General features: G+C 67.0%; 46 protein-coding genes and 1 tRNA gene. 19 read left to right on the top strand and 28 right to left on the bottom strand.

The features are described 5' to 3' along the window. Positions 1-1,027: TonB-dependent receptor domain-containing protein (locus tag VF649_RS11620; protein WP_331012118.1), on the top strand; the 1,027-nt coding region annotated here is incomplete at its 5' end. 12 nt (positions 1,028-1,039) lie between these two features. On the opposite strand, the gene VF649_RS11615 is transcribed toward VF649_RS11620, so the two are convergent. The 12 genes from VF649_RS11615 to VF649_RS11560 form a co-directional block, all read right to left on the bottom strand. Then, positions 1,040-2,170, bottom strand: coding sequence for a DUF3089 domain-containing protein (locus VF649_RS11615; RefSeq protein WP_331012117.1), 1,131 nt, complete (start codon positions 2,168-2,170; stop codon positions 1,040-1,042). Between the two features lie 2 nt (positions 2,171-2,172). Then, the gene (gene purU, locus VF649_RS11610) at positions 2,173-3,027 is read right to left on the bottom strand and encodes a formyltetrahydrofolate deformylase (RefSeq protein WP_331012116.1); all 855 of its coding nucleotides are present in this window, start codon (positions 3,025-3,027) and stop codon (positions 2,173-2,175) included. 6 nt (positions 3,028-3,033) lie between these two features. After that, the gene (locus tag VF649_RS11605; RefSeq protein WP_331012115.1) at positions 3,034-4,353 is read right to left on the bottom strand and encodes an MFS transporter; all 1,320 of its coding nucleotides are present in this window, start codon (positions 4,351-4,353) and stop codon (positions 3,034-3,036) included. Continuing rightward, positions 4,350-4,781: a sarcosine oxidase subunit gamma gene (locus tag VF649_RS11600; protein WP_331012114.1), complete on the bottom strand. Its 432-nt coding sequence runs from the start codon at positions 4,779-4,781 to the stop codon at positions 4,350-4,352. The genes VF649_RS11605 and VF649_RS11600 overlap by 4 nt, the downstream gene beginning before the upstream one ends. Continuing rightward, positions 4,774-7,515, bottom strand: coding sequence for a 2Fe-2S iron-sulfur cluster-binding protein (locus tag VF649_RS11595; protein ID WP_331012113.1), 2,742 nt, complete (start codon positions 7,513-7,515; stop codon positions 4,774-4,776). Before VF649_RS11595 ends, VF649_RS11600 begins: the two co-directional genes overlap by 8 nt. Then, a complete protein-coding gene (locus tag VF649_RS11590) occupies positions 7,512-7,775 on the bottom strand; it encodes a sarcosine oxidase subunit delta (protein ID WP_331012112.1) in 264 nt (87 codons plus the stop codon). The genes VF649_RS11595 and VF649_RS11590 overlap by 4 nt, the downstream gene beginning before the upstream one ends. After that, a complete protein-coding gene (locus tag VF649_RS11585) occupies positions 7,775-9,031 on the bottom strand; it encodes a sarcosine oxidase subunit beta family protein (protein WP_331012111.1) in 1,257 nt (418 codons plus the stop codon). Before VF649_RS11585 ends, VF649_RS11590 begins: the two co-directional genes overlap by 1 nt. Beyond that, positions 9,028-10,176 carry an FAD-binding oxidoreductase gene (locus VF649_RS11580; protein ID WP_331012110.1) on the bottom strand — a complete coding sequence of 383 codons (1,149 nt, stop codon included), beginning with the start codon at positions 10,174-10,176 and terminating at the stop codon, positions 9,028-9,030. Before VF649_RS11580 ends, VF649_RS11585 begins: the two co-directional genes overlap by 4 nt. Then, positions 10,169-11,578 (bottom strand): NAD(P)/FAD-dependent oxidoreductase, encoded by a 1,410-nt coding sequence (locus tag VF649_RS11575; protein ID WP_331012109.1) that lies wholly within the window; start codon positions 11,576-11,578, stop codon positions 10,169-10,171. Before VF649_RS11575 ends, VF649_RS11580 begins: the two co-directional genes overlap by 8 nt. After that, complete coding sequence (locus VF649_RS11570; RefSeq protein ID WP_331012108.1) at positions 11,578-12,837, bottom strand: cystathionine gamma-synthase family protein; 1,260 nt, start codon at positions 12,835-12,837, stop codon at positions 11,578-11,580. Before VF649_RS11570 ends, VF649_RS11575 begins: the two co-directional genes overlap by 1 nt. After that, a complete protein-coding gene (locus tag VF649_RS11565) occupies positions 12,834-14,039 on the bottom strand; it encodes an aromatic ring-hydroxylating dioxygenase subunit alpha (protein ID WP_331012107.1) in 1,206 nt (401 codons plus the stop codon). The genes VF649_RS11570 and VF649_RS11565 overlap by 4 nt, the downstream gene beginning before the upstream one ends. An 86-nt stretch (positions 14,040-14,125) precedes the next feature. Beyond that, the gene (locus tag VF649_RS11560; protein ID WP_331012106.1) at positions 14,126-14,320 is read right to left on the bottom strand and encodes a hypothetical protein; all 195 of its coding nucleotides are present in this window, start codon (positions 14,318-14,320) and stop codon (positions 14,126-14,128) included. Between VF649_RS11560 and VF649_RS11555 the strand changes: the two genes are divergently transcribed. Together VF649_RS11555 and VF649_RS11550 are read left to right on the top strand one after the other, a co-directional pair. Beyond that, on the top strand, positions 14,310-15,161 hold the full coding sequence (locus VF649_RS11555) for a LysR substrate-binding domain-containing protein (protein ID WP_331012105.1): 852 nt from the start codon (positions 14,310-14,312) through the stop codon (positions 15,159-15,161). The genes VF649_RS11560 and VF649_RS11555 overlap by 11 nt on opposite strands. A gap of 127 nt (positions 15,162-15,288) precedes the next feature. Further along, the gene (locus VF649_RS11550; protein ID WP_331012104.1) at positions 15,289-17,649 is read left to right on the top strand and encodes a transketolase; all 2,361 of its coding nucleotides are present in this window, start codon (positions 15,289-15,291) and stop codon (positions 17,647-17,649) included. 9 nt (positions 17,650-17,658) lie between these two features. Here VF649_RS11550 and VF649_RS11545 read toward each other — a convergent pair whose 3' ends face one another. Next, positions 17,659-18,990 carry an Nramp family divalent metal transporter gene (locus tag VF649_RS11545; RefSeq protein WP_331012103.1) on the bottom strand — a complete coding sequence of 444 codons (1,332 nt, stop codon included), beginning with the start codon at positions 18,988-18,990 and terminating at the stop codon, positions 17,659-17,661. Between the two features lie 79 nt (positions 18,991-19,069). On the opposite strand from VF649_RS11545, the gene mntR reads away from it, so the two are divergent. Continuing rightward, positions 19,070-19,513 (top strand): manganese-binding transcriptional regulator MntR, encoded by a 444-nt coding sequence (gene mntR, locus VF649_RS11540; protein ID WP_331012102.1) that lies wholly within the window; start codon positions 19,070-19,072, stop codon positions 19,511-19,513. A gap of 13 nt (positions 19,514-19,526) precedes the next feature. Here mntR and VF649_RS11535 read toward each other — a convergent pair whose 3' ends face one another. Both VF649_RS11535 and VF649_RS11530 read right to left on the bottom strand, forming a co-directional pair. After that, positions 19,527-20,789 (bottom strand): SDR family oxidoreductase, encoded by a 1,263-nt coding sequence (locus tag VF649_RS11535; protein ID WP_331012120.1) that lies wholly within the window; start codon positions 20,787-20,789, stop codon positions 19,527-19,529. Between the two features lie 46 nt (positions 20,790-20,835). After that, complete coding sequence (locus VF649_RS11530) at positions 20,836-21,324, bottom strand: DUF4142 domain-containing protein (protein WP_331012101.1); 489 nt, start codon at positions 21,322-21,324, stop codon at positions 20,836-20,838. Between the two features lie 219 nt (positions 21,325-21,543). Here VF649_RS11530 and VF649_RS11525 point away from each other — a divergent pair, with 219 nt between their 5' ends. From VF649_RS11525 to VF649_RS11505, 5 genes are all read left to right on the top strand, one after another. Continuing rightward, complete coding sequence (locus VF649_RS11525) at positions 21,544-21,750, top strand: hypothetical protein (RefSeq protein ID WP_331012100.1); 207 nt, start codon at positions 21,544-21,546, stop codon at positions 21,748-21,750. Positions 21,751-21,764: 14 nt separating this feature from the next. Next, entirely contained in the window at positions 21,765-22,784 is a 1,020-nt protein-coding gene (locus tag VF649_RS11520; protein ID WP_331012099.1) for a chemotaxis protein CheB, read from the top strand. Positions 22,785-22,863: 79 nt separating this feature from the next. Further along, positions 22,864-26,433, top strand: coding sequence for a CheR family methyltransferase (locus VF649_RS11515; protein ID WP_331012098.1), 3,570 nt, complete (start codon positions 22,864-22,866; stop codon positions 26,431-26,433). Next, positions 26,430-26,840, top strand: coding sequence for a response regulator (locus tag VF649_RS11510; protein WP_331012097.1), 411 nt, complete (start codon positions 26,430-26,432; stop codon positions 26,838-26,840). The genes VF649_RS11515 and VF649_RS11510 overlap by 4 nt, the downstream gene beginning before the upstream one ends. Continuing rightward, the gene (locus tag VF649_RS11505; protein ID WP_331012096.1) at positions 26,837-27,562 is read left to right on the top strand and encodes a Crp/Fnr family transcriptional regulator; all 726 of its coding nucleotides are present in this window, start codon (positions 26,837-26,839) and stop codon (positions 27,560-27,562) included. The genes VF649_RS11510 and VF649_RS11505 overlap by 4 nt, the downstream gene beginning before the upstream one ends. Here VF649_RS11505 and VF649_RS11500 read toward each other — a convergent pair. The 3 genes from VF649_RS11500 to VF649_RS11490 are packed head-to-tail and all read right to left on the bottom strand — an operon-like array spanning position 27,555 to position 29,466. Continuing rightward, the gene (locus VF649_RS11500) at positions 27,555-28,412 is read right to left on the bottom strand and encodes an SDR family oxidoreductase (RefSeq protein ID WP_331012095.1); all 858 of its coding nucleotides are present in this window, start codon (positions 28,410-28,412) and stop codon (positions 27,555-27,557) included. The two genes, VF649_RS11505 and VF649_RS11500, sit on opposite strands and share 8 nt — an antisense overlap. A gap of 12 nt (positions 28,413-28,424) precedes the next feature. Beyond that, a complete protein-coding gene (locus VF649_RS11495; RefSeq protein WP_331012094.1) occupies positions 28,425-29,267 on the bottom strand; it encodes an MBL fold metallo-hydrolase in 843 nt (280 codons plus the stop codon). Position 29,268: 1 nt separating this feature from the next. Next, complete coding sequence (locus VF649_RS11490; RefSeq protein ID WP_331012093.1) at positions 29,269-29,466, bottom strand: hypothetical protein; 198 nt, start codon at positions 29,464-29,466, stop codon at positions 29,269-29,271. Between the two features lie 265 nt (positions 29,467-29,731). Here VF649_RS11490 and VF649_RS11485 point away from each other — a divergent pair, with 265 nt between their 5' ends. Genes VF649_RS11485 through VF649_RS11475 form a run of 3 tightly spaced genes read left to right on the top strand, consistent with a single transcriptional unit; the run spans position 29,732 to position 32,220 of the window. Beyond that, a complete protein-coding gene (locus VF649_RS11485) occupies positions 29,732-30,232 on the top strand; it encodes an SRPBCC family protein (RefSeq protein WP_414713671.1) in 501 nt (166 codons plus the stop codon). Between the two features lie 3 nt (positions 30,233-30,235). Then, entirely contained in the window at positions 30,236-31,420 is a 1,185-nt protein-coding gene (locus VF649_RS11480) for a zinc-dependent alcohol dehydrogenase (protein ID WP_331012091.1), read from the top strand. Between the two features lie 11 nt (positions 31,421-31,431). Then, positions 31,432-32,220 carry an SDR family NAD(P)-dependent oxidoreductase gene (locus VF649_RS11475; protein WP_331012090.1) on the top strand — a complete coding sequence of 263 codons (789 nt, stop codon included), beginning with the start codon at positions 31,432-31,434 and terminating at the stop codon, positions 32,218-32,220. Between the two features lie 357 nt (positions 32,221-32,577). Here VF649_RS11475 and VF649_RS11470 read toward each other — a convergent pair. From VF649_RS11470 to VF649_RS11440, 7 genes are all read right to left on the bottom strand, one after another. Continuing rightward, positions 32,578-32,653: transfer RNA gene (locus VF649_RS11470), tRNA-Thr, on the bottom strand. Between the two features lie 42 nt (positions 32,654-32,695). Next, positions 32,696-33,532 (bottom strand): hypothetical protein, encoded by an 837-nt coding sequence (locus VF649_RS11465; RefSeq protein ID WP_331012089.1) that lies wholly within the window; start codon positions 33,530-33,532, stop codon positions 32,696-32,698. Positions 33,533-33,600: 68 nt separating this feature from the next. Continuing rightward, positions 33,601-34,521: a cysteine synthase A gene (gene cysK, locus VF649_RS11460; protein WP_331012088.1), complete on the bottom strand. Its 921-nt coding sequence runs from the start codon at positions 34,519-34,521 to the stop codon at positions 33,601-33,603. Continuing rightward, positions 34,518-35,801, bottom strand: coding sequence for an MFS transporter (locus VF649_RS11455; protein ID WP_331012087.1), 1,284 nt, complete (start codon positions 35,799-35,801; stop codon positions 34,518-34,520). Before VF649_RS11455 ends, cysK begins: the two co-directional genes overlap by 4 nt. 208 nt (positions 35,802-36,009) lie before the next feature. Further along, positions 36,010-36,831 (bottom strand): alpha/beta hydrolase, encoded by an 822-nt coding sequence (locus tag VF649_RS11450; protein ID WP_331012119.1) that lies wholly within the window; start codon positions 36,829-36,831, stop codon positions 36,010-36,012. 66 nt (positions 36,832-36,897) lie between these two features. After that, on the bottom strand, positions 36,898-38,310 hold the full coding sequence (gene astD / locus VF649_RS11445; RefSeq protein WP_331012086.1) for a succinylglutamate-semialdehyde dehydrogenase: 1,413 nt from the start codon (positions 38,308-38,310) through the stop codon (positions 36,898-36,900). A gap of 47 nt (positions 38,311-38,357) precedes the next feature. Next, positions 38,358-39,746 carry a protein adenylyltransferase SelO family protein gene (locus tag VF649_RS11440; protein WP_331012085.1) on the bottom strand — a complete coding sequence of 463 codons (1,389 nt, stop codon included), beginning with the start codon at positions 39,744-39,746 and terminating at the stop codon, positions 38,358-38,360. Positions 39,747-39,783: 37 nt separating this feature from the next. On the opposite strand from VF649_RS11440, the gene VF649_RS11435 reads away from it, so the two are divergent. The 6 genes from VF649_RS11435 to VF649_RS11410 all read left to right on the top strand — a co-directional run bounded on the left by VF649_RS11435 (position 39,784) and on the right by VF649_RS11410 (position 44,824). Then, positions 39,784-40,644 carry an alpha/beta hydrolase gene (locus VF649_RS11435; protein ID WP_331012084.1) on the top strand — a complete coding sequence of 287 codons (861 nt, stop codon included), beginning with the start codon at positions 39,784-39,786 and terminating at the stop codon, positions 40,642-40,644. 43 nt (positions 40,645-40,687) lie between these two features. Beyond that, positions 40,688-41,818, top strand: a complete 1,131-nt coding sequence (locus VF649_RS11430) for a glycosyltransferase family 4 protein (RefSeq protein WP_331012083.1) — start codon at positions 40,688-40,690, stop codon at positions 41,816-41,818. Between the two features lie 75 nt (positions 41,819-41,893). After that, a complete protein-coding gene (locus VF649_RS11425; protein WP_331012082.1) occupies positions 41,894-43,297 on the top strand; it encodes an NAD(P)H-dependent flavin oxidoreductase in 1,404 nt (467 codons plus the stop codon). A 4-nt stretch (positions 43,298-43,301) separates the two neighbouring features. Further along, positions 43,302-44,000 carry a glutamine amidotransferase gene (locus tag VF649_RS11420; RefSeq protein ID WP_331012081.1) on the top strand — a complete coding sequence of 233 codons (699 nt, stop codon included), beginning with the start codon at positions 43,302-43,304 and terminating at the stop codon, positions 43,998-44,000. Between the two features lie 83 nt (positions 44,001-44,083). Continuing rightward, a complete protein-coding gene (locus VF649_RS11415) occupies positions 44,084-44,608 on the top strand; it encodes a hypothetical protein (protein ID WP_331012080.1) in 525 nt (174 codons plus the stop codon). Between the two features lie 3 nt (positions 44,609-44,611). Beyond that, positions 44,612-44,824: a helix-turn-helix transcriptional regulator gene (locus tag VF649_RS11410; protein ID WP_331012079.1), complete on the top strand. Its 213-nt coding sequence runs from the start codon at positions 44,612-44,614 to the stop codon at positions 44,822-44,824. Positions 44,825-44,899: 75 nt separating this feature from the next. Here the strand turns inward: VF649_RS11410 and VF649_RS11405 are convergent, their stop codons facing one another. Both VF649_RS11405 and VF649_RS11400 read right to left on the bottom strand, forming a co-directional pair. Continuing rightward, on the bottom strand, positions 44,900-45,190 hold the full coding sequence (locus VF649_RS11405; RefSeq protein WP_331012078.1) for a hypothetical protein: 291 nt from the start codon (positions 45,188-45,190) through the stop codon (positions 44,900-44,902). Positions 45,191-45,280: 90 nt separating this feature from the next. Further along, on the bottom strand, positions 45,281-46,279 hold the full coding sequence (locus tag VF649_RS11400) for a D-glycerate dehydrogenase (RefSeq protein WP_331012077.1): 999 nt from the start codon (positions 46,277-46,279) through the stop codon (positions 45,281-45,283). A gap of 103 nt (positions 46,280-46,382) precedes the next feature. On the opposite strand from VF649_RS11400, the gene VF649_RS11395 reads away from it, so the two are divergent. Beyond that, positions 46,383-46,865 (top strand): SH3 domain-containing protein, encoded by a 483-nt coding sequence (locus VF649_RS11395; protein WP_331012076.1) that lies wholly within the window; start codon positions 46,383-46,385, stop codon positions 46,863-46,865. A gap of 55 nt (positions 46,866-46,920) precedes the next feature. Here VF649_RS11395 and VF649_RS11390 read toward each other — a convergent pair. Beyond that, the coding region (locus tag VF649_RS11390; protein ID WP_331012075.1) for a TonB-dependent receptor domain-containing protein at positions 46,921-47,632 on the bottom strand (712 nt) is incomplete at its 5' end.

Here is a 47,632-nt window from a genome sequence, read left to right as displayed (position 1 = left end):
CGCCGATGGAACCTGGCACGCCACCGACCGGCTGGATCTGACGGCCGGTGTCCGCTATTTCGACTTCAAGGAGACCTATTCGCTGTTTTCCAGCGGCGTCTATGGCGTGGTCAACAACGTCCCGCTGACGATCGACGCGCGACTGAAGTCGAACGGCGCCAATCCGCGCGCGAACATCTCCTATCACGTCAATGACGATGTGATGGTGTATGGCGAGGTCGCAAAGGGTTTCCGATATGGCGGCGGCAACCAGCCGGTACCGCTGGGCACCGCCGGCATTGCGGGGCAATGTACGCAGAACCTGGCCGCCTATGGCTATTCCGCCGCGCCGGCGACGTTCGGGCCGGACAAATTGTGGAACTATACGATCGGCGAGAAGGCGAAGCTGGCCGATGGCCGGGTGACGTTGAACGCCAGCGCTTATTATATCGACTGGTCGGACGTGCAGACGCGGCTGCGGCTCGACTGTTCCTATTTCTTCACCGACAACAAGGGCAAGATCACCAGCAAGGGGCTGGAGCTGGAATCGATGATCAAGGCGACGCCGGAACTGACGCTGTCGCTCAGCGGATCCTACAACAGTTCCAAGGCCAATGGCGATATTCCGACGGTCGGTGCTTTCGATGGCGACCGGACGCCCTATTACCCGCAATGGACGGCGGCGGCGGGCGCCTTTTATGACCGGTCGCTGGGTGCGGGCGATCTGCACCTGCAACTGACCTATCAATATCAATCGACCCAGAACACGACGTTCAACAATTTCGCGACAAAGCTGGTCGGCGGCGTGCTGACGCAGAACGGCCCGAGCCAGACGTTCGCGGTGATCCCGGAATCGCATAATCTGAGCGCGGCGATCGCCTATGACATCGGGCAGTTCGAATTCGGCGTCTATGGCAACAACCTGGCCAACGGTGTCGATGTGGTGAACATCGTGCGCGCAACCTATTATCAAGTCTATCAGGCCGGCAGCCGGATAACCCTGGCCCGTCCGCGGACGGTGGGCGTACGCGCGAAGATGAAGTTCTGATGCGGCAGCCGCCTATCGCCGGGGACGATAGGCGGCGCGTTGCCGTTCCACGAGGCGGAGCAGATCGCCCTGCACGATGGCCATGTCGATGACGTGGAACCCCCAATCCGGATAGGCGACGTCCCCGATCGCGCCGGTACTTGCGACGGTATCGGCCAGCGGTTGCGGCACACCGGACGCAACGTGGACGGCCAGATAGGAGGTCGTACCGGACACCCGGCAGCGGGCGGACAGCAGCCCCGGCATCGCCACGAAGCGGGTCGGCACCGCGCGCGCACCGACGCGCCAGCCGGCGTCCGGCCGATCATATTGCGCGACGCCGCCCCGCCACCACGGCGCGCCGAGGATGGAGTCGAGCGGTGCCTGCCCACCGCCCAGGCGGGCAGGGTTGGTGCAACCGGCCACCATGCCCGCGCGGGTCGACACGCCGAACAGCGCGTTGGCAGGCGGTGGCGCCGTATCCCGGTAACTGGCCCAGGTGACGACGCATCCGGTCTGCGCGTCCGCGCGGCAGAGCGGAATCGATCGGAAATCGCCACCGACGACCGCGTCCTGCGGCACCAGGATCGCCGTTCCGGGCAGGATCGCGGACAGCAGGCGGGACTGGATCGGCTTGCCGTCAATCTCCTCCACGATCAGGCGCTTGAGCAGCAGCGATCCCTGGCTGTGCCCGACGAGCATGAACGGCCGCCCATGATTGTCCCGCGCCAGATAGTCGCGCCAGGCGGCCCGCACGTCGCGATAAGCCAGGTCGAAATCGCCGGGAATGCCGCCGCCGCCAAACGACGCCCGCAGCGCGGTCAACGTCACCTGGCGATAGAGTGGCGCGAAGGTGCGGCAGACGGCCCGGAACGGCGCGAACTGCGCCTCCGTCATGCCGCGCTCCTCCGGCCCGGCGATCAGGTCGCTGTTGCCGCCCGGATCGCGCGAGACGGTGGGGTAGACATAGAAGCAGTCGGCGCCCGGCGTTCCGGTACGGCGGGCGGGGGCCGGGCGCATCGCGCCGTTCCCGTCCACCACCGTGACCGCCGGTGCACGGGCGCAGATATCCGCCCGGCCGGGGCGGCACAGCCAGGCGGCGGGATCGCGATACGCCGCCGCCGGGGCGGTCGTCGCGGCGGCGGCCAAGGCAGCGATCAGCATCGTCAATCCCGGAACACCACGGTCCGCGCGCCGTTCATCAGCACCCGGCCCGCAAGGTGGAGCGCAACCGCGCGTGACAGCACGCGGCGTTCGATGTCGCGACCCTTGCGGATCAGATCGTCCGGCGTGTCGGCATGGCTGATCCGTTCCACATCCTGTTCGATGATGGGGCCTTCATCGAGATCGGCGGTGACATAATGCGCGGTTGCGCCAATCACCTTCACCCCGCGCGCATGCGCTTGATGATAGGGGCGGGCGCCCTTGAAGCCGGGCAGGAAGCTGTGATGGATGTTGATGCAGCGGCCCGACAGGGCGTGGGCAAGATCGTCCGACAGGATCTGCATATAGCGGGCGAGCACGATGAGGTCGGCGCCGGTTTCGTCACAGAGCGCCAGGATGCGTGCTTCCTGATCGGGCTTGGTCGCTGCGGTCACCGGCAGATGGTGGAACGGGATATCGCCGAAATCGGGGTCGCCCAGCGCGGCGCGCGGATGGTTCGATGCGATCCCGACGACATCCATGTCGAGTTCGCCGATCCGCTGGCGATAGAGCAGATCGACCAGGCAATGATCGAATTTCGACACCAGGATCAGCACGCGTTGCCGGGCGCCGCATGCGCGCAGCGACAGGTCCATCGCATAGCGGCCGGCCAGATCGTCGAACCCCGCCTGCAACGCGGCGCGCTGCGCCTCGTCCGCCAGCACGAAGGCGGTGCGCAGGAAGAAGCGGTCGCTGTCCGGGTCGTTATACTGGCTGGACTCCAGGATGTTGCCTCCGCAGGCGAAGATATGCGCCGACACCGCGGCGACCACGCCGGGGCGGTCGGGACAGGACAGGACGAGGATGAAGTGCGGCACGGTGGGTCAGGCCCCCTGGAACATGGCCGACGCCACCGGCGTCTCGCGGATGCGGGCATCGTCGGCGTCGAAGGTCCGGACGCTGATCCAGTAATGATAGGCCGCCCAGAAGCCGGTGAGCGACAAAGCGAGCAGCGCATAACGCAGCGATTCGCTGTTGCTGCCGAGCGGTGTGGCGAGACGATCGCTGATCCAGCCGACCAGCACCGGCGCGACGATCAGGTTGGCGACATTCGCGGTCAGCAGGCTGATCGCCATGCCCTGCGCCCGCATCGCCGCCGGCAGGAAATTGAGCAGTAGCGCCATCGTCGGCCCGACATAGAGATAGATGGCGGGGACGACGATCCACAGCATCAGCGTCGCGATGCGCAGCGAATGCGTCCAGTAGATCAGGAATGAGGGCACCGTCGAACAGAAGACGACGCCCGCCAGGAACCAGGCGATCCGTTTCGGTGCGCGCATCGCGGGGATCGCCAGGATCACGCTGGTGCCGATCGTCGCCGCGATGCCGGCCCACAGATAGATGGTGCCCAGCCGGGCACCAGCCTCCGCCGTGGTCAGGCCGTAGGCGCGTTCCAGGAACGTCTGCGTCCAGTAGAGCAGGCCCCAGCCCCAGAAGCAGATGACCGTGCCCGCCGCGTTGATGTGCCATGCGGAGCGTTGCCGCCACAGGAAACGGACCGTTTCATCGAAGGTCGCGTGCGGCGCGCCGGCGGCGGCGACCAGTTCAAAGCGGCCCCGTTTCGGTTCGCGTACGGTGAGCAGGATGATGAAGCCGAACAGGACGCCAGGCACGCCGAGCGCGATGAACGCCGCGCGCCAGCTGTGGAAATGATCGACCACCGCACCCGCGACGCTGGAGCCGAGCCAGGCCCCCAGCGGCAGGCCGAGCGCATAGAGTGTCAACGCGAACGGGCGGCGTTCACGCGGGAAATAATCGGCGATGATGGACGTGGACGGCGGCGTCCCGCCCGCTTCGCCGACGCCGACGCCGATCCGCGCCGCCAGGAAGTGCCAGAAATTCTGGGTCAGGCCGAGCAGCGCCGTCATCGCGGACCACAGAATCATGGCCGCCGCGACGATGTTGCGCCGGTTTGCGCGATCGGCCAGTCGCGCGATCGGCAGACCGACGCTGATGTAGAACAGGGCCAGCGACACGCCGGTCAGCCAGCCGACGCCCGCATCGGACAGCTGGAACTCGATCCGGATCGATTCCAGCACGGTCGACACGACATAGCGGTCGGCGATGTTGAGCGCATAGACCAGCCCGAGGACGAAGACGACGTACCAGCGCGCCCGCGACAAGGTTGGCGTGGTCGCGCTCATCCGTCCGTTCCCCCCGCAGTGGCGGTGCGCCACAATGATTCCAAGGTGCCTGCCAGGCTGGCCGGGCAATACAGGTCGCACACGTCCGGCCCGACCACGACGATCCGCACCGGGACATGGTGGATCACGGTGCTGGCCACCTGGCCCACGCCGAAGCCCGGATGTTCGACGTCGAACAGGGCGCTGATCGACAACAGCGTGCGCCAGCCCGGTCCCGTGATGGTCGCGCGCATCAGGCCGCCGCCGAACGGGCTGGCGGCACCGCGGTCGCCGATCGCGTCGGCAATGTCCGGTGCGCCGAACACCCACCAGCGCCGCGGTTCGACCTGGATCGCACGCATGTCCGGCAGCATCGGCAGATCGCCGTCCCACAGATCGACCGCGACCGCATCGTGCGCCGGCGCAAAGCGGATCACAGCGTCAATCACGATAGCGTGTCCCTTCGGGATCGTGGAAGACCGGCGCCGTGACGGTCACCCGCGCCCGCCGGTCGCGCGTGGGGGAGCTGGCGATCAGCGTCTCGCCGATCCGGGCCGCACCGCCGGCCAGTAGCGCAAGCGCCGCCGATCCGGGCTCTACCACGCGCGGGCCCGACGAGGTGACATGCCCCTGGGCATCCGCGCCATCGTGGGGCAGCAGCATCGCGCCCTCCGGAATCGGGTCGTCGGACACCAGACCGACCAGCTGGCGCCGGTCGGGCGCGGCCAGGGCAGGCCGGGTGAGCCCCTGCGCACCGATATAGCCGCCCGCCTTGCGCAGCATGCGGTGCAGGCCAAGGTCGTGGGGCGTCGTTCGGCCATCGGCCTCCGCCCCGATCACGATATGCCCCTTTTCGATCCGCAGGAACTCCAGCGCTTCCAGGCCGTACGGGCAACCGCCGATCGCCGTGACCGCGCGTTCCGCCGCGTCCCACACCGGCGCGGCATGATGGCCGGCGGCGTAGACTTCAAACGCGCGTTCGCCGCTGTAGCTGGCGGCGAGGATCAGCACCGGCACCCCGGCGACGATGCCGTGCGCCAGCCCCATATGCGTCGGCGGGACGATGCCGGCCAGGTCGCGCAGCACCGCCGCCGCGCGTGGACCGGCAAGCGCGATTCCGGCGAAATGTTCCTGCTGCCCCACGACCGACACCTGGAGCTGTGGCGCCAGCACGCGGTGGGCATAGCCGAGATGCGCCTCCATCCGTTCCGCGCCGCCGGTCGAGCTGGTCAGCAGATAGTCGGTCTCCCCCAGCCGCCAGACGGTGCCATCGTCCATCACCATGCCGTCTTCGCGCAGCATGACGGTATAGCGGCCACGCCCGACCGCAAGCTTGGCAATGCCGGTCGCGCAGACGATTTCCAGGAAGGCGGCGGCGTCCGGCCCCTTGATCGCGAACTTTGCCAGGGTCGACACGTCGACGATGCCCGCCATGGTCCGCACCGCCCGTGCTTCGCGCAGCGCGGCCGCGTGAAGCGTTTCCCCGGCCAGCGGATAGGCGCGGGGACGATGCCACAGGCCGAGCGGCTGCCACAGCGGATCGTGTCGCGCGTGGCAGGCATGGAGCGCGATGCGCCGGTCGGGCGCGGCATGGCCGCCGCCGTCGGCACCCGCAAGCGCACCCAGCGTCTGCGGCGTATAGGGCGGGCGGAATGTCGTCAGACCTGCGTGCGGGATGGTGGTGCCCCCCGATGCCGCAAGCCGCGCCAGCGCCGCCATGTTGCTGGTCTTACCCTGATCGGTCGCCATGCCCAGCGTGGTGTAGCGTTTGAGATGTTCTACCGAGCGATAGCCTTCCCGCCAGGCGAGCGCGATATCGGCGGCGGTCACGTCGTTCTGGAAATCGACGAAGCTGTGCTTGGGGTCGTGCAGCGTGGCCGGAACGGGGGCGACACGGTCGACATCGCCCGCGGCGCTGCCGATGCTGGTCATACCGTCGGGGCCCCGGCCCGGCACGAACGCCTGGATGTCGGCGCGCCACTCCAGCGCGCCGCCGGCCTGGCTGTGCAGATGAACGGTGGGCGTGAAGCCGCCGGACATGCCGAGCAGATCGGCGGCGAAGCGCCGCGTCTGGCCGGCGATGCCGGCGACGACGGCGGCAAGGTGACCGCGCCCCTCCACCGCGAGCGGGATCGCGTCCGCGAATACACGGTGGGGCGAGGGCGGCGGACTGGCGCGGCTGTCGAGAATGGCGACGACCTCCCCGCCTGCGGCGACCACCGCATCGGCGGTGCGATAGGCATCGTCATTGTTGGTGGCGATCACGACGCGGCGGCCGGGCAGCACCGCGTGCCGGTGGATATACTGGCGGACGGCGCCGGCCAGCATCACGCCGGGGCGGTCATTGCCGGCAAAGGTCAGCGGCCGTTCGATCGCGCCGGTCGCGATCACGATGCGCGCGGCGCGGACGTGCCAGAGCCGCTGGACCGGCATGCCGGCCGCGGGGGCCTGACCCGGTTCGACCAGCCGCTGCGTCAGGGTGACGAAGCCATGATCCCAGGCACCCGAAGCCGTGGTGCGCAGCAGGATGCGCAGGCCGTCCGCGACCGGGATCGTCACCGGTCGCCCGTCGCGCAGCGCCCTGCCGCCAAGAACCGAATCCTGTTCGACCAGCAGCACGCGGATCCCGTCGCCGGACGCGGCCTGTGCGGCGGCAAGGCCGGCCGGTCCGCCGCCGATGACGAGCAGGTCGCAAAAGGCGCTGCGATGCTCGTAACGGTCGGGATCGGCCGCGACCGGCGCCTTGCCGAGCCCGGCGGCGCGGCGGATGAGGCGTTCATAGACCATCCAGCGCGCCGGCGGGCCGAAGAAGGTCTTGTAGTAGAAGCCGGCCGGCAGGAAGCGGGCGAGCAGGCCGTTGACCGCGCCGGCATCGACCGCGAGCGACGGCCAGGCATTCTGGCTGCGCGCGACGAGGCCGTCATAGACCAGGATGTCGGTGGCGCGGCTGTTCGGCTCGGTCCGGCCGTCCTCCCCGACGGTGACCAGCGCGTTCGGTTCCTCGACACCGGCCGACAGGATGCCGCGCGGGCGGTGATATTTGAAGCTGCGCGCGACCAGCGACACGCCGTTGGCGAGCAGGGCGGCCGCCAGCGTGTCGCCGGCGCGCGCGGTCATCGCGCGGCCGTCGAAGGTGAAGCGGAGCGTGCCCGCGCTGCCGTCGATGCGGTGCGGGCCGGTCATGCGTGCATCGCCGGATCGTAGAAGGCGGCGGACAGGATGCGGTGCGTCCGGCGGTCGCGGCTCAGCACGATCCACTGGCGGCAACCGAAGCCGTGCCGCCATAGTTCGTCATCTTCCCCGCGCGGATTGGCCCGCGCATAGAGCCGGGCCACCGCGTCCTCGGCCGACATCGCCAGCGTCACGATGGAATCGAGCGTGCGTTCATAGGCGAATTCCGCCTGCGCGCGTGGACCGCAAAAGGGGCAAACGATCTGCATCATCAGCGCAATTGCGGCATGAAGCCGACCCCCGCTTCGTCGATCGTGGCGCCCGATGCGAACCGATCCAGGCCGAAGGCGCGGGCGAGCGGGTGGCTTTCGCCCGTCGCCAGCAGATGCGCGTAGCACCAGCCGGAAGCGGGCGTCGCCTTGAACCCGCCATAGCACCAGCCGCCGTTCAGATAGAGATTGTCGACCGGCAGCGCGGACAGGATCGGCGATCCGTCGAAGCTCATGTCGGTCGTGCCGGACCAGCAGCGCACCATCCGCAGCCGCGATAAAGCGGGGACCAGCGCGATCGCCTCCGCCGCGGCTTTTTCGATGCGGTCGGGCAGGCCGCGCTGCGCATAGCTGGGGAACTGATCGGGGTCGCCGCCCAGCACGATCCCGCCCTTGTCCGACTGGCTGATATAGCAGTGCAGCGATTGCGACATGATGACGGTGTCGATCATCGGCTTGACCGGTTCGGTCACGAACGCCTGCAACGTCTGCGCTTCGATCGGCAGTTTGAGGCCGGCGAGCGCGGCGACCGGGCCGCTGTTGCCGGCGACACAGATGCCGATCCGGTCGCCACCGATCGCGCCGCGGCTGGTTTCCACGCCGGTCACCCGTCCGCCGGCCATGGTGAAACCGGTCACTTCGCAATTCTGGATGACGTCGACGCCCAGCCGATCGGCCGCGCGGGCATAGCCCCAGGCGACGGCATCGTGGCGCGCAGTGCCGCCGCGGCGCTGGATCAGCCCGCCATGCACGGGGAAGCGCGCCGTTTCCGACATGTCGAGCAGGGGCACGAGCGCGCGGACCTGATCGCGCGACAGCAGTTCGGCCGCGATTCCGGAGCAACGCAGGGCATCGCCGCGCTGCGCCAGCAGCGTCATGTCCCCATCCGAATGGCCGAGGAACAGGGCGCCACGCGGGCTGAACATCACGTTGTAATTGAGATCGTCGCTCATCCCGTCCCACAGATCGAGCGAGAATTCGAACAGGTCGTGCAGCGGCTTCTGACGATAGTTGGAACGGACGATCGTGGTGTTGCGGCCGGTGTTGCCGCCGCCGATCCACCCCTTTTCCAGCACCGCGACGGAGCGGACGCCGTGGACCTTCGCCAGATAATAAGCGGTCGACAGCCCATGGCCGCCGCCGCCGATCACGATGACGTCATACCGGGCGCGCGGTTCGGGATCGCGCCATGCACGGCCCCAGCCACGCTGTCCGGTCAGCCCGGCCTTCAGCAGCGCCAGTGCGGAGTAGCGGGTCATGCCGCCCACCCGCGCACGGCGCGCCAGTCGGGTTCGAGGTTCGCGAACCGCGCGAGGCCAAGCTTGGCGATGTCGGCGAACGAGCAGGTTCCGTCCGTCACCAGATCGCGGATCGCGTGGCCGCTGGCGGGCGACAGGCCGAAGCCGACGCCGGACAGGGTCGCGACGGTCACGTTGCCCGGATCGGCCGGGCGATCAAGGATGGGGCGGCCGTCCGGCGTGTTTTCGATGATGCCGGCCCAGGACCGGATGACGTTCAGCCCCGCGGCCTTCGGAAACATTTCCGCCACGCGCCGCGCCAGATTGCGGACCAGCGGCGAGGTGGGGCGCGCGCCGGGGCCATCCGGCGACGTCGCCACCCATTCATGCGGCCCGCCACCGAATGCCAGATTGCCGCGCAGCGTCTGGCGACCATAAAGGCCGTTGCCGTCGACGCCGCCGATCGCCATCAGCGGGGCTGGTTCGGTCACGATCATTTCCGCGCGCGCCGCGGCCAGCGGGAAGCGGATGCCGATCGGCGCCAGCAGCGCCTCCGACTGCGGCCCGGCCGCGACCACCAGTGCGTCGCACGCGATCGTTCCAAGCGGCGTGACCACCGCGGCGGCACGGCCACCGCGCAGTTCGATCGCCTGCGCCGGGCAATGCTGGACCACGCGCCCGCCCAGATCCTGCAGCGCCCAGCCATAGGCCTGGACCGTGCGTTGCGGATTGGCATGGCCGCCGAAGCGCAGATGGATACCGCCCAGGCAACTGGCGTCGGTCAGCGGGACCAGTTCCTGCGCCTGGCGCGAGTCGAGATCATCGACGGGATAACCCATGGCCGTGCACATCCGCCCGACCGCACGATAGTGATCCAGCAGGTCGGGATCGCGCTGGATGATGATCCGTTCGGGGCGATATTCGGTGGGATAGCCGAGCAGGGCATCCAGCTGCGGCCACAGCCGCTGTTCCTCCGCGAACAGCGGGCTTTGATAATGGGATGCGCCGCCGCCGTTGCGGCCGGACGCTTCCCAGCCGACCACGCCCTTGTCGAGCACCACGACGTCCACGCCGTCGCGCGCCAGCCACCAGGCTGCGCTGAGCCCGGTGACGCCCGCCCCGATCACGACGACCGAGGCACCCGCGGGCAGGCTGCGGTCAGACATGCATGTTGCCGCCCAGGCCGGAGACATGATCGGCCTCTTCGGCGGTTCCGATGATGGCATAGGGGGTCCACTGCGTCGGGATGCCGAACCAGACGTCCCAGCCGGCGGCCATGTCGGTCCCTTCCTGCCAATCCGCCAGGACGCGAAGCGGCACCGGACGCACCGGCGCCCGGTAGCTGGCGACGGGAACCGACGACAGCGGCACGCCCTGTTCCCGTGCGAGCAGGCAGCGAATCTGATCCCGGCAACGGCGGCCCTGACACGGGCCCATGCCGGCGCGTGTCAGCCGTTTGATCTGATCGGGGTGGCCGGGGCCGTCGCCAAGCAGGGTGGCCAGCGAGCGGTTCGCCATCGCCGTCGGCCGCGGCAGATAGGACGGCGGCTGCACGCCGGAGAGATCGGCGCGGGTCACATCCTCGCACTGGCACATGATCATGTCGGGCGCGGCGTGACGGCCCAGTGCATCGGCCCAGGCGAGCAGCCGGGCAGGGTCGGGCGTCGACAGGCCCGCGCAATCCCCGATCAGCGTGATCGCGCCCCCCGGCGACGTGCCTGCGGCCTCCAGCAATTCGGTGGCGGGGGTGACGCCGATCGCCAGGATGATCGTGTCGCATGCGATGTCGTCCGCGCCAGCGGGCGACGCCAGCGTGACGCCTGCGACACCGTCGGTGCCGCCGTGCGTGGCGACGATCGTCCGGTTCAGCAGGATCGGGATCCCCGCCGCCGCGACGCGATCGGCCAAGGCGGCATCGCCCTGGACGCGATCGGCGATGTCGACGACGGCCGCGACGGCGATGCCATGGTCGATCGCCAGCAGGGCGGTTTCCAGGCCGATCGCATCGGACCCGATCACCACCACCCGCCGGCTGGCCAGCGCATCATATCGGGTCAGCAATGCCGCAAAGCCGCGTGCGCCGACGACGCCGGGCTGGTTCCAGCCGGGAAAGCCGATCACGACGTCGCGCGCACCGGTGGCCAGGATCAGGCGATCGAAGCCGACCATCGCCGCGCCATCGGCATCGGCAATCCCCAGCAGCAGACCCGGCAGGGCGCGCAGGTCGGGGCCGGCGACATAGAGGCCCCAGGCGACGGTCGCCAGCCGTACGTCGACGCCGGCATCGAAGGCGCGTTCGATCAGCGGGTTGGTCGCGACGATCTGTTCCAGCATCCGGCCCGGTTGCTGCACCGCCGCGGTCATCCGGCCGCCGTAGAACAGCGGCACATCGGTGCCGATCGCGTTCCCCGCGACCGGGTTTTCATCGACCAGCAGGACCGAAGCGCCGCCGTCCGCCGCGGCGATGGCAGCAGCAGTGCCAGACGGACCGGCACCGACGACCACGACGTCGAAATGCTGTTCCGGCAGGGCAATCTTGCCGTCGATGGCGTGAGGATCGATCGCCATCAAATCGCGTCCAGCGCCTGTGCGAGATCGGCGACCAGATCATCGGCATGTTCGATTCCGACCGACAGCCGCAATGTGGCATCCGTGATGCCCCCCGCCGTACGTTCTGCAGGGTCCAGCGCATAATGGGTCGTGGTCGCGGGATGGGTGATGAGCGTTTCGGACCCGCCCAGGCTGACAGCGAAGCTGAGCAGGCGCAATCGGTCAAGGAAGCGAAACGCCTCCGCCTCCCCGCCGACGACCGCGAACGAAAAGGTCGACCCCGCCGCCCGGCATTGCCGGTCATAGACCGCACGCGCCGCCGAACCCGTCGGCAGGAAACCGAGATAGGTGATGCCGGCGACCTTCGGGTGATCGCGGAGATATTCCGCCACGACCCGCGCATTGGCCATGGCGCGTTCGACGCGCAGATGGACCGTTTCCATCGACCGCAGCATCAGCCAGCTGGTGTAGGGATCGAGATGGCTGCCGAGAGTGGTCCGCAACAGCCGCAGCGGGGCTACGACCGCTTCGCGTCCGGACACGCCGCCGGCAAGCAGGTCGCTGTGTCCGCCGCAATATTTGGTGAGCGAGGTCATGCACAGATCGGCGCCGAGTGCGATCGGCCGCTGCATCATCGGGCCGAGCAGCGTGTTGTCCACCACCACCACCGGCCGCAGCCCGGTCCGTTCGCCGACCGCGTCCGCGATCGCGACGACCATCGCGATGTCGACGATCGCGGCGGTGGGGTTGGCGGGGCTTTCCACGACGATCAGCTTGAGCGGCCCCGCGGCACAGGCGGTCGCGACCGCGGCCTCCACATCCATAGGGTCGCACCCGTCGGTGAATTCGGCATGCGTGATGCCAAAGGCGGGCATGAGCGTCGTATAGAGGCCATTGGTACCGCCGTAGATCGGGCGGCTGAACACTACACTGTCGCCGGGGCGGAGATAGGCCAGCGCGATGGCGCTGTGCGTTGCCATGCCGCTGGCGAACACCGCCGCGCCCTCCGCGCCGTCGAGCGCGGCCAGGCGGGCTTCCACCATGTCGAGATTGGGATGACCCAGCCGGGCATAGATGTGGCCCGGGCGGCCGACCTCCGGCCCGGTGCCGTCGAAATAGGCCTCGTGAATGTCCTTCGCCTGGCGCGCGGAGGCGTAGGCGAAGGTCGAACTCATGTAGATTGGCGGCTTGGCCGCATTGGCCGCGCCGGCGGGGTCGTAGCCCGCGCGCACCGCCAGCGTTTCGGGATGCCAGTCGGGGCTTGCGCTGCGCGTCATGCGGCCGCCCTTGCGACATAGTCGGCGGCGCGCGCGCAATACCAGTCGACGAAGCGCAGCGTCAGCGATTCGGCTTCGGGGCTGTAGGGACCGGGCGTGTAGCCGGGCGAGTTGATGCCGAGCTGGTTGTTTTCCGCAAATGCCTTGTCCTGCAGGTTCGTCTGCGTCCAGAGGTGGATCAATTCCTCCGGATCATAATCGACGCCCTCTACCGCATCTTCGTGCACCAGCCAGGTCGCGACGACGTGGGTTTCCGTGGCGGATACCGGCATCGCGTTGAAGCAGAACGTATATTCGCTGGTCGAATGGCAGAAGTTGTTCGGTTCGATCGCCCAGCGGAGGGAGCCGATGTCGCCGCCGCCCGCCTCCACCATCAGCTTTTTCACGCTGAAATCGCCGGACGTCGTCATCGCGACGGTGCCGGGATTGAGCGCGAAGCGCACCGCCTGCCACCAATCCTCGCCAGCCGGGCCGCCGGGCAGGCCGAGCGTCAGCATCCGCTGATCGAAGGCGCGTGCGGCATCGGCTTCGAGATCGAAATATTCGGACGCCGTGACGGGAAAGGTCCGCGACAGTTCGGGATGGCCGGTCGCGCAGTGATAGCATTCGCGTCCGTTTTCCATCACCAGTTTCCAGTTGGCATATTCGACCAGCGTGGATTTGAACGCCACCTTCGCCCGGTGGAGCCGATGCGGCGCCAGCAGCGGCGTCAGATCGCGGCGCAGGACAGTGATGTCCGGCGGCGTTTCCGCCAGGCAGACGAAGATCGCGCCGGCGACGCTTTCCAAATGCACCGGTTTCAACGCGTGCGCGCCCTTGTCGAAATCATCCGGCATCCGGCCGGCCGCCAGCAGTCGCCCATCGAGCCCGTAGGTCCAGCGATGATAGGGGCAGGTGAGCCGCGCACCAGTGCCGGTGCCGGGCGCGCACAGGATCGACCCACGATGGCGGCAGCTGTTGTGGAACGCCCGGAGGGTGCCGTCGCGACCGCGCACCACCAGCACCGGCCAACGCCCGACCATGAACGACAGATAGTCGCCGGCCGCGCGCACCTCCGCCTCGAACCCGGCCAGCAACCAGGACGTGCCGAAGATGGCCGCAAGATCGAAATCGAACGCTTCGGCCGTCGTGTACAGCCCCTGCGGCAGCGAATGGCCCGCGGGGCGCGCGTTCAGCCAAGTCGATATGCCCGTCAGGTCCAACGCCGGTCTCCAGTCCCCATGCCGATGATCTCGCATGACCGGCCGTATCGCGGAAAATCGCATTTGCGCATGATGGCATGTGAAAATCAGGAGACGCGCCGCCCGGTGTGTCGCACCATGGATCGTGACGGTTGCGTGCCGGCGCGAAAGTGGTTGTTATCCGGATCGACCGGATCAGTCAGGAGCAGGCCCATCGCGAAGCCAAAAACCGTCAATCGCCGCTGGCTGCCGTTGAATGCGTTGCGGGCGTTCGATGCGGTAGGCCAGCGCTTGAGCTTCACCGCAGGCGCGCAGGCGCTCAACGTGTCGCAGAGCGCGGTCAGCCGCCATATCATCAGCCTGGAGGAGATGCTGGGCCAGAAGCTGTTCGATCGATCCGGGCAGAAACTGGTGCTGACCCCCGCCGGCGCCGCGCTGTTGCCGGAGGTGCGGCGGTCGTTCGACCGGCTGGAGCATACGATGAACGCCATCGGGGTCGATCCGCAGGCAGGCCGCCCGATCCGCATCCATATTCCGCCGTCGCTGCTGCAACAGGTGGTGATGCCGATGATCGGTGCGTTTCATGCGGAATATCCCGACATCCGGATCGATATTTCCAGTTCGCCGGTGACGGGCCTGCCGCGCAACGAAACCGACATGGCGATCGTGTTCGATCGGCCCAACATCGATGATCGCGTGACGGACCTGCTGTGGCTGGTCCGGGTCGCTCCGGTCTGTTCACCCGCGGTGGCGGCGCGCCATCCCGGCAAGTCGCTGGAGGCGTTCCTGGCGGACAACGACCTGTTGCACGTCACGCTGGCGGGCGAGCCACGGGGATTGCTGTGGAGCACGTTCGCCCGGCAGAGCCGGATCGCGCTGGATGCCAATCGCGGGCTGGCGTTCGATACGCTGTCGTCGGCGGTGTCCTATGCCATGCATTCGAATGGCGTCGCGTTGGCGGATGTCGAGATGTTTGCGCCGGAAATCGCGGCCGGACGGCTGGTCGTGCCGCACGATGCCGCGATCAACGACGGGTTCGGCTATTATCTGAAACTGCGGCCGGATGACCTGGCCGACCCGTCGATCAGCCTGGTGCGCAGCTGGCTGATCGCGCAGTTTGCCGCGCGGCAGGCGGCGGGGTAGCCGGTCGGCGCGCCGAGGTGCCGCCGACGCTGCCGCCGACGCCTCCGATGCCTCCGATGCCTTTGCGGAACACGGCCATGTCGAAATTGTGATCGCGCCGGTCGCCGGAGCCGGTATCGTAGCGCGGATGGAGACCAGCACAGACCCGCAGACGGCGGGCACCGATCCCGAAACCGTCACGATCCTGGAAGCGATCGAGACGCGGCTGCGCTGGCTGTCGTCGTGGACGATCCACCATGCAAACGCGGTGCGGGAAAGCCGCGACGGATTGAAGGTCGGCGGGCATCAGGCGAGTTGCGCGTCGATCACCGCGATCATGACCGCGCTGTATTTCGGCGCGTTGCGGCCGGCCGACAAGGTGGCCGTGAAGCCGCATGCCGGCCCGGTGCTGCATGCGATCCACTATCTGCTGGGGCAGCAATCGCTGAACGCGTTGCAGCGGTATCGCGGGTGGGGTGGGGCACAAAGCTATCCCAGCCGGACCAAGGACACGATCCCGGTGGATTTCTCGACGGGTTCGGTCGGGTTGGGCGTGGCGATCACCGCGTTCGCGAGCCTGATCCAGGATTATCTGATCGCGCATGGCGACCTGGACGAGGCACAGGCCGGGCGGATGATCGCGTTGATGGGCGATGCCGAGCTGGACGAGGGCAATATCTATGAGTGCCTGATCGAATCGTACAAGCACGACATCCGCAATTGCTGGTGGATCGTCGATTATAACCGGCAGTCGCTGGACAGCACGACCGCGGACCGGATGTTCCGCCGGTTCGACGATATCTTCGAGACATGCGGATGGCGGGTCGAGACGCTGAAACATGGCCGGCGCCAGCGCGAGACGTTCGCGTTGCCGGGTGGGCAGGAGATTGCAGACTGGATCGACGCGTGCCCGAATGCGGAGTTCGCGGCGCTCACCTATCAGGGCGGGGCCGCGTGGCGGGCGCGTCTGACCGCCGATCTGGCGGCATCGCCCGACAGCCTGGCGGTGATCGCGGGCCGGGATGACGACGCGCTTGCATCACTCATGACCAATCTGGGCGGACATTGCATCGCGACATTGCTGGAGGCGTTCGCGCGGTGCGACGATGCCGTGCCGACCCTGTTCATCGCCTATACGGTCAAGGGCTATGGCCTGCCGTTCGCGGGGCACAAGGACAATCATTCCGGCCTGATGAATCCCGGCCAGATCGAAGGATTGCGCGACCGGCTGGGGATCGCGCCCGGTGCGGAATGGGCGCCGTATGGCGGGCTGGGCGACAATGTCGCGGCACGGGTGCGGGCGGTGGTCGATGCCTGCGCTCTGGCCAGGCCGCCGGCGCCCATGGCCGTGACCGCAGTACCGGTGCCCGCGATCCTGCCGGTGCCCGCCGAAAGCGCGTGGTCGACGCAGGCAGCGTTCGGACGGATCCTGCTCGATCTGGCGAAGAGCGCCGATCCCGCGGCCCGTGCGCTGGCGGATCGGATCGTCACGACATCGCCGGACGTCACCGTGTCGACCAACCTTGGTGGTTTCGTAAACCAGCGCGGGCTGTTCCGGCGGCAGGAACTGGCCGACGTGTTTTCGGCGGCGCGGATTCCGACGGCGCAGAAATGGGCAGGGCACGGCGCCGGCCAGCACATCGAACTGGGCATCGCCGAGAACAACCTGTTCCTGATGCTGGCGGCGCTGGGGCTGGCCGGTCCGCTGTTCGGGACGCGGTTGATCCCGATCGGGACGGTGTACGACCCGTTCATCGCGCGCGGGCTCGATGCGCTCAACTATGCCTGTTACCAGGATGCCCGTTTCCTGCTGGTCGCGACGCCATCGGGGCTGACGCTGGGGCCGGAGGGCGGGGCGCACCAGTCGATCAACGCACCGCTGATCGGGATCGGGCAGCCGGGCCTGACCTATTTCGAACCCGCCTTTGCCGATGAACTCGCGCTCATCATGCGCTGGGCGTTCGACCACATGCAGGCGGAGGACGGCGGGTCGGTATATCTGCGGCTGTCCACACGGACGATCCCGCAGATCGCGCGGCACGACAGCGATTGGCAGGCCGATGCGCTGAAGGGCGGATATTGGCTGGTCCCACCCGGCGGCGCCCGCGATGCGGCCATCGTCTTCACCGGTGCGATCACGCCCGAGGTGCTGGCCGCGCAGGCGATGCTGGCGGACGACCTGCCGGGGCTGGGGCTGCTGATGGTGACATCGCCCGATCTGTTGCACCGCGACTGGTCCGCGCGCCATGCCGGACGCTGGAACGGGGCGACGCGCCCGCGTTGCCACGCGGAAACGCTGTTGGACAGGCTGGCCCCCGCGGCGGGGTTGGTGACGATCCTGGACGGGGCGCCGTCGACGCTGTCATGGCTGGGCGGGGTGCGGGGCATGCGCGTCAGCCCGCTTGGCACCGACCGCTTCGGGCAGACCGGCGACCTGCCCGATCTTTATCGCCGTTACCGGCTGGATGCTGATGCGATCGTGGATGCGGTCGCCGAACTGTTTCTGTGACCCGGCGGTTCACACCAGACCGGCGACGCCCAGCAGCAGCCTGATGTTCAGGCCGACGATGATCGCGGCGATCACCCAGGCGGCGAGTTTCAGCCAGAGCGGGTTCACGAATTCGCCCATGCGGGTCCGGTCACTGGTGAACTGCACCAGCGGGATGACGGCGAACGGAAGCTGCATGCTGAGCACGACCTGGCTGAGCACCAGCAGCTTTCCGGTGCCCTGTTCGCCGTAGACGATCGCGACGCCGACTGCGGGCACGATCGCGAGCAGGCGCGTGATGAGCCGGCGGACCCAGGGGGTGAGGCGGACGTGCAGGAACCCTTCCATCACGATCTGCCCCGCCAGCGTCGCGGTGACCGTGGAGTTCTGGCCGGAGGCGAGCAGCGCGACCGCGAACAGCGTGCTGGCGGCCGCGGCGCCGAGGGTGGGGGACAGCAGCTGATACGCGTCCTGGATTTCCGCCACGCGGGTCTGGCCGCTGGTGTGGAACGCGGATGCGGCGAGGATCAGGATCGCGGCGTTGATGAACAGAGCGAGCATCAATGCGACGGTGCTGTCGATGGTGGCGAAGCGGATGGCCTCCCGCTTCCCTGCCGGATCGGTGGCGAAGGCGCGTGTCTGCACGATCGAGGAGTGCAGGTAGAGATTGTGCGGCATGACGGTGGCGCCGATGATGCCGATCGCGATGTAGAGCATCGCCGGATCGCGGACGATGCGCGCGTCGGGCACGAACCCGGCCATCACCGCCGACCAGGCGGGTTGCGAAAGCGCCAGTTCGTAGACGAAGCAACCGGCGATCACCACCAGCAGCGTGATGACGAACGCCTCCAGCTTCCGGAAACCGTGGTTCTGGAGCAGCAGCAGCAGCAGCACGTCGAAGGCGGTGATGCAGATGCCCCAGACCAGCGGCAGGCCGAACAGCAGTTGCAGCGCGATCGCGGTGCCGATCACCTCCGCCAGGTCGCACGCGACGATCGCCAGTTCGCAGAGTAGCCAGAGCGCGATCCCGATCGGCCGGGGATAGCCGTCGCGACAGGCCTGGGCGAGATCGCGGCCGGTGGCGATGCCGAGCTTTGCCGCCAGCGATTGCAGCAGGATCGCCATGACGTTCGACAGCAGAATGACCGAGAGCAGCGTGTAGCCGAACGCCGAGCCACCGGCGAGATCGGTCGCCCAATTGCCCGGATCCATATAGCCGACCGCGACCAGATAACCGGGGCCGGAAAAGGCGGCGAGTTTCCGCCAGAAGCGGGCCCGCACCGGAATTGCGACGGTGCGGAATACCTCCGGCAGGCTGGGCAACTTGACGCGCAGCCGCCCGGTCCCTGTTTCCTGATCCATGCGACGTCCTCCGTGCGGCCTTAACCCATATCTCCGCTAAAAGTTTTAGCCAGAGCTAAATTGATCTGCTCGCGAGCGTATGGCAGGGAGATTTCGGGAGAATGACGCGATGCCGCTACCCGATCCACGCGACCAGGCGCGCCGCTTCACCCGCGTGCGCCTTGCCCACCGAACCGAGGTGCAGGAGGATTATGTCGAGTTGATCGCGGCACTGATCGCGGATCGGGGGGAGGCGCGGGTCGTGGACCTGGCGGAACGGTTCGGCGTGACGACAGCGACCGTCGCGAACACGCTCAACCGCCTGAAGCGCGACGGGCTGGTGGAAAGCCGCCCCTACCGATCGATCTTCCTGACGGAGGACGGCACGGCGATGGCAGCGGCGGCCCGTGCGCGCCACGACATGGTGGTGGCGTTCCTGCTGAAGCTGGGCGTGCCGCAGGAGGCGGCGGAGTCCGATGCGGAAGGACTGGAGCATCATCTGAGCCCCGAAACGCTGGACGCGATGCAGCGGTTCGGGGGATGAGGCCCGGTCTGGATCAGGTGTGAACCCAGGCCGCGGTGTCGTTCAGCGGTCGACCGGTCGGAGGGGGGACATCGCCTTCCTCGTCCGCACCGAACCAGGCATTGGCACCGTGGTCGGCGGTCTGGACCGGGATCCGGTCGGGCCGGGACTGGACCGTGGGCAGGACGCGGTGGATTTCCGAAACCGGGCGGCCGAGGCGCCGAGCCATCTGCTCCTGCGTCGCCCCGCCTTCGTTCAGGCTGTGCAACAGGTCGAGATCCGTGTCCGTCCAGTGCGATGCCGCACCCGTCTGCCCCACACGGCGGCGGGCCAGCAGGGCGGCACCGGCGGCCAGCAGTGCGAGGCTGCCAAGTGCGGTCGCGGTGGAATGGCGTTCGGCGGCGGTATAGCCGCTGGTCTTCCGCCCCGGCTGGGCCCCGCGTGGCGATCCGTCCGGCATCGGCGCGAACAGATTGTCGCCCAGCGTCTTCGGCACGGCGGGATTGGACAGGATCGGGATCATGAAGCGCGACAGCCGGTCAAACATGGCCGGAAAGTGCAGGCCGAACAGCACCTGTGCCCGACCGACGCCGCCGACCGTCATTTCGCGGCGGGGATGGACGGCCGCGTCGAGGATCGCCCGCGCGACCAGCGCCGGATCATAGACGACCGGCGGAATGCGTGCCTCACCCTCGACATGATTGGCGGCGTGCCGGGCGATGGGCGTGTCGATGCCCGACGGCTTGATCAGCGTGACGGAAATCGGCAGCCCGGCCGCCATGACTTCCATCCGCAGCCCGTCGACATAGGCTTTCGCCGCATGTTTGGACGCGGCATAGGCGCCCATGATCGGGGTCGGGAGTTCCGACGTGATCGACCCGACCGTGATGAGCGCACCACCGCGGTCACGCAGATGCGCAACCGCGATCCGGCAACCATGGACCGTACCGAAATAGTTGGTCCGGAACAGGCGGTGATGCTCGTCATGCGGCGTATCGAGCAGCGGCGCATAGATCGCCACGCCGGCGCAATTCACCCAGGCGTCAATCCGACCATAGCAGGCAAGCGCCTTTTCCGCCGCGAGGGACAGTTGCGCGGCATCCCCTACATCGGCGACCGCATGATCGGCGACGCCGCCCGCCGACCGGATGGCGGACACCGCATCCGCCAGCGCCGCCGCATTGCGCGCGACGAGCAGGACGCGTGCACCCTGCTCCGCCGCCATGCGGGCGGTCACCAGTCCGATGCCGGAACTGGCGCCGGTGATGACGATCACCTGTTCGGAGAGCGGTTTCAGAGAATGCGCTATGACGATTGTCCTGGGTCAGAGTCGAGGAGAGCGATCAGCGCGCCTTGATCTGGTCGATCATCATGATGTGATGCTGCACGATCGGAACCGCCTTCGTCGCGGCGGCCTTCAACGCGGGCTGGCTGCCGTCGGCGGAATAGCCCTGGTGCAGCGCTAGCGCCTGGCGGTGCGCCATCGCCTGTTGCGTCAGGTAGAGCGAATCGCGCGCGGTGCCGGTGGTGCCGTTCAGCTGCTGGATCATCGCCGCCTTTTCGCTGTCGAGCGCGGGCGGGGTCATCGGCAGTTTCGCGGCCTTCGCGGCGGCCATCACGCTGGCGGTGGTCTTGCCATGGTCCTTGATCATGGTCTGCGCATATTTGCGGACTGCGGGGTTTTTCGTCGTCTTCAGCACGGCCTGGCTGGACTGCATTTCATACAGGTCGCTGGCGCCGGCCATCTTGACGAAGGCGGAAGGCGATTCCGGTGCCTGCGCCACGGCGGGTGCGGCAGCGGCCAATATTACGAAAAGAGACACGCGAATCATGATGGTCCTCCAGAACCAAGGGATTGAAGACGTAACGATGAAGCGAAGAATTGGTTCGGTTCGCCACGGCCACGTGATGCAGGTTAAGGCGATTTCGCCACTCGGATGCCAGTCGATCCTGGATTGATCGCGATCAAGTCGCATCCGTAACATAGGATGTCGCGAGACCAGGGCGCGCGCCGTAGCAGGGAAACAGGTATGTGAACCAGGAGAAACCCCGTGCAACAGGAAGACCTGTCCTACATTCTGAAGCGCGCGCGGCAGGAGCGTCGTTGCGCGATCGATGCCGAAAGCATTCAGGCACGACTGGCGCACAGCCGCATGGCGAGTGCGTATGAACAGCAGCTGCGCGTGGCCGGCGTGATCGTGGCCGACCGCGACGGCGGGTTCGATGCGCCCGGCGAGCAGCTGGACATGGTCGTCTGAGCAGCGGCGAACCCATGGTGCAGGAAGGCGGCGCGGCAGTGACCGGGCATGATCTGGTGGTGATCGGCGGGTCGGCGGGGTCGTTGGTGGCCCTGGAACGGATCCTGGCGGCGTTGCCGGCGGACCTGCCGGCGACGGTGCTGATCGTCACGCATCTGCCGCCCGCGCGGCCATCGACGATCGCGCAGACGCTGTCGCGGCACTGCGCCTTGCCGGTCGAAGCTGCGGCGGACGGCGCCATGATCCGGCCGGGGACGGTGCTGGTCGCGTCGCCCGACCGGCATCTGCTGGTCATCGACGGGCGGGTGCAGCTGGGGATCGGGCCGCGGGAGAATCTGGCGCGGCCGGCGATCGATCCGCTGTTCCGGTCGGCCGCGATCATGGCGGGTGCGCGAACGATCGGCGTGCTGCTGTCGGGCATGCTGGACGATGGTGCGGCGGGGCTGGCGGCGATCCGGCGCTGCGGCGGAATGGTGGTGGTGCAGGACCCAGGTGATGCCGATTATGACGAGATGCCCCGCAATGCCATCGCCACCGGCTTCGTCGATCATGTCGTGCCGGCGGCGGAGCTGGGGTCGGTGATCGTACGGCTGACCGGGGAGCCCGCCGGTGTCGCGCGCGCGGTGCCGCCCGATCTGGCGATCGAGGTGGATATCGCGCTGGGCGGCCCGTCCAATCCGGATCGGATCGCGCAGATCGGCGACGTCGTCACCATGACGTGCCTCAATTGTTCGGGCGTGCTGTCCGAGGTGAAGGACGCGCAGCCGCTGCGCTATCGCTGTCAGACCGGGCATGGCTATACCGCCAAGGCGCTGGAAGCGCTACACGACAATGCCGTCGACGACGCATTCCGGGTCGCGTTGCGGATCATGATGGAGCGGACCGAACTGGTCACGCGGATGCAGCAGGAGGCGATCCGGGCCGGACGGGCCGCGGTGGCGGAGATGTATGGCCGCCGCGCGCAGGAATATGGCGAACATGCGGACACCATCCAGCAGGCGATCGTGAAGCGGTTCAGACCCCAATCCGGGTGACGGAACGACCGCGGGGCGGCAGCCGCGACAAGCGCGCGCATCTTGTCTAAAGCCGATCAGCGATTACGGGACATGACAGATGGCGGACGACGACGGCAACGACCAGACGGCCGGGAAGCGCCCGCATCCCGGGCCCGTGCCATCGCTCTGCATCGCGATCGGTGCCGCGTGGTCCGACCGTGAGGGCGTCGCCGCCATCCTGGCGCGTCAGGATCTGCGCGATGTCGCGGTGCTGCTATGCCTGACGCATGCCGATCTGCCCGATGATCAGGCGATCATGGCGACGCTGGCCGATGGTCTTGGCCGGCCGCTGATGCCGATGGATGACGGCGAAGCGGTGCGGGCGGGTGCGGTATATCTGGCCCGCGATGCCGACATCGTCACGCTGGCCAACGACCATTTCACGGTCACGCAATCGGCGGGTGACGGCGATGCCGCCGGACGGATCGACTCCCTGCTGGTCAGCGTCGGCGAAGCGCAGCGCGAGCGCGCTGTGATCGTCGTGCTGGCGGGCGCCGGCGGCGACGGCACACTGGGCGCGACCGCGATCAAGGAACATGGCGGGCTGGTGATCGCCGAACGTCGGACCGAGGGGGGGCCGCCCAAGTCGGTCACGATCGGCGCGGCGACCAGCATCGCCGACTATGTCCTGCCGGTCGAGGAAATCGGCGACTGCCTGGCCGAATATGAACGCTATCTGCGCCAGATGCGGGCCGACGACATCGCGGATGCGGAGCGCCGGCGGATCACCGTGCAACTGGGCCAGATCGCGACGATCCTGCGCAACCGCACCGGCCATGATTTTCATGGGTACAAGCAGAACACGTTCATGCGCCGGGTGCAGCGGCGGATGCAGGTGCGCCGTTGCGAAACCGCCGATGCCTATATCGAGCATCTTCGCGACAGCAAGGACGAGGCGCAGCTGCTGTTCAACGACATGCTGATCGGCGTCACCCAGTTCTTCCGCGACGCACGGGAGTTCGAGACGCTGGAGAAGGAGGTCGTGCCCCGCATGTTCGAGGGCAAATCGGCCGTCGATTCGGTGCGGGTGTGGGTGCTGGGCTGTGCCACCGGAGAAGAAGCCTATTCGCTGGCGATCCTGTTGCGCGAGCATATGGCGACGATGGAAAGCCCACCGGAGGTCCAGATCTTCGCAACGGACATCGACGCGCGGGCGCTGGCGTCGGCACGGGTCGGCCGGTTCGCGGGCACGATCGCCCGGCATGTCAGCCCGCAGCGTCTGTCCCGCTGGTTCGTGCGCGAAGGCGAGACGTACAGCGTGGTGCGCGAATTGCGCGAGATGTGCATTTTTTCGCAGCATAACCTGATCAAGGATGCGCCCTTTTCAAAGCTCGACCTGATTTCGTGCCGCAACCTGTTGATCTATCTGGATCTGGACCTGCAGAACCGGGTCATCCCCTTGTTTCATTTCGCGCTGTTGCCCGACGCGTATCTGTTCCTGGGCAATTCGGAGAATGTGACGCGGCATTCCAAGCTGTTCGCGCCGATCGATCGCCGTTGCCGGATTTTCCGGCGGATCGAAACCGGGATGCGCGGGCTGACCGATTTCCCGCTGACCGCGATCCGCAGCCGATCGATCCCCGACATCACACCGGTCGTGACGCCGCAGAGCGAGAATGCGTTGAGCCGGCGGGCGGAGCGGATCGCGGAACGGCACGCGCCGGCCTATGTCATCGTCGATGCGCAGTTCGACATCCTGCATTTTTCGGGTCGGACCGGTCGTTACCTGAACCCGTCGCCGGGCACGGCCACATTGAACATCATGGGGTTGATCCACCGCGACCTGCGTCTGGACCTGCGCGCGGCGCTGCACCGCGCGATCGCGGACCGGACGATCGTGATGTCGCCCCCGATCCGAATGGCGCTGTCGGATCAGGAAAGCCGGTTCGTCCACATCATCGTCGAGCCGATCGATCTGGCTTATGGAGAATATCCGAGTTTCGTCGTGCTGTTCCGCGACGGCGAGACCGTCACGGAGAGCCCCGATCCGGAGCCGGCGCCGTCAACGATCCGCGACGAGCATGTCCGCCGGCTGGAACGCGACCTGCGCATCAGCCGCGAACGCCTGCAATCCACGATCGAGGAGCTGGAAAGCACGAACGAGGAGCTGAAGTCCAGCAACGAGGAATATCAGTCGGTCAACGAGGAACTCCAGTCCGCGAACGAGGAACTGGAGACGTCGAAGGAGGAGCTGCAGTCCGTCAACGAGGAGCTGCAGACCGCCAACAGCGAACTGGCCAACCGGATCCACGATCTGGGCCATGTCAATTCGGACCTGAAGAACCTGCTGGAAAGCACGCAGATCGCGACGGCGTTCCTGGACAATGACCTGCATGTCCGCGGCTTCACGCCCGCGCTGACCGAGATTTTCCACCTGATCGACAGCGACATCGGGCGGCCGATCCTGCACATTGCCGGGCGGATCGATTTCCAGCTGCTGGTGGACGATGTCCGGCGCGTCATGCGGACATTGACCACGATCGAACGTGAGGTGAGCGACCCGCGGTCTTCGACACGCTATCTGGCGCGGATACTGCCTTATCGGTCGGTCGACAATTTCATCGCCGGCGTGGTCATCACCTTTCTGGACATCACCGCGACGGTGGAGGCGGAGAAGGCGCTGCGCCTGTCGGAGGAACGGTTCCGCACGATGGCGCGTGCGGTGCCGATCGTGCTGTTCACCGCGGATGCCGAGTTCCGGTTCGACTATGTCAACGAACGCTTCGCAGACCTGACCGGCACGACCGTGGCCCAGGCGATCGGCGACGGCTGGATGACCGCCGTCCATCCCGATGATATCGCCCGGGTGCGCGATGGCTGGCAGGTGGCGGCAAGCACGCACACGATGTTCGAAGTCGAATGCCGGATGCGGGCCGCCACGGGCGGATTCCGGTGGATGATGATCCGGTCTGACGCGATCGAAGAGGATGAATCCGAGGTTCGGCGCTGGTCGGGATCGATCATGGATATCGATGCGCTGCGCATGGCGACCGAGCATCAGAAGATCCTGATGGGGGAATTGCAGCACCGGGTGAAGAACATCCTGGCGGTGGTGCGATCAATCTTTTCCCGAACCTTCGATGCCGGCGGATCGTCGACGGAGATGGCCGAGCATTTCCTGGGACGGATGGGCGCGCTGGCGCGGACGCAGACGGTGGTGTCCCGGACGCCCACCGGCCGCGTCGACCTGGAAGAACTGATCCGCGACGAATTGCTGAGCCTGGGAGCGAGCGACGGGCCGCGCGTCCGGATCGACGGTCCCGCCGTGCTGTTGCAACAGAAGACGGCGGAGACGATCAGCCTGGCCATCCATGAACTGGCAACCAACGCGACCAAATATGGCGCGTTGTCCGCGCGGACCGGGCATCTGGACGTCATCTGGTCCGTCCAGCCCGGATCCAGCGGTAGCCGGCTGTTGCTGGAATGGCAGGAAAGCGGGGTTCCCGTCGTCCCGACCGAACCGGCGCGCAGCGGGTTCGGACGCGAACTGATCGAACATGCCTTGCCGTACCAACTGGGCGCGACCACGGCGCTGGAGTTCGCGCCGGGCGGGGTGCGATGCTCGATCAACATCCCGATCGCGGCCCGGCCGGATTCCGACGAAGCAGATGATGGGACGATGGTATGAAGACCCCGGCGGAACGCCTGGCCGACAAGCGCATCCTGATCATAGAGGATGAGTATTTCATGGCCGACGATCTGCGCCGCGCCCTGACGCGGGCGGCGGTGCGGGTGGTGGGGCCCGTGCAGACGCTGGATCAGGGACTGGAACTGGCGAAGACCGAACCGCTGGATGCGGCGCTGCTGGACATCAACCTGGATGGAGTGATGTCCTATCCGGTCGCCGACGTGTTGATGGAACGCCGCATCCCGTTCGGCATGGCAAGCGGTTATGATCATTGGTCGATACCGGAACAGTATCGCGGCGTTGCGCGTCTGTTAAAGCCATACACCTTGAACCAGGCCGTCCGGTTGCTTGCCGACCTTGCGGCACCGCCCGCCGGAGCGGGCCAGACACAGGGAACGCCCAAATGACGCTGAACGCGCATGCCATTCATCCCCCGCATTCCGCGCAGGCCAGGATCTCCGGATTGGCGACCCTGTCCGAAGCGGAACATGCCCTGCTGGATCGCAGCACGCGCAACCGCCGGCGCGTGTCGCCCTATCGCGAGTTTCTGAGCGAGGGGCAGCCGGTGCCGCGCCCGTTGCTGCTGCTGTCGGGATGGGCATGCCGGTTCCGGGTGCTGTCCGACGGCCGGCGTCAGATCCTGGGCTTCATCCTGCCGGGCGACCTGGTCGGACTGTGTCGGACCGACCATGCGATCGCTTCGGCCAGCGCGCTGGCGCTGACGCAGGTCGAGATTTGCGAGATGCCGGGGACGGAACCGACACCGACGCCCGGCCTGGCGCAGGCCTATGCCCTGGCGGGCGCAATGGACGATTTCTACCTGCTGAATCAGGTTACCCGGCTCGGCCGGTTGACCGCCTATGAACGGATCGCCGACCTGTTCCTGGAAATGTACGACCGCATGGAACTCGCCGGTCTGGCGACCGATCATGAGATGACCCTGCCGATCACGCAGGAGACACTGGCCGATGCGCTTGGGCTGACCAGTGTCCACGTCAACCGGACGTTAAAGGCGCTGCGCCGGGACCGGGCGGTCGTCCTGGAAAGCGGATTGCTGACCTTTCCGGACTATGCCGCCCTGGCCGCGCAGGTTGACCACCGCGCGTACCGGGCCCCGACGGTCAGATGAAGGGCTTGCCTCCGGTGACGGCGATCGTCGCACCGGAGATGTAGCTGGCTTCGTCGCTGGCCAGCATCACATAGGCCGGGGCGAGTTCGACCGGCTGGGCGGGGCGGCCGAACGGCACCTGTTGCCCGAATGTCCGCACCTTTTCCGGCGGCATGGTCGACGGGATCAGCGGGGTCCAGACCGGACCGGGCGCGACGCAGTTCACGCGGATCCCCTGTTCGGCCAGCAACTGCGCCAGGCCGCCGGTGAAATTCTGGATCGCGCCCTTCGTGGTGGCATAGGCCAGCAATTGTTCGCTGGGGTTGTCGGCGTTGATCGACGTGGTGTTGACGATCGCGCCACCCTTCGGCATGTGCGGGACCGCGGCCTTCGCCAGGAAGAACATCGCGTGGATGTTGGTGCGGAAGGTGGCTTCCCATTCCTCGTCCGGAATATCGGTGATGGTGTCGAACGTGGCCTGGTGCGCGGCATTGTTGACGAGGATGTCGACGCGTCCGAACGCCGCAACCGCCTTGTCGACGATCGCGCGGCAATGTGCGCTCTGCTGGATGTCGCCGGGGACGAGGATGGCGGTGCGGCCGGCCTCTTCCACCAGACGCTTCGTTTCCTCCGCGTCCTGATCCTCGCTGAGGTAGGAGATCAGGACATCGGCCCCTTCGCGCGCAAAGGCGAGTGCGACGGCGCGGCCGATGCCGCTGTCGGCGCCGGTGATGATCGCCTTCTTGTCTGCAAGCCGGTTCGAGCCGCGATAGCTGGTTTCCCCATGGTCGGGCACGGGATCCATTGCCGGCGTGCTGCCGGGCATCGATTGCGGCTGATCAGGGAAGGGTGGCGTCGGATAATCGGTCATGTCGGTCTCCGGTCAGGGTTGCTGGTCGAGGGTTTCGTATTCGAGTACGTCATGCGCACAGAAGATGCGGACGTCGTTCGCGTGATCGAGCGACAATTGCCGGACGCGCGCCTGGTTGGTGCGGCGGGCGCGGCGGTCGACATCCATCATCCTTTGATAGCCGCGCAGGCCGGGCGGGCAGTCGCGCCGTGCGCTGCCGACCTCCCCATGGTGGAAATAGGCGTCGGCGGCGTAGAACAGCCAGGTGCCGCCCGCTTCACGGATCGCGACGCCGGCATGGCCCCAGCTGTGGCCGGCGAGCGGCACCAGCAGGATTTCAGGCGGCAGGCCGCGGAGATCGCGGACGGCATCAAACCCGAACCAGCGTTCGCCGCCGCCGAACGGATAGAGCGCCCAATGTTGCGCATCATTCCACTGTTGCGGGCGATAGCGCTTGCGCGCGACAAACACGCCGCCGTCCCGTGCATCCGCCGCTTCCTTTTCGCGCGCGGTGACGTGAACGCAGGCGTCGGGGAAATCCTCGATCCCCCCGGCATGGTCGAAATCCAGGTGGCTGACGATGATGTGCCGCACGTCGCGCGGATCGAAGCCAAGCGCGCGGACCTGCGCCACGGCAGTTTCGCGTTCGCGCAGCTGTATGTTGTTGAGCGCGAGGAAGTAATCGGACAGCCGCTGGCGCGGGCGGGCGATGTCGCGGGTGCCAAAGCCGGTATCGATCAACACCAGCCCGGCATCGTCGGTTTCGATCAGCAGGCAATGACAGACGAGATGCGCGCGGACGCCGTCGCTATCGCCATCGAACAGCCGACCACCGATGGGGCAGCAGGTGCCGCAGTTGAGATGATGGATGCGCATGTCAGAGCCCCGGTGGTGCGACGGCCGGCGCCGTCGGCGGTGACGATTGGCCGTGGGTCAGGCGATCACGCGTGCGCGTCGCCAGCATCGGGGCACGCCGCGCGGCCCGCGTCCACGCCCAGGCACCAAGCGCGACCGCGCCAAGCGCGAACAGCGGGCCGGCGCGATGCGGCCGGCGATATCGGGTGGGGTCGTCCATGCGTGCTCCTTCGGCATCGGCATCGGCATGGCGGTGGGAACGCAGGCCGCGCGGATTGTTTCGCCCGAAAACAGCCCGAGAAACTTAGGTTGGTGCGTTTTCAGGAGCAGCGGCACGGGGGCAGGGCGGTGGGGAACGTCCCCGGACATCCTTCGTTAAGCCACTATATCCAGGAGGATTTATGGAAACGACACCGGCATCCCATGCGGATGACGCACCCCTTGTGACGTCCAAGACCGTGGCGGGCGATGATGCCGCGGCCACCATGGGTCTGGTACCCCGCGGCGATGCGCTGACCGGTTTCGTGGTCACGATCAACCGGCCGCGGCAGGCGCTGTTCGACTATTTCCGGGACTTCGCGCAGCTGCCGACGTTCATGGAAAATGTCGCGCGGATCGATGTGCTGGACGCGCGCCGATCGCATTGGGTGGTGAAGGCCCCTGCCGGCAAGACGGTGGAGTGGGACGCCGTGGTGACTGAGGAGCAGCCGGGCGAACTGATCGCCTGGGCCTCCGCCGACGGCGCGGATGTGCCGAACAGCGGGCGGATCACGTTCCGCGACGCCGGCGCCCGCGGCACCATCGTCACCGCGCAGATCCTGTACGATCCCCCCGCCGGCGTGGTCGGCAAGGTGATCGCCAAGATGTTCCAGCGCGAACCCGCCATCCAGGTGCGGCGTGACCTGCGGCGGTTCAAGCAGTTGATGGAGACCGGCGAGGTCACCACCGCGGCGCGCAACCGCGCAGCCCAGCATGAGAAGGACTGACCGATGCGCGCACTGACCTGGCACGGGAAGCATGATGTTCGCGTCGATACGGTCGACGATCCCGAAATCGTCAACCCGCGCGACGCGATCATCAAGATCACGTCGACCGCGATCTGCGGATCGGACCTGCATCTGTACGACGGGTACATCCCGACGATGCAGGCCGGCGACATTCTGGGCCATGAATTCATGGGCGAGGTGGTCGAGACCGGGTCCGGCAGCACGCTGACCAAGGGGCAGCGGGTGGTGGTGCCGTTCACGATTTCCTGCGGCAGTTGCTACCATTGCGGGAAGCAGCAATATTCCGCGTGCGACAACGGCAATCCGTCCGACAATCAGGATATCGGGCAGGAACTCTACGGACAACCGATGTCGGGACTGTTCGGCTATAGCCACCTGACCGGCGGCTATGCGGGGGGGCAGGCGGAATATGTGCGCGTGCCGTTTTCGGACGTCGGGCCGATCGTCATCCCGGACGGGATCGAGGACGACAAGGTGCTGTTCCTGTCCGACATCCTGCCGACCGGATGGCAGGCCGCGGAAAATGCCGACATCGAGCCCGGCGATACCGTGGCGGTGTGGGGGTGCGGGCCGGTCGGGCTGTTCGCGATCCAGTCCGCGTTCCTGATGGGCGCGGAGCGGGTGATCGCGATCGATCATTTTCCCAACCGGCTGGCGCTTGCCCGTCGGTTCGGTGCGGAAACGATCAACTTCGAAGAGACAAAAACTTATGAAGCGTTGCTGGCGATGACCGGCGGGATCGGTCCGGACGCGGTGATCGACAGCGTCGGGCTGGAGGCGCACGGCCTGTTCGTCGACAATGTGGTCGACCAGATCAAGGCGTCGACCTTCCTGGGGACCGACCGTATCCACGCCATCCGCCAGGCGATCGTCGCGTGCCGCAAGGGCGGGCGTGTGTCGATGCCCGCCGTCTATGGCGGAATCGTCGACAAGTTTCCGCTGGGTGCGTTCATGGAAAAGGGGCTGACGCTGAAGACAGGGCAGACCCATGTCCAACGCTATTTGCCGGGACTGTTGAACGCGATCCTGGAGGACAAGATCGATACGACGTTCCTGATCAGCCACCGGATGCCGCTGGAGCAGGCGCCGGAGGGGTACAGGATGTTCCACGACCAGCAGAATGAAGTGACCAAGATCGTGCTGAAACCCGGCATGGTCGCGGCTTGAGGAGAATGGATATGTCCGATCGCAAATTCGCCATCGTTACCGGTGCCTCTACGGGTATCGGGTTCGAACTGGCCAGCCTGGCCGCCGAAAATGGCTATGACATATTGGTCGTGGCCGACGAGCCGCTGATCGATGCGGCCGCCGCCGATTTCCGGTTGCACGGCGGTTCCGTGGAGTCGGTCGAGGCCGACCTGTCGACGCTGGACGGCGTCGACACGCTGCTTGCGGCGGCCGGTGGGCGGAGGATCGACCTGCTGTGCGCCAATGCCGGACGCGGACTGGGGCGTGCGTTCCTGGATCAAGACGTGGCAGACTGGCGGCGCGTGATCGACACCAATGTCACGGGCACGCTGTACCTGTTGCAAAAGGTATTGCGCGACATGGTGGCGCGGGACGATGGCAAGGTGCTGGTCACCGGATCGATCGCGGGGTTCATGCCGGGCAGCTTCCAGGCGGTCTATAATGGCACCAAGGCGTTCGTCGACAGTTTCACCGACGCGATCCGCGACGAGATCAAAGATGCCAAGGGCGTGCAGATCACGACGCTGATGCCGGGGCCCGTCGAAACCGAATTCTTCGACCGCGCCGACATGATGGACACCGATATCGGCACCTCCGACAGCAAGAGCGACGCCGCCGCCGTGGCGCGCGATGGCTGGAACGCGCTGATAGCCGGTAAGGCGAGTATAGTGTCCGGCTGGAAGAACAAGCTGCAGGTCGCTGCCGCGCACGTCACCCCGGCGCCGGTGCTGGCGCATATGCACCGCAACATGGCGGAGCCGGGCACGGCGAAGGAGTGATGACCAATCGTCATGTGTCACCTGACGCATGACGATCTGCAATCTGCACGAATCCGGTGCAGACCGACAGTATCCGGGACGAGTTGCTTCGTGCCTTAGCCGAAACAGGGAACGTAAAAGCGTCTGAACGGAAGATCGGTCGATCGCTTTTGACGTTTTTCCGAGGCTTTAGCTGAGTGCGGAAACCATCGCCGCTTGGCCGTGACGGTGATGGAGGTCGCCCGCCATCCGGGTGTCACCCGACAGGTGATGCTCGCGTCGTGGAACGGCAAGCCATGGTGACCTCGTTCGCGCCCGTGCGGACGATATCAAGGTCGTCCGGTTTGCGTCGCGGCGTAAGGCGCTTCGGGATCGAAATGGTGCCGAGTGTCGGACTCGAACCGACGACCTACCGCTTACAAGGCGGTTGCTCTACCAGCTGAGCTAACCCGGCTTCGGTGTCTCCATGCCCCGGCTGCGGGCGCGGGGCAAGGGGTCAGGGGACGCCGAACGTCCAGCCCTCCGTGCGGGCGAGCGCCGGGTCGAGCGGGGACGGGCGCCACAGGGTCGCGTCGTAGGCGACGTGGCGGAGCCAGGCGGCGGCGAGGACCGCGTCGGTGGCGTGATCGTCATAGCGGTTCAGGGCCGCGTGCGGGCGCGTGCCGAGCGCCGCCAGCGCCGTGTCGAGTGCTGCGGCCTCGCGTATCTTGCTGCGACCCGGTGGCAGACCGGCAGCACGCGCGGCAATGGTGGTATAGATTTCCACGATCAGCGGGCCGGTGTCGGGAACAGGCGCGAACGGCCAGAGCGGAACGCGGCCACCCAGATGGTGGAGCAGGCGCATGCCGGTGAGGCTGGATTTGCCCACCTGCGCGGCGCCGATCAGGTTGAAGCTGCTGATCGCATTGCCAAGACCGAGCGTACGGCAGCGCTGTTCAACGACCCGCAACCGGCCGAGCCCGCCATCGAACAGATCGCCGCACAGGACCGCGCCGGCATGGGCGTGCCGGTAATGGCGATCGGCCGGGGCCTGCCGGGCGAAGGTGGAGGCGGAGAGATGCGCTTCGTTCTGGCAGCGCCGGTCCACCATCGCCCACAAGCCGGCGGCGTCGGGTGGGCTGTCGCCCCAATCCGGAAAATAGGCGCCACGATCGCGGAAGGGCAGCGCAGGCGAGAAGTCGATGCCGATCAGCAGGTCGGTCGCCGCGTCGGCATGGGCGCGCAGCCAATCGAGCACGCCCGACCGCGACCAGCCACGATCCGGCGCGATCAGGACCGGTGCGGCGTCGCCGACCGCGCATTCGGCGAGCGTGATGCCCCGGGGGCGCGCCACCGCCTGCCCGGACCAGTCCAACGCCGCGAAGCGCGTGAAGCGGCGCGGGGCGCCCGGCGCGGCGGCCGTTACTTCTCCGGCAGGAATTCGGGCACCGACAGGTAGCGTTCGCCCGTGTCATAGTTGAAGCCGAGAATGCGCGCGTCAGGGGCGAGATCGGGCAGCTTCTGCGCGATCGCCTGAAGCGTGGCGCCCGACGAGATGCCGACCAGCATGCCTTCTTCGCGCGCCGAGCGCAGCGCCATGGCCTTGGCGGCGGCGGGATCGACCTGGATCACGCCATCGAGCAGATCGGTGTGGAGGTTCGCCGGAATGAAGCCGGCGCCGATGCCCTGGATCGCATGCGGCCCGGGCTGGCCACCGGAGATGACAGGCGACAGCGTCGGTTCGACCGCGAAGATCTTGAGCGCGGTCCACTGCTTTTTCAGGACCTCTGCCACGCCGGTGATATGGCCGCCGGTGCCGACGCCCGTGATGATCGCGTCGATCGGCGTGTCGGCAAAGTCCGTGAGGATTTCCTGTGCGGTGGTGCGGACATGGACATCGATGTTCGCGGGATTTTCAAACTGCTGCGGCATCCAGGCGCCGGGTGTGGAGTCGACGATTTCCAGCGCGCGTTCGATCGCACCCTTCATCCCCTTTTCCTTCGGCGTCAGATCGAAGGTGGCGCCATAAGCGAGCATCAGCCGGCGGCGTTCGATCGACATCGATTCGGGCATGACCAGGATCAGCGTATAACCCTTGACCGCCGCGACCATGGCGAGGCCGATGCCGGTGTTTCCACTGGTCGGCTCGACGATCGTGCCGCCGGGTTGCAGCCGGCCGTCCGCCTCCGCCGCTTCGATCATGGCGAGTGCGATCCGGTCCTTGATCGAACCGCCGGGGTTGGACCGTTCGGACTTGATCCAGACCTGTGCATCCGGGAACAGCCGCGCGACTCGGACGTGCGGCGTGTTGCCGATGGTCGAAAGGATGCTGTCAGCGATCATGGCTTTGTCTCCTGAGCCGTATCGAGGGGCGGATTTTCTATCGGCGGTGCGTCGAAACTGCGTGCGGCGCGGAGTTCGGGAAACCAGCGCGACCAGAGTGCCGCGACCAGCATCGCGCCGACGCCGCCCGCGACCACCGCGGCGACCGGACCGACCAGCGCGGCCAGAAAACCCGATTCCGCCTCCCCCAACTCGTTCGATCCGGAAATGAACAGCGAGGAGACCGCGCCGACGCGGCCGCGCATCTCGTTCGGGGTCGACAACTGGATCAGCGATTGCCGGACATAGACCGAGAACATGTCGGCGATGCCCAGCAGCATCAGGCAGGCGAGCGACAGCAGCATGTTGGTGGACAGCCCGAACACCACGGTCGCGGCACCGAACACGCCGACCGCGGCCAGCATCTTGACCCCCACATCCTGTTTCAAAGGGCGGAACGCGAACCACAGCGCGGTCGCCGCCGCCCCGAAGGCGGGCGCGGCCCGGAGGTGGCCGAGCCCCTCCGCCCCGACATGGAGCACGTCGCGCGCATAGATGGGAAGCATCGCGGTCGCCCCGCCGAGCAGAACGGCGAACAGATCGAGCGAGATCGCGCCGAAGACGATGCGATTATGCCGGACATAATGAAGACCGTCGATCATCTGTCGCCACGGATTGGCGCCGCGATCCAGCGTGGTGCGCGCGATCGGGCCGATCGCCATCAGCGCGAGGAAGGTGATGAGAAACAACCCGGTGGCGGTGGCGAAGGGCAGCCAATGGCTGTGCGCATAGAGATAGCCGCCGGCCGCCGGACCGACAATGCCGCCGGTCTGCCAGGCGATCGAACTGAGCGCGATCGCGGTAGGAAGAATCGCGGCGGGAACGAGATTGGGGGCGAGGGCACCCAGCGCCGGACCGGCAAAGGCGCGAGCCACGCCGAGCAGCGCCGCGATCGTGAACAATATCGGCAATGTGGTGCTGTTGGTCCAGGCGAACCAGGCCAGGGTGCCGGCGCATCCCGCCTCCAGCAGCACGGCGCCGCGCGCGATCCAGCGCCGGTCGATCCGGTCCGCGGTCCAGCCGACGACGAGCGTCAGCAGCAGCAGCGGCACGAATTGCGCGACGCCGATCAGCCCGAGCTGAAATGCGGCTTCCTTCGGCGCCATCGTGCGGCGGGCAATATCATAGACTTGCCAGCCGATCACCACGACCATCGCATTCTGCGCGAGCGTCGAACAGAAGCGCGCGATCAGATAGGCCCGGTAGTCGGGAAAGCGGAGGGGATGGGGGGGCTTGGTCACGATGCGTGTCTAGGCGGGGTGGGACGGCGGCGGCAAGGCGGGTTCCGATTTGCATCGGGAAAGACGCAGTGTCCGGTCCTTGTCCTCACCTCGGCCGACGGATTGCCGTGATGGCCGATCCGATCGGTCGGCCGTGAACCCCGGCTTTCGCCGGGGTGATGGCGGGTGGTCGAAAGGGTCACGGTATCCGGTTGCGCGTATTGCAGGTTCATCCCTTCACGAAGGCCAGCAGGTCTTCCGTGAAACGGTCCTTTTCCGTCACGGTCAGGCCGTGCGGCGCGCCGGAATATTCGATCAACTGCGCCTGGGTGATGCCCGCGGCGGCAGCGCGGCCGGTGGGAGCGATCGGAACCGTGCTGTCATCGGTGCCGTGCAGGACCAGCGTCGGTACGCGGAAGGCCGCGAGATCGGGACGGAAATCGGTGGTGCCGAAGGCATGGACGCAATCGAGCGTGCCTTTCAGTCCGGCCATCAGCGCCTGGCGGGTGAAGTCGTCCAGAACCTCCTGGCTGACTGGGCTGGAGATCCAGCCGACGCCGTAAAACTGCTGCGCGAAGGTCGCCATGAAGTTCGGGCGATCCTTTGCGATGCCGGCCTGGATCTGATCGAACATGCCGGCGTCGACGCCGTGGGGATTGTCGTCCGTCTTCAGCATGTAGGGCGCGACGGAGGAGATCAGCCCGGCCTGGACGATGCCGCGACCGTCATGGCGCGACATGTAGCGTGCAACCTCGCCCCCGCCCATCGAGAAGCCGACGAGCGTGGCGTCCTGTACGCCGGTCGCGTCGATCACGTCGGCCAGATCGTCGGCCAGCGTGTCATAGTCATAGCCGGTCCATGGCTGCCCCGACCGGCCGAACCCGCGACGATCGTAAAAGATCACGCGGTGGCCGGCATGGGCGAGCGCGAGGGCCTGATCGTCCCAGCTGTCGGCGGTCAGCGGCCAGCCATGGAGCAGGATGACCGGCCGGCCGCTGCCCCAATCCTTTACGTAAAGATCGGTCGAATCCTTGGTCTTCACATATGGCATGGACATGCTCCGGCGGGGGTGTTCGGGGTGAACGCGGTGGCGGGCGGGGAGTTGCCCGCCCATCCGTCAACCGTCGCGCAGGCCGATGCCCATCGAGGCGCGCGGTTGTTCCGCCTCGGTCGACACGACGGGATAGGCGCAGTAATCGGCCGCATAATAGGCGCTGGGGCGGTGATTGCCGGACAGGCCGACGCCGCCGAACGGCGCCTTTGACGGCGCGCCGTTGGTGGGACGGTTCCAGTTGACGACGCCGGCACGAATGTTCGCCCAGAAGCGGTCATAGAGTTCGGGCGTACCGCTGACCAGCGACGCCGCCAGGCCGAAGCGGGTGGCGTTCGCCTCCGCAATGGCGGCATCGAAATCGGGAACGCGCACGATTTGCAGCACCGGGCCGAAGATCTCGTCATCGGAACGGTTCTGCACCCCCGTGACGTCGATCAGCGCGGGGCTGAGGAATGGGTGGTCGGGGGAGGGGCGGATCATCTGCTTGATCGCGCGGCCACCGGCCAGGATCAGGTCCAGAAACGCTTCCTGCACGCGGTCGGCGGCGTCATTGTCGATCACCGGCCCCATGAATGGCGCCGGGCTGGCATGGGGTTCGTCGACGATGATGCGATCGATCAGCCGGCCGATCTGATCCACCAGCGCGTCATGCGCGCCGTCATGCACGATCAGGCGCCGGGCCGCGGTGCAGCGCTGCCCCGCGGACATATAGGCCGATTGCACCGCGATCACCGCGGCGGAGTAGATGTCCGGCGTGTCCCACACCACCAGTGGGTTGTTGCCGCCCAGTTCCAGCGCCAGCATCTTGTGCGGCATATCCGCGAACTGGCGGTGAAGCGCGGCGCCGGCGGCGGCGGACCCGGTGAAGAGCAGCCCATCGATTCCGTCATGCCCCGCCAGCGCGCGGCCGGTGGCGGGGCCACCCTGCACACAGCGGACGACATTTTCGGGCACGCCCGCCGCATGCAGGCATTCGACAAGGAAGGCACCGGTGGCGGGTGTCTTCTCCGACGGTTTGAACAGGATGCCGTTGCCCGCGATCAGCGCGGGAACGATATGCCCGTTCGGCAGATGCGCCGGAAAGTTGAACGGCCCCAGCACCGCCATCACGCCATGCGGTTTGTGGCGGACCGCGATGCGCGCGCCCATCGCCCCTTCCAGCCGACGTTGGGGCGTGCGTTCGGCATAGGCCGCGACCGAAATGTCGACCTTGGCGATGACGCTGTCGACCTCGGTCCGGGCTTCCCACATCGGCTTGCCGGTTTCGCGCGCGATCAAGTCCGCAAACACTTCCGCCCGGGTGCGGACGGTGTTGGCGAAGCGGCGCAGCGTTTCGACCCGGACGGTCAGCGGGCGTGCGGCCCAGCCGATCCATCCGGCGCGGACGGCGGCGACCTCCGCATCGACATCGCCGATCGGCCCGCGCCAGAGAAGAGCACCGGTGGCGGGTTCGGTGGAAATAAGTTCACTGGTCATGTCGGCGCGCACCTTGGCGGTCGGGACGGGGGCTGGCAACGCGGTATTTAGCCGCGAAGCGCGTCGCCCATGCGGCGGATGGCGGCGATCTTCGTCTGCAGCGGTGCCCAGTCGTCACTGGCCGCGATCGGCGCCCACAGCGCTTCGACCTCCGCGATCGCCATGCCGCAGGGGTCGGGATCGGACCAATAGGGAAGGTCCAGCGGCGCAGCGGGGCCGAAACCGGCGGCGATGTCGCGAAACGCATCGAACCGCGGATCGGCATAGGCGGCGGTGTCGGTGCGCAGCCGGCCGCCGCGCCAGTCGAAGAAGAAGCGATCGATCGCGGTGTCGCTTTCGGCCAGCGCCGCCTCCATCGCGCCGAGCAGCGCGAAATCCTCCGCTTCCCCCCGCGACCGGACACCAAGCCGAGCAAGGATCGCATCGCGGAACGCGGTTTCATAGGCGGGTGCGTAGAGATCGACCATCGGCGCCAGCGCCTCCGCCGAGGCCAGGGTGCGGAGCGCGATGGCGAGTTGTACCACGTTCCAGTGGATCGCCGCCGGCTGGCGCCCGAAGGCGTAGAGCCCGTTCTGATCGAAATAGGCGGCGGTGAAGCCGGCCTCCCATCGCGGCGCGAACCGCCACGGGCCATAATCGAAGCTTTCGGCGGTGATCGCGATATTGTCGGTGTTGAGCACGCCGTGGACGAACCCCGCCGCCATGTAGGACGCCGCCAGCCGTGCGGTCCCGCGCGCGACATGGGCGAGCAGCTGCGCCTCCGGCGCGTCGCCGGGTTCTTCGCCGTACAGGTGGACCAGGCAATATTCGACCAGCGCGCGCATGCTGTCGGCGTCACCGAGATGGGCGAGCCGCTGGAACGATCCGATGCGGATATGCCCGTGGCTGAGCCGGACGAGAACCGCCGAGCGGGTGGGGGAGGGTTCGTCGCCGCGGTGCAGTGCCTCCCCGGTTTCGATGAGCGAGAAGGTCTTGGATGTCCGGACGCCCAGCGCTTCCAGCATTTCGGTCGCGAGAATTTCACGCACGCCACCCTTCAGCGTCAAGCGGCCGTCGCCCGACCGGCTCCACGGCGTGGTGCCCGATCCCTTGGTGCCGAGATCGAGTAACCGATCCGCCCCGTCGCGAAGCTGCGCGAACAGGAAACCGCGGCCGTCGCCAAGATCGGGATTGTAATAGCGGAACTGGTGGCCGTGATAGCGCAGCGCCAACGGCTGTTCCAGCGAGCCGGGAAGCGGAGCGAACCGCCCGAAATGGCGGATCCAGTCCGCCTGCGTCAGCGTATCGAGCCCGACCGTGGCGGCGTGGCGATCGTTGCGGAAGCGCAGGATCGTTTCCGGGAAGTTCGCCGCGACGACCGGATCGTAGAGCGTGTCGGGCAGGGACAGGATCGTTCGTTCGGGACGATAGGCGGCGGGTTGCGGGCTTGGCTGCATAAAGGGATATGTGGGCCGGGCGATGAAGGGTGCAAGCATGGCGGCGTGGACGGACGGCTATTGGTGGTCGAAGGACGGCATCCGGTTGCACTATCGCGACTATCCGGGGGATGCGGCGCGCCCGCCGATCCTGTGCATCCCCGGGCTGACCCGTAATCCCCGCGATTTCGAGGCGCTGGCGACCGACCTGTCGGCGGCGGGCTGGCGGGTGATCTGCGTCTCGCTGCGCGGGCGCGGCGAAAGCGGTTACGCCAAGGACCCCATGAGCTATGTTCCGCTGGTCTATCTGCAGGATCTGGAGGCGCTGTTCGAGACAATCGGCATCCAGCGGTTCGTGGCGATCGGCACGTCGCTGGGCGGCATCCTGACGATGTTGCTTGCGGCGACCGGGGGCGACCGGATCGCGGGCGCGGTGCTGAACGATATCGGTCCGGTGCTGGAAGCGGCCGGGCTGGTGCGGATCAAGAATTATGTCGGCAAGAATACCAGCTTCCCAACCTGGCTGCACGCCGCGCGCGCGATCGCCGAAACCAATGCCGCCGCCTTTCCGACGTTCGAGATCGGCGACTGGCTGGCGATGGCGAAGCGGTTGTGTCGGCTGACGCCGTCGGGGCGGGTGGTGTTCGATTATGACATGTGCATCGCGGAGCCGATGCGGGTTCCGAACGAAGGCGCGCTGGATATGTGGCCGGCCTTTGCCGCGTTGCGGGACGTGCCGCTGCTGCTGGTGCGCGGCGCGGTGTCGGACCTGCTGTCCGCCACCACGGCAGACGCGATGGTGGCGCGACATGCCGGCGCCGAACTGGTGACGGTGGCAGATGTCGGCCATGCCCCGACGCTGGACGAACCGGAGGTGCGCACGGCGATCACGCGGCTGTTGGCGCAGGTTGCGGCCTGACGCTTGGGACGGCGTTAACGGGCGGGTGCTACAGCAGCGCGCGATGAACCCGATCCGCATCCTCCATCTGCATTCGACCTTTGCACTGGGCGGGAAGGAGGCGCGTGCCGTCCGGCTGATGAACGCATTCGGCGCCGCGGCGACCCATGTCGTGCTGAGCGCGATGCCGGACCAGATGGGCGCGCAAGCGGCCATCGCGGACGGGATCGGCGTGACATTCCCCGACGATGCGCCGTCGTTGCAGGGCAAGCCCGCCCCCGCGCGCTATTGGCGGCTCGCGCGTTATATGGCCGGTTTCGATCTGGTGCTGACCTATAATTGGGGCGCGATGGACGCGGTGATGGCGCGGCGGATCCATGCGCCGGTGCTGCGCATGCCGCCGATCGTGCATCATGAGGACGGGTTCAACGCCGACGAGACGCAGGGCCAGAAGCCCAAGCGGGTGTGGTTCCGGCGGCTGGGTCTGGGCGCCGTCGACGCGGTGGTGGTGCCGTCACGGCGGCTGGAGGCGATCGCGGGCACGATCTGGAAACAACCGGCGGTGCGCATCCACCGGATCGCGAACGGGATCGCTGTCGATCACTATGGCGGGCCGCCGGCGCCCTTGCCCGGATTCGCGCCGATGCCGGGGGACGTGGTGATCGGGACGATTGCCGGATTGCGCGCGGTCAAGGATTTGCCGCGGCTGGTGCGTGCGGTGGCGGCGTTGCCGGCGCACGTTCGGCTGCTGATCGTCGGAGAAGGGCCGGAGCGGGCGGCGATCACGGCGGAGGCAGCGCGGCTGGGCATTGCGGGCCGCGTGCATCTGGCCGGGTTCCACGCGCGGCCGGCGGCGGTGCTGGGGCATTTCGACATCTTTGCGCTGTCGTCGGAAAGCGAACAGTTCCCGATTTCCGTGCTGGAGGCGATGGCGGCGGGGCTGCCGGTGGCGGCACCGGATGTGGGCGATGTCGCGACGATGGTGGCGGGGGAGAACCGGAGGTTCGTGGTGGGTGCCGCGGACCCCGATCCGCTGGCGTCGGCGCTGGCGACGCTGGCGGACGATCCGGTGCTGCGGACACGGCTGGGTGCCGCGAACCGGGCGGTGGCGGAGGCGGTATACCGCGAGGATGCGATGATCGCGGCCTATCATGCGCTGTACGAACGGGTGGCGCGGCGTCCGATCGCGCTTTGACGTGCTTTCCCCGCAACCCTGTTATATGGGGACGCGTATGGATTTGGGGCATCAGCCCGACCGGGAGGCATTTCGTTGTTCAAGGGTATCAGGCCGATCCACTATGGCGGTCGCGAAGTCTGGCCACTGATCGAAGGCGGCAAGGGTGTTGCCGTGTCCAACCATATGAGCAGCGGCGCGTGGGCCGCGGCGGGCGGGATCGGCACCGTATCGGCGGTGAACGCCGACAGTTACGACCCGGAAGGCAAGATCATTCCGCAGGTTTATCATGCGTTGACGCGGCGCGCGCGGCATGAGGAACTGGTGCAATATGCGATCGACGGTGCGGTCGAGCAGGTTCGCCGGGCATTCGAGATGTCGGGCGGCAAGGGCGCGATCAACATCAACGTGTTGTGGGAGATGGGCGGTGCGCAACGCGTGCTGCACGGGGTGCTGGAACGCACGCGCGGCATGATCGCGGGCGTCACCTGCGGCGCGGGCATGCCGTACAAGCTGAGCGAGATCGCGGCGTCCTACGGCGTCAGCTATCTGCCGATCATCTCGTCCGGCCGGGCATTCCGGGCGCTGTGGAAGCGCGCCTATTCCAAGGCGTCCGAATATCTGGGCGCGGTGGTGTATGAGGATCCGTGGCGCGCGGGCGGGCATAACGGGCTGTCCAACGCCGAGGACCCGCTGGTCCCGCAGGATCCGTATCCGCGCGTGAAAGCGCTGCGCGACACGATGCGCGAAGGGGGGATTTCGGACGATGTACCGATCGTGATGGCGGGCGGCGTCTGGAACCTGAAGGACTGGAACGACTGGATCGACAATCCCGAGCTGGGATCGATCGCCTTCCAGTTCGGGACGCGACCGCTGCTGACCCGCGAAAGCCCGATTCCGGAGGGATGGAAGAATGCGCTGATGACGCTGGAGGAAGGCGACATCCTGCTCCACCGCTTCTCGCCCACCGGCTTTTATTCGTCGGCCGTGCGCAACCCGTTCCTGCGCCATCTGGAGGCGCGATCCGAACGCCAGATCGCGTTCAGCGGCGAGGCGGCGGGCGATCATCAATATCAGCTCGACGTCGGGGTGAAGGGCAAGAGTTTCTGGGTGACGCGGGGCGATCTGCTCCGCGCGCGCGAATGGGACATGCTGGGCTTCACATCGGCATTGAAGACGCCCGACAACACGCTGGTGTTCGTGACGCCGGAGGAGATGAAGGCGATCCGCAAGGACCAGGCGGATTGCATGGGGTGTCTCAGCCAGTGCAGTTTCTCCTCTTGGGCCGATACAGAGGGCAATTCGACCGGCCGGCTGGCCGATCCGCGGAGTTTCTGCATCCAGAAGACGTTGCAGGACATCGCCCATGGCGGACCGATCGAGCAGAACCTGATGTTCGCCGGCCATTCGGCGTTCCGGTTCAAGAAGGACCCCTTCTATTCGAACGGGTTCGTGCCATCGACCGAGCAACTGGTCGACCGGATCCTGACGGGAGACTGATCGCATGCCGCAAGCGCTGATCGTACGGCATACTTCGTTCGAAGGCGCGGCCGGGTTTCGCCAGCCGATCGAAGCGGCGGGCTATGCGTTCGCGCGAATCGACGTGCTGGACCCTACGTTCAGTGAGGCCGATTTCCTGTCGCCCGACCTGCTGGTGCTGATGGGCGGGCCGATGGGTGTCTATGATCGCGATGCACATCCGTGGATCGGGGGCGAGATCGCGCGGATCGCGGAACGGCTGGACGGGGGATTGCCGACGCTGGGCGTCTGCCTGGGGGCGCAGCTGATCGCGGCGGCGCTGGGCGCGGACGTGTACAAGGGGCCGGCGCCGGAAATCGGGTTCGCGTCGGTGACGCCGAACGCGGCCGGGTTGGCGTCGCCGGTGCGGCACCTTGCCGACGTGCCGGTGCTGCATTGGCATGGTGATACGTTCGACCTGCCCCACGGATGCGAATTGCTGGCATCGACCGATCGGTATCGCCACCAGGCCTATCGCCGCGGACCCACCCTGCTGGCGCTGCAATGCCACCCGGAGATGGGCGAGGATCCACGGATCGCACGCTGGATCGACGGTGGCGCGGCGGAGATGGCGGCGGCGGGTACCGACGCGGACACCATCCGCGCGGAGTATGCGGCCAAGGGTCCGGGCGCGGTGGCGGCGGGACGCGCCTTGCTGGCGGAGTGGCTGGCGGAGTTAGGCTGAAAATCGTCGCTCATCGTGGACCTGGACTTCATTCCGATCTCAACCTAGCATATCGTTTATCGATATTAGGGGGGAGTCGCTTCATGAAGAGGGGTGTCAGTGTTTGGCTGCTTGAGCTTGTCACATGGCTGATAACGGGCTTCTTGCTGTTTTTCGCGGTGGATGCCGTGAGGCTGCTGGTGATCGCGCTATTTGCCCCCTCGGAATGGCCGGAAGCCTATACACTGAAGACGGCAATCGCGGGGTTCGAGTTGCCGACCGTCTATCTATGGGCACGTCTGATCTACATCGGAAGAGAGGCCGCGATGGTTGCGGTTGCGGCCTTGATGATCCTGCCGATCGCCGGGATCGTGCGCAGCCTGAAAAAAGGCGGTCCGTTCATCGCATCCAACATCATACGGCTACGCCTGCTGGCCCTTGGCTGCGGAATCTATGGCTTCGGTCCGCTTCTGAGTCCGTTGATCCCGATCGATATCCGGATTTCGCTCGGTCTTCTCGACGCATTCATAAATGGATCTGCCGCCGCGATGGCCCTGCTCGCGCTGGTGCTGGCGGAGATATTCCGCGAGGGAATGCGCTTCCGGGACGATGTCGAGGGCACGATCTGACGGATGCCTGTTCGCGTAACTCTGGACCAGCTGTTGATCGCACGCCGGCTGTCGCTGGCGGACCTTGCCAAACAGGTTGATCTCACCCCTGCCAATCTGTCGATACTGAAAACCGGCAAGGCGCGTGCTATCCGTTTCAGCACTCTGGAAGCGCTTTGCCGGACATTGGAATGCCAGCCGGCTGACCTGCTCTGTTATGATCCATCGGCCGAGTAGCCTGCAGCTGCTCCTGACAAAAAAAGCGCCCATCCCAAGGATGAGCGCCCTTTCTTGTGGCCGAAGCCGTCGCGATCAGCGCTGATAGACGCGACGGCCGCGCTTATCGAGCGAGTAGCGGCGGCCGCGATTGTCGCGGTAATAGCGCTTGTTCTTGCTGAGCGCGGTATAGGCGGCCCCACCGGCGGCACCGATCAACGCACCATTGCCGGTCGACAGACCGGGGATCAGCGCGCCGGCCACCGCGCCGCCGGCGCCGCCGATCGCGCCGCCCTTCAGCAGCTGACCCGCGCTCTGCGCCGAGGCCGGTGCGGCGAAGCCGAGCGCCATGGCGGCGACACCGACGATATATTTGCTGGTCTTCATGAGATCACCCTTTCGAAATCGAAACACATCCGGAACAACGGCACAAAAGCCACCCGGTTCCTTCATCGGAGGTTCAGCGAAAAGCCGGCGTCAGATCCACCCGTCCAGGACCTGATCCGGCGGGCGATGACCATCGATCCAGGCCCTGATATTGGCGATCGTCTTGTCGCCGGTGGCGATCCGTCCCTCGAACGTCGCCGATCCCATGTGCGGGAGCAGCACGACATTGGCGAGGCCGAGCAGACGCGGATCGACGGCCGGTTCCTGTTCGAACACGTCCAGCCCGGCGCCGGCGATCGCACCCGAGGCCAGCGCATCGATCAGCGCGGCTTCCGCGACAATCTCGCCGCGCGCGATGTTGATGAGATAGGCGTGGCGGCCGAGCAGGCCCAGCCGGCGCGCGTCGATCAGCCGGTGCGTCTCCCGCGTGTGGGGACAGTTGATCGACACGATGTCGACATCGGCCAGCATCGCATCGAGATCGGGGTAGTAGGTCGCGGCAAGATCCGCCTCCACCGCCGCGGGCAGGCGGCGGCGGTTGTGATAGGCGATCGACAGGCCGAACGGCGCGGCCCGGCGGGCGATCGCGCGGCCGATGCGGCCCATGCCGATGATGCCCAGCCGCTTGCCGCCGATGCGGTGGCCCAGCATGCCGCACGGGCTCCACCCCGCCCAGCGGCCGGACCGGACCAGCTTCTCCCCCTCTGCCAGCCGGCGCGGCACCGACAGGATCAGCGCGAGCGCCATGTCCGCCGTATCCTCCGTCAACACGCCGGGCGTGTTGGTGACGACGATCCCGGCGGCGCGCGCAGCAGCAAGATCGATGTGATCGACGCCGGCGCCAAAATTGGCGATCAGCCGCAGGCGCGGGCCGGCGCCGCGGATCAGGTCGCCATCAATCTCGTCCGCGATGGTGGGCACCAGAACATCGGCCCCGGCCATCGCCGTGGCCAGCGCCGCGCGGTCCATCGGCTGATCGTCGGGCGAGGACACGAAATCGAACAGTTCGGCCATGCGCGCCTCGATCCCGTCGGTCAGCCGGCGGGTCGCGACGACGCGGGGATGGGGCGGACGATCGGTTGCGGCCATGACCACAGCGCTTGGCGTTCCGCGCGGGCAGCGTCAAGCATCACGGTTGTCGAGCGGTGGCCAGCGCGCCTAAAGCCGACGGATATGGTGCAAGGACAGGGATATGACGACGCGGTTCGGGATCATGGCGGCGATCTGCGTGGCGATGGCCAGTGGCAGCGCCCCGGCGCAGGCGCCACGCCCGCTGCCCTATTGGGCGTCGCTGACCGCCGGCGATGCGTTGATGCGCAACGGCCCGGGGCGCGAATATCCCGCAAGCTGGCGCTACCGCCGGATCGGCCTGCCGCTGAAGGTGGTGGCGGTGCACGACAGCTGGCGCAAGGTGCGCGAGCCGGATGGAACCGAAGGCTGGATGGCGTCGGTGCTGCTGACCGACAAGCGCACTGCGATGGTGCAGGGCGGGATCGCCGCGCTCCGCACCGCACCCGCCACCGGCGCCGCCGTGCAATGGCGCGCGGAGGCTGGCGTGATCGGCCGCCTGTCCCAGTGCAGCGCAGGCTGGTGCCGGATCGACGTGGGCGGCAAGGCAGGCTTTGTGGAAGCGAGCCAGTTGTGGGGCGTGGAGATGGGTGAAGTGGTGGAGTGAAACAGAAAGGGCGACAGGTTTCCCTGCCGCCCTTTCGTTCCTACAAACCGCTCGATCAGAAGGCGAAGCGGATCTGCGTCTGCCAGGTCCGCGGCGAACCGACGCGGAAGCGCGGCGCTGCGGACAGGGTGGCCGCCGTCGTGATGTTGCCCAGATAATATTCGTTGAACACGTTATCGACGCGGAACGACAGGAAGGTATTTTCCATGCCCAGCGGCTGGAGGCTGATCCGCGCATCGATGTCCACCGTGTCGTAGGCGTCCGTTGCACCGTTGGCGGAGATGGGCGCGCTGCCGATCCCGGTCAGCACGAACGGCGTTCCCGCGGTCTGGCCGGCCGCGGTTGTTGTTGCCAGGGTCCGACCATTGTCGTCCGTCGACCAGCGCTTGCCGACATGCTTCCACTGCGCGCCGAGGGCAACATATCCGAAGTCGAGATCGGCGCGACCGCCCCACTGCCACTTCGGCGTTTCGACGAATTCCGCGCCGCCGGTGCGGACCAGCACCACATTGTTGGCGCCCAGAATGTCGTTCTTGATCTTGCTCTTGATGTACGAGACGAAGGGCGACAGCGACAGTTGCTGAACCGGCTGGAACGCGACGGACGCATCGAAGCCCTTCGATGTCGCATCGCCGACGTTGCGATCGATCGAGGTGCCGAAGGTCGGGCTGGCCGGATCGGCGTCAGTCGCGCTGACGATGCGGTTCTTGTACTTGGTATAGTAGGTTGCGACCTGCGCCTGCACCCTGCTGGCGCGGTAGCGGTAG

Source organism: Sphingomonas sp., assembly GCF_036387535.1.
Taxonomy (GTDB): Bacteria; Pseudomonadota; Alphaproteobacteria; order Sphingomonadales; family Sphingomonadaceae; genus Sphingomonas_R.
Note: the sequence above shows the minus strand (reverse complement) of the source record. Positions and strands in the feature narration are given on the sequence as shown.

Excerpts from the sequence above, each read along its gene's own strand:
- VF649_RS11395 (WP_331012076.1), top strand. The coding sequence starts at position 46,383 with ATGACGACGCGGTTCGGGATCATGGCGGCGATCTGCGTGGCGATGGCC.
- VF649_RS11595 (WP_331012113.1), bottom strand. The coding sequence starts at position 7,515 with ATGACCGGCCCGCACCGCATCGACGGCAGCGCGGGCACGCTCCGCTTC.
- VF649_RS11550 (WP_331012104.1), top strand. The coding sequence starts at position 15,289 with ATGGAGACCAGCACAGACCCGCAGACGGCGGGCACCGATCCCGAAACC.
- VF649_RS11510 (WP_331012097.1), top strand. The coding sequence starts at position 26,430 with ATGAAGACCCCGGCGGAACGCCTGGCCGACAAGCGCATCCTGATCATA.
- VF649_RS11585 (WP_331012111.1), bottom strand. The coding sequence starts at position 9,031 with ATGACCCGCTACTCCGCACTGGCGCTGCTGAAGGCCGGGCTGACCGGA.
- VF649_RS11580 (WP_331012110.1), bottom strand. The coding sequence starts at position 10,176 with ATGTCTGACCGCAGCCTGCCCGCGGGTGCCTCGGTCGTCGTGATCGGG.
- VF649_RS11530 (WP_331012101.1), bottom strand. The coding sequence starts at position 21,324 with ATGATTCGCGTGTCTCTTTTCGTAATATTGGCCGCTGCCGCACCCGCC.
- VF649_RS11480 (WP_331012091.1), top strand. The coding sequence starts at position 30,236 with ATGCGCGCACTGACCTGGCACGGGAAGCATGATGTTCGCGTCGATACG.
- mntR (WP_331012102.1), top strand. The coding sequence starts at position 19,070 with ATGGCAGGGAGATTTCGGGAGAATGACGCGATGCCGCTACCCGATCCA.
- VF649_RS11485 (WP_414713671.1), top strand. The coding sequence starts at position 29,732 with ATGGGTCTGGTACCCCGCGGCGATGCGCTGACCGGTTTCGTGGTCACG.
- VF649_RS11415 (WP_331012080.1), top strand. The coding sequence starts at position 44,084 with ATGAAGAGGGGTGTCAGTGTTTGGCTGCTTGAGCTTGTCACATGGCTG.
- VF649_RS11475 (WP_331012090.1), top strand. The coding sequence starts at position 31,432 with ATGTCCGATCGCAAATTCGCCATCGTTACCGGTGCCTCTACGGGTATC.
- astD (WP_331012086.1), bottom strand. The coding sequence starts at position 38,310 with ATGACCAGTGAACTTATTTCCACCGAACCCGCCACCGGTGCTCTTCTC.
- VF649_RS11605 (WP_331012115.1), bottom strand. The coding sequence starts at position 4,353 with ATGAGCGCGACCACGCCAACCTTGTCGCGGGCGCGCTGGTACGTCGTC.
- VF649_RS11440 (WP_331012085.1), bottom strand. The coding sequence starts at position 39,746 with ATGCAGCCAAGCCCGCAACCCGCCGCCTATCGTCCCGAACGAACGATC.
- VF649_RS11435 (WP_331012084.1), top strand. The coding sequence starts at position 39,784 with ATGGCGGCGTGGACGGACGGCTATTGGTGGTCGAAGGACGGCATCCGG.
- VF649_RS11575 (WP_331012109.1), bottom strand. The coding sequence starts at position 11,578 with ATGGCGATCGATCCTCACGCCATCGACGGCAAGATTGCCCTGCCGGAA.
- VF649_RS11515 (WP_331012098.1), top strand. The coding sequence starts at position 22,864 with ATGGCGGACGACGACGGCAACGACCAGACGGCCGGGAAGCGCCCGCAT.
- VF649_RS11405 (WP_331012078.1), bottom strand. The coding sequence starts at position 45,190 with ATGAAGACCAGCAAATATATCGTCGGTGTCGCCGCCATGGCGCTCGGC.
- VF649_RS11520 (WP_331012099.1), top strand. The coding sequence starts at position 21,765 with ATGGTGCAGGAAGGCGGCGCGGCAGTGACCGGGCATGATCTGGTGGTG.
- VF649_RS11495 (WP_331012094.1), bottom strand. The coding sequence starts at position 29,267 with ATGCGCATCCATCATCTCAACTGCGGCACCTGCTGCCCCATCGGTGGT.
- VF649_RS11570 (WP_331012108.1), bottom strand. The coding sequence starts at position 12,837 with ATGACGCGCAGCGCAAGCCCCGACTGGCATCCCGAAACGCTGGCGGTG.
- cysK (WP_331012088.1), bottom strand. The coding sequence starts at position 34,521 with ATGATCGCTGACAGCATCCTTTCGACCATCGGCAACACGCCGCACGTC.
- VF649_RS11410 (WP_331012079.1), top strand. The coding sequence starts at position 44,612 with ATGCCTGTTCGCGTAACTCTGGACCAGCTGTTGATCGCACGCCGGCTG.
- VF649_RS11400 (WP_331012077.1), bottom strand. The coding sequence starts at position 46,279 with ATGGCCGCAACCGATCGTCCGCCCCATCCCCGCGTCGTCGCGACCCGC.
- VF649_RS11545 (WP_331012103.1), bottom strand. The coding sequence starts at position 18,990 with ATGGATCAGGAAACAGGGACCGGGCGGCTGCGCGTCAAGTTGCCCAGC.
- VF649_RS11505 (WP_331012096.1), top strand. The coding sequence starts at position 26,837 with ATGACGCTGAACGCGCATGCCATTCATCCCCCGCATTCCGCGCAGGCC.
- VF649_RS11450 (WP_331012119.1), bottom strand. The coding sequence starts at position 36,831 with ATGCCATATGTGAAGACCAAGGATTCGACCGATCTTTACGTAAAGGAT.
- VF649_RS11615 (WP_331012117.1), bottom strand. The coding sequence starts at position 2,170 with ATGCTGATCGCTGCCTTGGCCGCCGCCGCGACGACCGCCCCGGCGGCG.
- VF649_RS11420 (WP_331012081.1), top strand. The coding sequence starts at position 43,302 with ATGCCGCAAGCGCTGATCGTACGGCATACTTCGTTCGAAGGCGCGGCC.
- VF649_RS11430 (WP_331012083.1), top strand. The coding sequence starts at position 40,688 with ATGAACCCGATCCGCATCCTCCATCTGCATTCGACCTTTGCACTGGGC.
- VF649_RS11490 (WP_331012093.1), bottom strand. The coding sequence starts at position 29,466 with ATGGACGACCCCACCCGATATCGCCGGCCGCATCGCGCCGGCCCGCTG.
- VF649_RS11590 (WP_331012112.1), bottom strand. The coding sequence starts at position 7,775 with ATGATGCAGATCGTTTGCCCCTTTTGCGGTCCACGCGCGCAGGCGGAA.
- VF649_RS11500 (WP_331012095.1), bottom strand. The coding sequence starts at position 28,412 with ATGACCGATTATCCGACGCCACCCTTCCCTGATCAGCCGCAATCGATG.